The sequence below is a fragment of the Scytonema sp. PCC 10023 genome, from assembly GCF_963920835.1.
In the GTDB taxonomy this organism is placed as follows: domain Bacteria; phylum Cyanobacteriota; class Cyanobacteriia; order Cyanobacteriales; family Nostocaceae; genus Kalymmatonema.
Genome location: NZ_CAWUDP010000013.1, coordinates 1 through 57,671, shown reverse-complemented (window position 1 = coordinate 57,671; position 57,671 = coordinate 1). Strand labels below are relative to the sequence as shown.

Annotated in this window: 39 protein-coding genes, 1 rRNA gene and 5 pseudogenes; 16 read left to right on the top strand and 29 right to left on the bottom strand. The window is 44.9% G+C overall.

Annotated elements, in window-relative coordinates; translation table 11 throughout:
• Positions 1-898: 898 nt before the first annotated feature.
• Positions 899-1,177: a hypothetical protein gene (locus tag ACM0OZ_RS10380; protein WP_414582722.1), complete on the top strand. Its 279-nt coding sequence runs from the start codon at positions 899-901 to the stop codon at positions 1,175-1,177.
• A 12-nt stretch (positions 1,178-1,189) separates the two neighbouring features.
• Here the strand turns inward: ACM0OZ_RS10380 and ACM0OZ_RS10375 are convergent, their stop codons facing one another.
• Positions 1,190-1,876, bottom strand: a complete 687-nt coding sequence (locus ACM0OZ_RS10375; protein WP_414582721.1) for a conjugal transfer protein TrbI — start codon at positions 1,874-1,876, stop codon at positions 1,190-1,192.
• A gap of 741 nt (positions 1,877-2,617) precedes the next feature.
• Positions 2,618-4,924 carry an NACHT domain-containing protein gene (locus ACM0OZ_RS10370; RefSeq protein WP_414582720.1) on the bottom strand — a complete coding sequence of 769 codons (2,307 nt, stop codon included), beginning with the start codon at positions 4,922-4,924 and terminating at the stop codon, positions 2,618-2,620.
• A gap of 154 nt (positions 4,925-5,078) precedes the next feature.
• On the opposite strand from ACM0OZ_RS10370, the gene ACM0OZ_RS10365 reads away from it, so the two are divergent.
• The 3 genes from ACM0OZ_RS10365 to ACM0OZ_RS10355 all read left to right on the top strand — a co-directional run bounded on the left by ACM0OZ_RS10365 (position 5,079) and on the right by ACM0OZ_RS10355 (position 12,144).
• On the top strand, positions 5,079-5,276 hold the full coding sequence (locus ACM0OZ_RS10365) for a hypothetical protein (RefSeq protein WP_414582719.1): 198 nt from the start codon (positions 5,079-5,081) through the stop codon (positions 5,274-5,276).
• A 487-nt stretch (positions 5,277-5,763) separates the two neighbouring features.
• Positions 5,764-8,790: an exonuclease subunit SbcC gene (gene sbcC, locus ACM0OZ_RS10360; protein ID WP_414582718.1), complete on the top strand. Its 3,027-nt coding sequence runs from the start codon at positions 5,764-5,766 to the stop codon at positions 8,788-8,790.
• Between the two features lie 612 nt (positions 8,791-9,402).
• Entirely contained in the window at positions 9,403-12,144 is a 2,742-nt protein-coding gene (locus tag ACM0OZ_RS10355) for a filamentous hemagglutinin N-terminal domain-containing protein (protein WP_414582717.1), read from the top strand.
• Here the strand turns inward: ACM0OZ_RS10355 and ACM0OZ_RS10350 are convergent.
• Together ACM0OZ_RS10350 and ACM0OZ_RS10345 are read right to left on the bottom strand one after the other, a co-directional pair.
• Positions 12,109-12,870 carry a MerR family transcriptional regulator gene (locus tag ACM0OZ_RS10350; RefSeq protein ID WP_414582716.1) on the bottom strand — a complete coding sequence of 254 codons (762 nt, stop codon included), beginning with the start codon at positions 12,868-12,870 and terminating at the stop codon, positions 12,109-12,111. The two genes, ACM0OZ_RS10355 and ACM0OZ_RS10350, sit on opposite strands and share 36 nt — an antisense overlap.
• On the bottom strand, positions 12,830-12,955 hold the full coding sequence (locus tag ACM0OZ_RS10345; protein WP_414582715.1) for a hypothetical protein: 126 nt from the start codon (positions 12,953-12,955) through the stop codon (positions 12,830-12,832). Before ACM0OZ_RS10345 ends, ACM0OZ_RS10350 begins: the two co-directional genes overlap by 41 nt.
• 174 nt (positions 12,956-13,129) lie before the next feature.
• Here ACM0OZ_RS10345 and ACM0OZ_RS10340 point away from each other — a divergent pair, with 174 nt between their 5' ends.
• The 4 genes and pseudogenes from ACM0OZ_RS10340 to ACM0OZ_RS10325 form a co-directional block, all read left to right on the top strand.
• Positions 13,130-13,420: a type II toxin-antitoxin system Phd/YefM family antitoxin gene (locus ACM0OZ_RS10340; RefSeq protein WP_414582714.1), complete on the top strand. Its 291-nt coding sequence runs from the start codon at positions 13,130-13,132 to the stop codon at positions 13,418-13,420.
• Positions 13,404-13,643, top strand: a complete 240-nt coding sequence (locus ACM0OZ_RS10335; protein WP_414582713.1) for a hypothetical protein — start codon at positions 13,404-13,406, stop codon at positions 13,641-13,643. Before ACM0OZ_RS10340 ends, ACM0OZ_RS10335 begins: the two co-directional genes overlap by 17 nt.
• A complete protein-coding gene (locus ACM0OZ_RS10330) occupies positions 13,577-13,936 on the top strand; it encodes a type II toxin-antitoxin system RelE/ParE family toxin (protein ID WP_414582712.1) in 360 nt (119 codons plus the stop codon). The genes ACM0OZ_RS10335 and ACM0OZ_RS10330 overlap by 67 nt, the downstream gene beginning before the upstream one ends.
• A 26-nt stretch (positions 13,937-13,962) precedes the next feature.
• Positions 13,963-14,179: pseudogene (locus ACM0OZ_RS10325) on the top strand (hypothetical protein); the annotation flags it as partial.
• Between the two features lie 702 nt (positions 14,180-14,881).
• Here ACM0OZ_RS10325 and ACM0OZ_RS10320 read toward each other — a convergent pair.
• The 7 genes and pseudogenes from ACM0OZ_RS10320 to ACM0OZ_RS10290 all read right to left on the bottom strand — a co-directional run bounded on the left by ACM0OZ_RS10320 (position 14,882) and on the right by ACM0OZ_RS10290 (position 28,582).
• Positions 14,882-15,886, bottom strand: coding sequence for a hypothetical protein (locus ACM0OZ_RS10320; RefSeq protein WP_414582711.1), 1,005 nt, complete (start codon positions 15,884-15,886; stop codon positions 14,882-14,884).
• Between the two features lie 911 nt (positions 15,887-16,797).
• Complete coding sequence (locus ACM0OZ_RS10315; protein ID WP_414582710.1) at positions 16,798-17,175, bottom strand: hypothetical protein; 378 nt, start codon at positions 17,173-17,175, stop codon at positions 16,798-16,800.
• Positions 17,138-17,380: pseudogene (locus ACM0OZ_RS10310) on the bottom strand (macrolide ABC transporter ATP-binding protein); the annotation flags it as partial. The gene ACM0OZ_RS10315 and the pseudogene ACM0OZ_RS10310, both read right to left, overlap by 38 nt.
• Positions 17,381-17,586: 206 nt before the next feature.
• Positions 17,587-20,487 (bottom strand): NHLP bacteriocin export ABC transporter permease/ATPase subunit, encoded by a 2,901-nt coding sequence (locus tag ACM0OZ_RS10305; RefSeq protein WP_414582709.1) that lies wholly within the window; start codon positions 20,485-20,487, stop codon positions 17,587-17,589.
• An 85-nt stretch (positions 20,488-20,572) separates the two neighbouring features.
• Positions 20,573-22,870 (bottom strand): NHLP family bacteriocin export ABC transporter peptidase/permease/ATPase subunit, encoded by a 2,298-nt coding sequence (locus ACM0OZ_RS10300; RefSeq protein WP_414582708.1) that lies wholly within the window; start codon positions 22,868-22,870, stop codon positions 20,573-20,575.
• Entirely contained in the window at positions 22,857-24,302 is a 1,446-nt protein-coding gene (locus ACM0OZ_RS10295) for an NHLP bacteriocin system secretion protein (RefSeq protein WP_414582707.1), read from the bottom strand. The genes ACM0OZ_RS10300 and ACM0OZ_RS10295 overlap by 14 nt, the downstream gene beginning before the upstream one ends.
• Before the next feature lie 1,019 nt (positions 24,303-25,321).
• Complete coding sequence (locus tag ACM0OZ_RS10290) at positions 25,322-28,582, bottom strand: type 2 lanthipeptide synthetase LanM family protein (protein WP_414582706.1); 3,261 nt, start codon at positions 28,580-28,582, stop codon at positions 25,322-25,324.
• 256 nt (positions 28,583-28,838) lie between these two features.
• Here ACM0OZ_RS10290 and ACM0OZ_RS10285 point away from each other — a divergent pair, with 256 nt between their 5' ends.
• From ACM0OZ_RS10285 to ACM0OZ_RS10275, 3 genes are all read left to right on the top strand, one after another.
• On the top strand, positions 28,839-29,069 hold the full coding sequence (locus ACM0OZ_RS10285; RefSeq protein WP_414582705.1) for a hypothetical protein: 231 nt from the start codon (positions 28,839-28,841) through the stop codon (positions 29,067-29,069).
• Positions 29,070-29,709: 640 nt separating this feature from the next.
• Positions 29,710-29,940 carry a hypothetical protein gene (locus ACM0OZ_RS10280; RefSeq protein WP_414582705.1) on the top strand — a complete coding sequence of 77 codons (231 nt, stop codon included), beginning with the start codon at positions 29,710-29,712 and terminating at the stop codon, positions 29,938-29,940.
• A 174-nt stretch (positions 29,941-30,114) separates the two neighbouring features.
• Positions 30,115-31,728 carry a S8 family peptidase gene (locus ACM0OZ_RS10275; RefSeq protein ID WP_414582704.1) on the top strand — a complete coding sequence of 538 codons (1,614 nt, stop codon included), beginning with the start codon at positions 30,115-30,117 and terminating at the stop codon, positions 31,726-31,728.
• Positions 31,729-32,018: 290 nt separating this feature from the next.
• Here the strand turns inward: ACM0OZ_RS10275 and ACM0OZ_RS10270 are convergent, their stop codons facing one another.
• The 8 genes and pseudogenes from ACM0OZ_RS10270 to ACM0OZ_RS10235 all read right to left on the bottom strand — a co-directional run bounded on the left by ACM0OZ_RS10270 (position 32,019) and on the right by ACM0OZ_RS10235 (position 40,258).
• Complete coding sequence (locus tag ACM0OZ_RS10270) at positions 32,019-32,819, bottom strand: helix-turn-helix domain-containing protein (protein ID WP_414582702.1); 801 nt, start codon at positions 32,817-32,819, stop codon at positions 32,019-32,021.
• A gap of 1,023 nt (positions 32,820-33,842) precedes the next feature.
• Positions 33,843-33,968 (bottom strand): annotated as a pseudogene (locus ACM0OZ_RS10265) (DDE-type integrase/transposase/recombinase); the annotation flags it as partial.
• Between the two features lie 226 nt (positions 33,969-34,194).
• Positions 34,195-34,419, bottom strand: a pseudogene (locus ACM0OZ_RS10260) (DDE-type integrase/transposase/recombinase); the annotation flags it as partial.
• Positions 34,420-35,945: 1,526 nt separating this feature from the next.
• Positions 35,946-36,632 (bottom strand): ABC transporter ATP-binding protein, encoded by a 687-nt coding sequence (locus tag ACM0OZ_RS10255; RefSeq protein WP_414582701.1) that lies wholly within the window; start codon positions 36,630-36,632, stop codon positions 35,946-35,948.
• Between the two features lie 54 nt (positions 36,633-36,686).
• A complete protein-coding gene (locus ACM0OZ_RS10250) occupies positions 36,687-36,815 on the bottom strand; it encodes a hypothetical protein (protein WP_414582700.1) in 129 nt (42 codons plus the stop codon).
• Positions 36,808-38,067: an ABC transporter permease gene (locus tag ACM0OZ_RS10245; protein WP_414582699.1), complete on the bottom strand. Its 1,260-nt coding sequence runs from the start codon at positions 38,065-38,067 to the stop codon at positions 36,808-36,810. The genes ACM0OZ_RS10250 and ACM0OZ_RS10245 overlap by 8 nt, the downstream gene beginning before the upstream one ends.
• 177 nt (positions 38,068-38,244) lie before the next feature.
• Positions 38,245-39,690, bottom strand: a complete 1,446-nt coding sequence (locus tag ACM0OZ_RS10240; RefSeq protein WP_414582698.1) for an efflux RND transporter periplasmic adaptor subunit — start codon at positions 39,688-39,690, stop codon at positions 38,245-38,247.
• 175 nt (positions 39,691-39,865) lie between these two features.
• A complete protein-coding gene (locus ACM0OZ_RS10235; RefSeq protein ID WP_414582697.1) occupies positions 39,866-40,258 on the bottom strand; it encodes a P pilus assembly/Cpx signaling pathway, periplasmic inhibitor/zinc-resistance associated protein in 393 nt (130 codons plus the stop codon).
• 253 nt (positions 40,259-40,511) lie between these two features.
• On the opposite strand from ACM0OZ_RS10235, the gene ACM0OZ_RS10230 reads away from it, so the two are divergent.
• Positions 40,512-41,762, top strand: a complete 1,251-nt coding sequence (locus ACM0OZ_RS10230; protein ID WP_414582696.1) for a sensor histidine kinase — start codon at positions 40,512-40,514, stop codon at positions 41,760-41,762.
• Positions 41,763-41,782: 20 nt separating this feature from the next.
• Positions 41,783-42,454 (top strand): response regulator, encoded by a 672-nt coding sequence (locus ACM0OZ_RS10225; RefSeq protein ID WP_414582695.1) that lies wholly within the window; start codon positions 41,783-41,785, stop codon positions 42,452-42,454.
• A gap of 338 nt (positions 42,455-42,792) precedes the next feature.
• On the opposite strand, the gene ACM0OZ_RS10220 is transcribed toward ACM0OZ_RS10225, so the two are convergent.
• Positions 42,793-43,947 carry an RNA-guided endonuclease InsQ/TnpB family protein gene (locus ACM0OZ_RS10220; RefSeq protein ID WP_414582694.1) on the bottom strand — a complete coding sequence of 385 codons (1,155 nt, stop codon included), beginning with the start codon at positions 43,945-43,947 and terminating at the stop codon, positions 42,793-42,795.
• Between the two features lie 236 nt (positions 43,948-44,183).
• Positions 44,184-44,573: a hypothetical protein gene (locus ACM0OZ_RS10215; protein WP_414582693.1), complete on the bottom strand. Its 390-nt coding sequence runs from the start codon at positions 44,571-44,573 to the stop codon at positions 44,184-44,186.
• 195 nt (positions 44,574-44,768) lie between these two features.
• Between ACM0OZ_RS10215 and ACM0OZ_RS10210 the strand changes: the two genes are divergently transcribed.
• Positions 44,769-45,983: an RNA-guided endonuclease InsQ/TnpB family protein gene (locus tag ACM0OZ_RS10210; protein ID WP_414582692.1), complete on the top strand. Its 1,215-nt coding sequence runs from the start codon at positions 44,769-44,771 to the stop codon at positions 45,981-45,983.
• Between the two features lie 136 nt (positions 45,984-46,119).
• On the opposite strand, the gene ACM0OZ_RS10205 is transcribed toward ACM0OZ_RS10210, so the two are convergent.
• A complete protein-coding gene (locus ACM0OZ_RS10205; RefSeq protein WP_414582691.1) occupies positions 46,120-47,091 on the bottom strand; it encodes a WGxxGxxG-CTERM domain-containing protein in 972 nt (323 codons plus the stop codon).
• A gap of 664 nt (positions 47,092-47,755) precedes the next feature.
• Positions 47,756-51,190: a maltose alpha-D-glucosyltransferase gene (gene treS / locus ACM0OZ_RS10200; RefSeq protein WP_414582690.1), complete on the bottom strand. Its 3,435-nt coding sequence runs from the start codon at positions 51,188-51,190 to the stop codon at positions 47,756-47,758.
• 516 nt (positions 51,191-51,706) lie between these two features.
• On the opposite strand from treS, the gene ACM0OZ_RS10195 reads away from it, so the two are divergent.
• Complete coding sequence (locus ACM0OZ_RS10195; protein ID WP_414582688.1) at positions 51,707-52,261, top strand: general stress protein; 555 nt, start codon at positions 51,707-51,709, stop codon at positions 52,259-52,261.
• A 267-nt stretch (positions 52,262-52,528) separates the two neighbouring features.
• On the opposite strand, the gene ACM0OZ_RS10190 is transcribed toward ACM0OZ_RS10195, so the two are convergent.
• Both ACM0OZ_RS10190 and ACM0OZ_RS10185 read right to left on the bottom strand, forming a co-directional pair.
• Positions 52,529-52,810, bottom strand: a complete 282-nt coding sequence (locus ACM0OZ_RS10190; RefSeq protein ID WP_414582687.1) for a ribbon-helix-helix protein, CopG family — start codon at positions 52,808-52,810, stop codon at positions 52,529-52,531.
• A gap of 320 nt (positions 52,811-53,130) precedes the next feature.
• A complete protein-coding gene (locus tag ACM0OZ_RS10185; RefSeq protein ID WP_414582685.1) occupies positions 53,131-54,228 on the bottom strand; it encodes a M28 family peptidase in 1,098 nt (365 codons plus the stop codon).
• A gap of 121 nt (positions 54,229-54,349) precedes the next feature.
• Between ACM0OZ_RS10185 and ACM0OZ_RS10180 the strand changes: the two genes are divergently transcribed.
• Positions 54,350-54,787: a DUF4383 domain-containing protein gene (locus tag ACM0OZ_RS10180; RefSeq protein WP_414582684.1), complete on the top strand. Its 438-nt coding sequence runs from the start codon at positions 54,350-54,352 to the stop codon at positions 54,785-54,787.
• A 73-nt stretch (positions 54,788-54,860) separates the two neighbouring features.
• On the opposite strand, the gene ACM0OZ_RS10175 is transcribed toward ACM0OZ_RS10180, so the two are convergent.
• The 4 genes and pseudogenes from ACM0OZ_RS10175 to rrf form a co-directional block, all read right to left on the bottom strand.
• Positions 54,861-55,490, bottom strand: a complete 630-nt coding sequence (locus ACM0OZ_RS10175; protein WP_414582683.1) for a pentapeptide repeat-containing protein — start codon at positions 55,488-55,490, stop codon at positions 54,861-54,863.
• An 87-nt stretch (positions 55,491-55,577) separates the two neighbouring features.
• Positions 55,578-56,147 (bottom strand): DUF4126 domain-containing protein, encoded by a 570-nt coding sequence (locus tag ACM0OZ_RS10170; protein ID WP_414582682.1) that lies wholly within the window; start codon positions 56,145-56,147, stop codon positions 55,578-55,580.
• Positions 56,148-56,517: 370 nt separating this feature from the next.
• Positions 56,518-57,069, bottom strand: a pseudogene (locus tag ACM0OZ_RS10165) (SGNH/GDSL hydrolase family protein); the annotation flags it as partial.
• Positions 57,070-57,472: 403 nt separating this feature from the next.
• Positions 57,473-57,590: ribosomal RNA gene (gene rrf / locus ACM0OZ_RS10160) — 5S ribosomal RNA — on the bottom strand.
• Positions 57,591-57,671 lie beyond the last annotated feature (81 nt).

Sequence of the window (57,671 nt, the reverse complement as noted above, 5' to 3'; positions counted from 1 at the left end):
GTCTGAAATGAAGGAAAAATTTAAGAAGAATGCAGAACACAGAACACAGAACTCAGAATATCCCCACAAGGGGAATCCGGGGGATTTAAGAATGGAAAAACTTTCTTTTTTTTCCACGAATAAATTCGGGGGCTTCAGACCAATACTCAGAAACCAGAACTCTTGATTCATAACGAGAAAACGCGTTCAATATTCTGACGAATGATTAGTAGCGGATGATTCTTTCTTGGTGAAAATAAAGTAAAAAAAAAGTAAAACTACTTTATTTCTATCTTTCTCCTTTCTTTCATCCTTGAGACTTTCTTCAGTCAAGATTTTCCTATGTGTTTTGCCAATTTAAAAACCAGGGCTATTTCATTCTATGCACGACTCGCCCAGAAATAAACTTCCGGGCTAATAGCCGAAGTCCGTTAAAACGAAACGGCACTTTGTACACTCGGGGGAACCCCCAAGGGCGCAGTACCTCCTAAAACTCAGAATTTGAGTCTGTTAAAACCGACTTAAGCTATTAGCTGTGGAACTTAAGTTCCACAGCGAGTAGAGGAAGAATGAAATAACCCTGGTTAAAAACTATTTCCATCCAGCTTATTAAGTAAGACGTGGCATCGACAGAATAGTTGCAAAAAAATTAAAAATTTTTATGTGATGCTACCTAGAACACCGATTCACTAATCCCAAAAACCCGGTTTCTGTTCCTGAAAAGATTAATTTTTCGTTGGCTGTAGAGACGCGCTGTTTGAAGCGTCTCTACAAAAAAACGGGTTTTTTAGCTCCAAGTCTGAATACTGAATTGGTGTCCTAGAACGATAAAAAACCTCATCCTTCCAAACTCCCTTTCACTAAGCTCAAAACACGGAAGTATTTCCTTTGCGAGAGAGCAAATTGCGAGGGGTTAGGAGTGGGGTCAAGTCTTGTGTTACCATCTCTAGCTCAACACAACAGTACAATTTATTGGCAACAGACAGCTGTAGAGCAACCCCTCCTCTGTCTCCTTGTACAAACAGAGGAGGGGTTGCTCTTCTGGCAACCCCTTGGTAGTATACGGGCGATACTCCTTCGGAGTCGCTTCGCGATCGCACTCTTGGCGCAAAGTGTCTTGGAGGCAAAGGAAGGGCGATTCGGCAAAGCCCAGTGCCGGAGGCGATCGCACTGCCAATTAATTAGGCGCACAATCTAAATTAAGATTAGCCTAGTAATAGCCACGAGATACTAACAAATTAGAGCGCAGTACGAGATTCAAATCTCCTCTTTGGGGTTCAACAACCAGAACGTCAGCTTTGTTGCGCCGTAATAAAACGCTTGCAGCAGCACCAGCACCAGCACCGAGTATCGGCTCTAAAGCTTCAATTCTGCGGTTACCTGTCAGCAGTGAAATGACACTAGCAGCACCTGCACCAATAGCAGCATCTTGCAGAATGGTACCAGTTTTAGCTCCTTTGCTGATTGTTTCCTTTCTGGTAATGATTTGAGAAGTTGCATTAATAGACTGCCGATTACCATTAGGAAGCAGTAACTCTTGCGCTACAAAATAAGTCCCTTTGACACCATTTCTGGTTATTGGTTGCAATTGTCCATCAATTTCGGTTCCTTCTGGAATCAATACATTTCCTGCCCTATCTACAATGTTTCTTGCCACCTTCAGCTTTATGGGTGCAGTTTCATCAGGAGTGACAACAATTTTATCTTTGTCATAGGTGACTGGAAGTGTAACTCCAGCAGGAATTGAAACTGTTCCTGATTGGGTTTGGGTTTGACCGCGAAAGATTGATTGTGCAGAAGCGGGAGCAGAGACAAACATGGGTGCAATGGCTCCTGTTGTCATTGCCATTGCCATAAGTGCAGCGGTTCCAGTTTTCCAACGATTCAAGTGAGTCATAGCAGAGCCTTTTTGTTTCTTTCTTAATGTGTTTGACGTGCTGTTACTGAGATTGTTTCTGGCTTTTTTTAAACCTGTCGTTAGGCGTATTCCGAGGCTTAAATCGATTTTATGACGGTAAGAATGTGCAATTGTTCCTCTCTATTCTTATACCGCTTCTTGGCGCTAGAGAATAGTAACGAAGGATGTATATGACGGAAAGCTTGTGAAATAGTTCCTAAAGATTTTTACATTATTTACATTATCTGTATCTGGCGATGTATGCCCAGTAATAGGGGAGTCAGGCAAATTGCAATCTCTTACTTTCTATTGTAATGTTAATTTCTTGTGATGGGAGAGTATCATACTGATACACCTCTTGTTTATACAAAGATAAGCAATAAGCTTATTGCTTTGCTGTAAAATTGCTACAGTAATTATTTAACAGTTATCACGGATGAAATCGCCCTCAGACTATAAGTCTGGGGCTATACAAGCGAAGCTCCGTTCGCGTAGCGTGCGCTTTGCGCTCAGTTCCCTACGGCGGGAAACCCCAACGGGAGAGCCAGTTGCCTGCTGTCGGGAAACCCTCCTGCAGCACTGGTCTCACCGCCTGCAGGACTTCTCTCTGCCTACGCAGGCTAATGTATTTAGTGCGCGTAGGCGGGCTTTGTTTGTATAGCGCGATTTCTAATCGCCAGGTATTTTTGTTGTGGAATGCACCAGACAAATCATCTGTCCCATATGCCAGAAAATCTGTTGCTAACGCTTGTTAATCTCTGCAATTGGTAATAACAATTCATCCTCTATTTTCTGTCGCACCTCACGGCTGACATAACAGTCGCTATTTAGGCAATCTACCAGCAATTTAATGGCATCGTAATACTGCTTGAGCAATTCCTTTTGCTGACCGCTGAACTGCCAATCATAACCAATATTGCGATACTTAATCATCACTATTCTTAATTGCTCAATCCAAGCCTGACCGTTAGCTTGCCACCATTGCTGAATTTTTTTCGAGTCTTTTGAGTTTGGTAGTTTCTCTTTAAGCTGTTGCAGCGCTTGCTTTAGGTTTATGTCTAGTGCATAGTCTAAGGCGCGGTCGAGGGCAAGGGAGAGGGCGCATTTGAGGTCGAACTCGCGGGCATGGGAGAGGGCGAGGGAGAGGGCACGGTCAAGGTCGAGGTCGCAGTCGTCGTCGCGGGTGAGGTCGCGGGCGCGGACAAGCTCGCGGGCAAGCTCGCGGGCGAAGTTGAGGTGGCGGTCGAGCTCGAGGTCGCTCTCAAAGTAAAAAGCCTGAACAGCCCCTGGCTTGTAAGGAACGTCCACTGAACTAGACTTTTGGCTCACCCACATAAAAAACTGCTGCAACTTCTTATCAGCAGTGACAAGTCCATCTACCTTTTCTTTCATCAACAGCAATAAACGGTCTGCACTAGGCGACATCCCCAGCGCTAGGAATAAAACTTCCCGCCAGCGTTTTTCCATCATGTGGGTAACAAGGTTTTGCAATGCCTCCTCTGATGACTGTTTGCAAACAACCAATTCTCTTGCGGTGAAATACTCATGGAAAGTCAAATGGGAGAACGAGTAAATACCCTTCGCCCGTTCCACCAATATCCCGTGTTGTGCTTCAATTGACTTTAAAATTCTTTCACTATCCAGTTGCAATGCTTCCGGATCTGTATTTGCATCTGGTAAATTGCGAATGTATTCTGTGATGTAATATTCTGCAACTTTCTGTTTGAAAAAATAGTTACCTCCCTCAAAGGTAATCAAGGCAATTTTGCTGAGTAAATCTTCTTTGCGCTGGTTCAACAACTTTTTGTACAGCTGATCACGATAAATCCCCCGCTTGGCATCCCATTTTTTCAGCAATGCATCCAGTCCTTCTTTATATAGCTCAGAACGATTAGCTGGAAAATCCCCCGACTCTTCAAATACCAGACATAGCAGCGTCAGTAGCAGTGGACTTTGAGCAAGTTCTTCGATTCGGTTATTTTCTTTGAGCAGTTTGATAAATATCTCTGGTTTTACAGCTTTATCCTTAAACCAGTTGCTTGCAAAGGTAGCTATTTGTTCATCATCAAAATCTGCAATTTCCACCTCTGTGAATTTCTCAAAGGTATATTCCCGCGCTGCAATGCGGCAGGTCATAACAAAGTGATTGTCTCTATATTGGTCAGAAAAATCACGAATTTCTTTTAAAACCTGGCTGCTGTCTTCTTCTCTAATTTCGTCCAAGCCATCAAGGATAATTAGTATTCTACCCTGACTTAATAATTTTTCAATTAATAAAGTATTTCTGGGGTGAGCATCCTGCCCGCCCTTTACCAAAGGCAGGCGAGACGCCTGCCCCACAAGAAGAGTAATATATTCCAGTAATCCTGGTTTATTTGCAGCTTCAGCAAAGTCTTTGAGGGTGATAAAAATCGGCACAAGATGAGAATGAAACTCACCTCCAATGCACTGAATCGCTAGATATTTCAAAAACGTGGTTTTACCTGCCCCTAGTTTCCCCAAAATCATCAGCTTGGAATGTTTATTTACCGCCTCCAGTCCTGGCACTGTTTCTTGAGTAATTCTACCCAGTCCCAAACGGTCAAAATCTTCGTATTCACACTCTTGCAGTAATTTATCGATTTCTAACCGCCGCCGTCCGCTGATTTTCTCTAGGATATTGACGCTGGTGTAGATATCATTCAACCCCATTGGCTGAGTCATTTCCAACACACGCATTGTATCGCAGCGTTCTTGTATAAGGGGTTTTATCTTTTCCCGTACCTCTTTTACAAGGACATCTATATCAATGTTATGATCTTGCTCTGCTTCTACCTCTGGTTCGCTGGGTGGTTCAGCAACTACCTCCTCCCACTCTAAGTCCAGCCTGTCGCAAATTTGGACAAAGAGATTGCGGTCAACAGGTTTACCTGTAAAGAACTTACCAATAGGCTGGCGCGTGATTTCTAAATCTTCAGCTAATGCCTTTTGAGTTAACGAACAGCGGATTAAAGCTCTTTCTGCGGTTTTGATACCTTTAGGAGAGCAGCAAAGCGATCGCCCTGTCATAGTCCAACCACAACACTTGTGTTGATTGTACCTACGAAAATTTTAAATCATCCCGTTCTCATGCACAACTCACCCATCACGCCAACCTGTAAGCAATCTTTTCGCAACCACACACCTGTAAAGCTAGGGATGTAGCAATTGGTGGAGTAAATAGATGTTATCCAAGAAGTTCCTTTCAAAAGATGAAGTGCTGGGTATTGTCATGCTGATTACCGTGATTGGTTCTCTGGTTCTTGCAGTTATCGACGAGAAAAGCCGTCCTCAATTCCTGGATTTAACAAAATTTGCTGTGGGTACATATGTTGGACTTTTGATACCACGCTCTAAGTTAAATGAGAGTGAACGGAATTAGGAATCACCAAAATACACCTTTGCGACTTCTAGTCGCTGCTTGTAAAACTAAACCTGCACAAACAAACGGGTTTGTTTTTTTATGATGCACACAAGCGTTCGTCTACCATCTCCAGAAAATCTTGGCAAATTTTATTTGCCACTACCCCCCTTCTTAATTAAAAGTAGGCGAGATGGAACAAGGGAACAAGGAGAATTTCCCTTGTCCTCTTTTTTCACCTTATCCCCCTTATCTGTAAAGCCGTTTAAAGAATCAAACAAACTTCTTGTTTATGGGAGGCAAAAAGGAAAGAACCGCAGGAAAGATGAATTTTTCCACGCTCGTAGTAAAAAATGTTTGCCTAATATGAAAAAAACACTCATTCTATTGTTAACATTCGTTAACTTAAGGTGTTAAATACTAGAAACATTATTTTTAGCTAGCTAAACTAACAAAAAGAGCATATGTACTGTTATTTCTAAAAAAAAGGTCTAGCGCCCAACCCTCGATGATTCCAATCCAACTTACTCTCAAAAACTTCCTCAGTTACTGCGATGCTACTTTAGATTTTCGCGGGTTACACACGGCTTGTATTTGTGGTTCCAATGGCGCTGGAAAATCTTCCCTCCTCGAAGCTATCACTTGGGCAATTTGGGGTGAGAGCAGAGCTTCTAGCGAAGATGATGTTATCCAAACAGGTGCAAAAGAAGTTAGAGTTGATTTCATCTTTGAAGCAAACCAGCAAACCTATAGAGTGATTCGCACCCGAGTGCGGGGTGGAAGTGGTGCTCTGGAATTTCAAATACAAATACCCACTGGGTTTCGCGCACTGACCGGCAAAGGGGTAAGAGCAACACAAGATTTGATTTTAGAACATATTAAACTTGATTACGAAACTTTCATTAATTCGGCTTACCTGCGTCAAGGTCGTGCCGATGAATTCATGCTCAAGCGACCTAGTGAGCGTAAGGAAATATTAGCAGAGTTATTAAAACTCAATCAGTATGATGAATTAGAAGAACGGGCAAAAGAACTCTCACGTCAGTTTAAAGCAAGAACGGAAGAACTAGAGCGCCTTTTGGATTCGCTGAAATCTCAACTGCAACAACGTGAAGCAATTGCCCAAAAACAAGGCGACTTGGAAGCCGAAATCAACCAACTGCAACAGGTACAAGCTTTTGAGAATATCCAGTTACAAAGTTTGCAAGTTGTCCAGCATCAGCGACAAAACTGGGAGCAACAACTGAACTTTGTTAGGCAGCAGTACCAGAATCTTACTCAAGACTGCGATCGCCTGCAACAAGAGCAGTCAGCAATTGACTCTCAGTTCTCTTCTTTAGATGAACTCTTAAGTCAAGCAGCTGAGATTGAAGCTGGGTACAATGAATACCAAGTTTTGCAATCTCAAGAAGAAGCGATGGGCGCTCAATTTGAAGAATACACTCGCGCCCAGCAAGCAAGGCAACAAAAGCAACAGCAGCTCACCAAACAAATTAACGAAATTGAACGGCAACTTCAACACGCAGAGGCACAACTCGCTGCTGTGCAGCAACAAGAGCAGGAACTTCAGCAAACTCTCACTAAGTCTGATGAAGTCGAAGCTGCAATAGCACAACTTGCTGCTGCACGCAACCGTGTTGCTCAACTCGATCAGTTACAACTGCAAGTCGCTCCCCTGTTGCAACAACGGGCGACATTGCAAAGCCAATTGGATCGCGCTCATGCTGGTTTAGTTGCTCGACTCGAACAACTCGAAGCAACAGCCAACCAACTGCAACGTCAGCACAGACGCCAACCGCAACTGCAACAAGCAGTGATGGAAGTGGCAATGCAGATCGACGAATTGGAGAAGAAGCGGGTTTATCTACAACGAGTACAGGAAAAAGGACAGGAAAGGCGTCACTTGATCGAACGCTTGCAGGCTCATCAACGGGACTTTGAAAAACTACTAGGAGAACTCCAGCAAAAGCTGCAAATGCTCCAGAACCCCAATGCTATCTGTCCTTTGTGCGAACGTCCTCTAGAAGAACATTACTGGAATCGTGTGGTAGACAAAACCAAAATAGAGTACAAAGATGCACAAGATGAACTGTGGATAGTCAGGGAGCGAATGGCTGTCTCAGACAGAGAAATTCAGGTACTTAGGCAGGAATATCGTGAGATATCACAGGAATTGTCTCATTATGATGCCCTACGCGAGCAAAGGGGACAATTGGCAGCACAGTTGCAGGCGACAAGTGATGTCGAACAACAGCTACAAGAAATAGTCGCTGAAAAGCACCAATTAGAACGCTGGTTGCAAATGGGTAATTATGCTCATGAAACCCAAGCCGAACTCCAGCAACTTCAACAATATTTGCAACAACTCAACTACAATGAACAAGACCACGCCCTTGCCCGTAACGAAGTAGAGCGGTGGCGGTGGGCAGAAATTAGACTCAGCCAAATTAAAGATGCGGCAAAGCGTCAAGCGCAAATAGAAGCACGAAAACCAGAAATTCAGGGACAAATTGCCCAATTACAAACCAGAATCCAGCAAGAAGCAACGCAATCTGAATGTGCCAGACAAATCGCCGCTCTTGAGCGCCACATTGCTGAAATTGGTTACGTGTCAGAAGAGCATAACAATCTTCGCATGGCTGTACGCAAAGCTCAATCTTGGCAGTTACGCTATCAACAACTTGTGGGGGCGCAGCAACAGTATCCGCAACTGAAAACAAGATTACAAGAGTTAGAGGTATCTTTGCAAGCGAGATTGACTGAGCGGCAAAGACTTGCCATCCAAATCGAAAGCATTGTCCAGCAGCTCGAAGAATCAGCAAATCCATCTGCTCAAATCCCAGCATTAGAGCAGCAATTGGCATCACGCCGACGGCAACTTGACGAACAAATTGGTCAGTTGGGACGCTTGCAGCAGCAGGCTCACCAACTAGAAACATTGCAACTTCAGTATGAACAACAGCAGCAGCAATTGCAAGAAGCAAGACGACAACATCGCATTTATCAGGAATTATCACAGGCTTTTGGTAAAAATGGTATCCAAGCATTGATGATTGAAAATGTCTTACCGCAATTGGAAATTGAGACGAATCAACTGCTTTCGCGACTGAGTGCCAATCAGCTACACGTTCAATTTGTTACACAAAGAGCTGGAAAGAGTGGTAAGGCAAGCAAGAAAAATGCCAAGTTGATAGATACCTTGGATATCTTGATTGCTGATGCTAGAGGAACGCGGGCTTATGAAACTTACTCTGGTGGAGAAGCGTTTAGAATTAACTTTGCGATCCGTTTAGCCTTGGCGAAATTATTAGCGCAGCGGGCAGGGGCGGCGTTGCAATTGTTGATTGTGGATGAAGGGTTTGGGACACAAGATGCAGAAGGATGCGATCGCCTGATTGCAGCGATTAATGCGATCGCATCTGATTTTGCCTGTATCCTAACGGTAACTCATATGCCTCACCTTAAAGAAGCTTTTCAAGCCCGGATTGAAGTGAATAAAACTCAGCAGGGTTCGCAGGTGCGATTAATGATTTAAGGGACTTCCAAATAAAAAAATATCCAACTTGTTGTTAGATTTTTGGGCGGGCAGGATGTCCACCCCATTCTCATTGGATAATGAATTTGTTGGAAATCCCTAAGCAAAAGCTATGTTTTTTTGATGATTCACTGTGTACAAAAAGCAGATGGCTTGGTTTGTATTTTTGAAGGAGCGTTTGTTATGGTGCGGCTCCTTCAAGAACCAAAGCAACTGAGCCAGCAGCTTGCACACTATCGTAACTACATTGAACTCCTCTTTTCACCAGCGTAGTAGTGCATACCCAGCTAAAGGAAAACCGCTGTAAAAAAGCCTTTCAAGCCCGGATTGAAGTGAGTAAAAGACAGAGTGATTCGCAGGTACATTTGTTAATTTAAACAACAGCCGTGTTTTTGCGGTTATTGATTCTGTCAAAATGTAATAGTTGAAAAAACGAATCGGACTACGTGCATTGTGAGGACAAGTTGCCAAGTTTGATGACGTTTTGTAAAGAATTAGCTTCTTTTGCGTAAAATCGCCACTCTCTAGCTGAGAAGTATACAGGTGTTAACTTGACGAATACTAATTGTGGTTGATTTAAGGTGCAATGACTACACAGCTTGGGAGAGTGCAATGGCTGGTTTGCGAACTACTTGTTGGGGGGCTTTCATAGGAATTGCGATCGCAGGTGTCTATACTTTATCCGCAGATTGCACTCAAGCTCAAATTACCCCTGATGCCACTTTACCGAATAATTCCATCGTCAACATAAATGGCAACATTTTCAATATCACAGGCGGAACACAAGCAGGCGGTAATTTATTCCACAGCTTCCAACAGTTTTCTGTTCCCACTGGTGGGGGAGCTTTCTTTAACAATAGTGTTGACATTCAAAACATTATCAGCCGAGTTACGGGTGGGTCAATATCTAATATTAATGGGTTGATCCGCACCCTAGGTACGGCTAACCTGTTTTTGATTAACCCGAATGGAATTGTCTTTGGAGCGAATGCCAGTTTAAATATTGGCGGCTCTTTCTTGGCAAGTACAGCTAACAGTATAAATTTTGCCGATGGTACTAAATTTAGTGCCACTCCATCACAAGACTTACCCCTGTTGACAATAACCGCACCTGTTGGACTAAACATGGGCAGCAATCCAGGACCGATTCTGGTACAAGGACCTGGGCACGACATTAATTATGAGGATATTACCAAGCTAGGACCGCGTCCCCCAATTGACACTAGCTTTGAGGGATTGCAAGTAAAAGAGGGGCAAACCTTAGCACTAGTGGGAGGTAATGTGTCTAGTGAGGGTGGCATTCTCAAGTCACCATCCGGACGTATTGAAATCGGCAGTGTTGGTAGCAATGGAGCTGTGAGCCTCGTGCCAATACAACAAGGTTGGAAGCTCAGTTATGATGCTCCCAGTTTTGGTGATATCCAGTTTTCTGGCAAAACATTTGTGAGTACCACAGGAGTAGGCGGTGGTTCGATTGCGATAACTGGTAGGAACATCAGTTTCACTGGGCAGTCAATTGTACAAGCTGATACCCTTGGCGATAGAAATGGGGGAGAAGTTAGCATTATCGGCGAGAACATAGGTATCAATGAGTCCAACATCACAGCGAACACCTACAGTTCGGGAAATGGTGGACAAATTAAGCTAGTTGCCAACAAGATCGCCTTTGAGAATCAGCCCAGGGAGGGTGGCACTCTGGTTAGCGTGGGCACTCAAGCATGGAGCAAGGGTGACGCTGGAAACGTCAACATCAGCGCAAATTCTTTTTTGCTTGGAAATACAAATATCGTTAGCAATACAGAGGAAAATAGCACAGGAAAAGCCGGAGACATCAACATTCAAGTCGCAGGCTCTATGGTGGTAACATCGTCTGGTATACTAAGCGATACTGTCACAGATAACGCTGGAAAAGTCAACATAAGCGCAAATTCTTTACAAACTGATACCTCAGCAGTTCTTAGCCGTACAGCAAAGCCAGGTAACGTCGGAGAAATCAACATTCGGGTTGCCGACTCTTTGGAAGTACGAGGCACAGCTATAGATACTGTTAGCTTTGGCAACGGTGACGCTGGAAACATCAATATTAGCGCAAATTCTTTTTTACTTGAAGGGTCAGGAATCAATACTTATACCGAGGAAAATAGCCAAGGGAACGCCGGAGACATCAACATTCGAGTCGGCGACTCTTTTGTAATAAAGAATACGGGCATACTCACTGATACTTTTAAGAGTAACGCTGGAAACATCAACATCAGCGCAAATTCTTTGCAGATTGAAAATACGGGGGTGTATAGCCGTACGATATATACAGGTAAATCAGGAGATATCAACATTCAGGTGGCAGGTTCTTTTGTAACCAAAAATACTGGCATATCTACTGATTCCTATGGCATGGGTGACGCTGGGAAACTCAACATAAGTGCAAATGCTTTGCAGATGGACGGTTCGCAGATCAGGAGTGCTACGGGGGAAAATGCCACAGGGAACGCTGGAGAAATTAACATTCAAGCAAACCGTATGGACTTACGGAATATTTCATCTATAAATACCGATGTCTCTGGCAAGGGGAACGCTGGAAATATCAGCATTGTGGCAGATACTATTCAGCTTGATACTCAAAGTGAGATTAATGCAAAGACCACAACGGGTCAGGGTGGAAATATTGGGCTAGAGATAGGAAACTTACTTTTGTTGCGTCGTGGAAGTTTCATCTCTACCACCGCAGGCACAGCACAACAGCCTGGAGACGGCGGCAACATTACCATCAATACTCCTAACGGTTTCATCGTTGCCGTCAGGGATGAAAATAGCGACATCTCTGCCAATGCTTACACAGGCATTGGTGGAAGAGTGGATATTAAAGCATTTGGCATCTATGGCATTCAACCCCGCCAAAGCCTACCTTCCCTGAGTGACATTACTGCCAGTTCAGAGTTTGGTGTAGACGGCACTGTAGAACTCAACACACCTGATATTGACCCAAATCGGGGATTAGTGGAACTACCTACAAATTTAGTTGATGTTTCCCAACAAATTGATACTAGCTGCAATCTTGGTAGCAGGCAAAGAGCCAGTTCATTTCTTGTCACCGGACGCGGTGGCATATCCGCCAGTCCCTTAGATATGTTGACACCAGATGCAGTGCAGGTAAATTGGGTGACTCTCAATCCTAGCAGCGATAACCGCGATCGCTCATCTGTTACCAGCAAACCAACTACTGCTACACCAGAACACATCGTAGAAGCTACTGGGTGGGTGATAAACGAAAAGGGAGAGGTAGTACTCACAGCTAATCCGCCTTTGATCACGTCTCATGGTTCATGGCAGAACCCTGTGTCTTGCGGTGCTTTTTAACACTGCTATTGCCTTAGAGATGTAGTCACAAATCCTCGTGTCGAAGCTATTGCGGCTAGCAACCTCTGGACCCTCCTGTTGGTACATAGTATTGAGGGATTTCTCAATCTCAGGATTACCGCCAGTGAACTCCTCAATTAAGTTTCTCCAGCGTCTAGCAAGCAACTGTACTGGCTCGCTTGTTGGATCAGTACCCTTTTCCATTTCCACACGAACCTGCTCGATGAGTTCTTGCCACTCAACTTGACTCTTTTGAATTCTTTCTTCACCAAGCACCTGTCTGCGTTGCTTTAACTCTTCTAATTGTTCTGGAGTGTAGTATTTTTCAAACATAGTGATAGCCTCAATAATTTCAATGAACTTGTCAACGCAGATATCCTCCGCCGCATCCAAGCTAGCGGCAATTGCCTCAAGGCGATCGCTCAGCCGTTGCTGCAACGCAATTTGCTCCCGTAGGCGCTCTAGGTGAAGTTGAATCACACGCTGCGGCGTGAAATCAGGGCTGTCCAAGCAATCCCGAATCTCCTCTAAAGAGAAACCCAATTGCCGCAGGGACTTGATTTGCTGCAAGCGGACGATATCTTCAGTGGCGTAAAGACGGTAACCTGACTCAGTATGGTGAGATGGCTTCATTAAACCGATTTCATCATAATAATGAAGTGTGCGAACGGATAGCCCCGTTTGCTTAGCCAGTTCGCCAACCTTCCACCATTTGGAACCCATCATCTGTACTCCTTTTTGTCAAAGCGCGATTGGGCAAAGCCCACTGCCGTTCGGCGCAGCCGTGCCGCACCGCGAGGGCAATCGCCATGAGTGTATGGTACAAACCTCACGTAACGTGAGGGTCAAGGGGTTATTTGGGTGAAATGAAAAAATTTTGGATGATTCTTTGACTTATGCCAAATCTGCTTTTATAGCAGTTTTCTATTGGGTGTACGATAGAATTGCATTAAATTAAGTGCAAATTCAGTGCAGAATAAACCCAATGATAAACATCAGTCGAGATATTCATTCACTCTCCAGCTTTAAACGTAATACGCTGGAATTCCTACAGCAGATGAAGCAGACGGGAAAACCTGTAGTGCTGACAGTTAATGGTAAAGCCGAACTTGTAGTCCAAGATGCTGAATCTTACCAGAAGCTACTTGATGCTTTAGAGAAGTTGGAAGCTATTGCTGGAATCAAGAAGGGATTGGAAGATGTCGAAGCAGCTAGAACCACTACCTTGAGCGAATTTGAACAAGAAATGCAACAAAAGTATGGCATTTCAAGTTAGAACGACTCGAACGGCAAATGCAGAAATTGAGGCTGCTTATTCTTGGTTGAGAGAGCGAAACCCAGTTTATGCCGATAAGTGGTTTCGGGAATTGATGGATACTATTGCAACTTTACCCAACGGGAGAGCCAGTTCCCTGCGGAGGGAAACCCTCCTATGTCCTTCGGACACGCTACGCGAACAGGACTGGACTCACAAGAAAAGCCACGACGCTGCGCTTTAGCTGCAGAAAACGATGCACTGACTGAAGAAATCCGTCAACTAATCTACGGTAAGTCAAGAAACAAGTACCGAATTTTGTTTACGATTCGGGAAGATACTGTGTTTGTACTTCATGTGCGTCACAGATCGCAAGCTCCGCTGACCAGTGAAGAAATTGACGAAGAAGTCCACGCTATTTCGGAAGAACCAAAGAAATTTTATGAAAAATGTGGTTTTATCTCTTCACCTGTTGCGCCAATGACAATGTTAGTCACAGTTGCTGATGCAAAAGCAGCTTTGGATATTGTGGAGTAGTTTTTGTTGCAACCAGTTTATTACTATTTGGAACCGCAGATGGACAAGGCAATGAGAACTGCGATCGCCGGCGTTGCAGCGATTAATGCGATGGCGCTTTTCTCCCGCCTGGGGCGATGTTCCCTCTGGGAGCCGCCCTGCATGGCGATCGCGTCTGATTTCGCCTGCATCCTCACCGTAACTCATATGCCTCACCTCAAAGAAGCCTTTCAAGCCCGGATTGAAGTGAGTAAAACTCAGCAGGTGGCGCTGCGGGCGCTATGCGCCCGCAAGCTTGAGGCGATTGCAAAGGTGCCAGTGCCCCTTGGGCAATCGCGTGATTCATATTTTAGTTCAGCAACGCCAAAATGTAAATCAACTCACGTCTGCAAAAACGGTCATCGCCACATTGACATTCTCCGTTCCCAACCTTGCGGTATGGAAACGCATTCCCAAGATTGCTCTTTGGGAGTTCCTGCCTCTACGACTCTTAACTGGACTAACGAGTCCCCGTCAGACCGTCTCCGCAGGCATTTTAGTTTAACGTCCACCAACAGCCCGTAGGCAGACGGATCTAAATATTTTGTTTGTAAGCTAGCTGTTAACTAGGGTTGTCTCGTCTGTGGGATACCTGCCGCGTCACCATTACCAATACCAACACAGTTCCTTTAGTGTGGGGTGATATTTGTCTCGACGGTCAGCCACGGGTGAAACTTACCTGAATTTGTTACGCGCATTAGTCCGATATCTATCTTAGCATATATTTTTTCGTTTTCCTAAGAATTTGTCAAAAAGCTTGCTGTCCTTCTCCCTCTGTTTGCTGTGCAAAAAAATTGGTCGAAGGACGCAAACTTTTTGATCCGCCATTCACCTACACCCAAAGTCCGTTATGGGTGCAGTACTCTCAAAGGCTCTTTGATAGACAGGCTTATCGATACAAAAACTGGCGATGGTCTGCTACAACTTTTAGGCTGTGGCAGAGAAATCATAATTCGGGTTGTTGTAGCCTGGATTTGATATGGCAGATGTTACAAGGTCAGGACTGCTGAGTAAATTGCTGACATCAGTGCCTATAGCAAGGCTTGGCGTACTACTACCTAGCGATATCAGTTCGCCACTAACAGAGAAATTCCAACCTTCATTACCAACGAGTGTATTGCCATCACCACTGGCTTCAATCCGGTTTCCAAGGAGATTGCTGTTACTTACACTGGCTGTGTTGCCACTACCAAGGATGTCGTTGTTACTACCAGTCTGTGTATTGGCATTACCAAGGATGTCGTTGTTATTGCCTAAGTTCCAGTTACCGTTACCGTTGGTTGTGTTATCGCTACCAAAGCCCCAGTTGCCATTACCTTCGGTTTTGCCGCCATCACCGTAGTTCCAGTTACCGTTACCGTTGGTTGTGTTGCCACTACCAAAATTCCAGTTACCATTACCGTCGGTTGTGTTGTTACTACCGTATAACCAGTTACTGTTACCTTGACCACTGTTGTCGGTGGCATCTGCACCATCTAAGTTTTGAAGATCAGATATCCAGTTGTCGCTGTTATAAGGTACAGGTTGACCGTTGCCAGTTTCAGGTAGGTTGCTACCACTCTCGTTCGAGGGAGGAGTGCTGCCAAATGGTAAGTTGCCGGGGAGGTTGCCTCCAGCGACGGCATTGTTAGCACCAAAGACACTATCACCACCAGATGCGCTACCACTAGCAAAGGGATTGCTACCACCGGAGGCACTATCACCACCAGATGCGCTACCACCAGCAAAGGGATTGCTACCATCAGCAGCGCCACCAAAGCCACCGCTACCAGCACCGCCAGCACCGAAGCCACCACTAGCGGCACTATCTAAAGTGCTGCCATCGGTGGACTGCCATGCGCCATCAGTGAAAGAAAAATTGCCATTACCAGTTAAATTGTTGCTAGTACCTTGTGGCCCAGCAGTTTGATTGCTATTCTCAGAAGTTGCCATTAGAACTAAACTCCTATGACTCAAACTGAAATTCCCCCAAAAAGAGGAATATCAACGACATGAGTGAAAGCTTTTTTTGACTTTCATCTTCAATAAAGAAATACTATTTTCTAACTACATAACTATTTTTGACAGCTAGTTAGAATTGGCTTGTAATTCAGTTAAATTTCAGTGAAAATAGTTTGATTCCATCAAGCCTTAATTAACCCAAAATCAAACTAAAAAACAGTGAGCACCACACTTAACAAAAGTATACGAAATTTGATTGACGTTTTAAATGAACAAAATTTAGATTTGATTGTTAATTCTTTTGATTTTGTTCAGGCAGAATATCATGCAGGGTAAGAATTCAGGTTTCTCTGTGTTCCTGAAGAGCGATACTTTCAGGATTTGCTCGCTCACTCTTGAAAACAGGCATTATCTAATAATAAATAAGTTTGGCGATTCTCCTGCAATCTGCATTGTAGCTTCCACAGATTAGTGCTGGCTAATCTATGGATGGCATCCTCCTACAGACTGATAGTAAACAAAAGATTAATCACAGAAATGCCAAATCTCTCAATTATAACCGCCGATAGATTTATACTTCTTAACAGCTTTCTAACATCTGGAAAGATACCCTATTCCCGAAGTTACTATTATAGAAGCTTATGAAGTTGTGATAATTGGCGCTGATCACAATGTACTTGTTTGTGGCTTCTTGCGTACTTTTCACTGTTAAAGGTGCCATTTATCGCGCTAATAATTAGTGCCAAATAATCCTGAAATTCACAGCTTTAGCTAAAGCTCAAAAAACATACCAAGGATAATTTACCTGTTCATAGTTTCCAAACTTTGCTAGCAGATTTAGCTACTTAATACGAAGTTGCCAAAGATAGTATCATTTGATGGAAGATAAAGACTGCCATCAACTATGCCGCGATCGCCCTTTGGGCGGCTCCCTTTGGGAGCATCGCGAATTTAAATTGTGCTGCACTTGGAGTATGCAGAATTGACCCGCCGCTATCAGCGTTGTGGAAATGGAGCAGAACGTACCCGTTGGCTAGTGATTCGCCTCCAAAAGCCGACCTGGAAACCCCATGAAAGTAGAGCAAGTGGCGGAAATTACGGGGTTGAGTGCAGATTGGGTGCGGAAATTTGCCCGTCGTTACAATGAGAAAGTTTCCACACTTCCCGTGAGGTTTTATGATATTTTCCGTCGTCAACTGTTGGCGGTGAGCTCCTGTGTCTTTAGCTTCTGCGGTTATGAGTCTAGGTGTTGCGGCTGGTAAACGTAACAGGCGACACAATCAAACCATCCTTAACATGAATAACTCGCTGGGTTTGAGCAGCGACATCAGCCTCATGGGTAACGATAACAATCGTAATGCCCTGACTATTCAAATCAGTCAGCAACTCCATCACTTCCTGGGAAGTCTGACTATCCAATGCTCCTGTTGGTTCATCTGCCAGAACCAAAGCGGGACGATTGACCAAAGCGCGGGCGATCGCCATGACTGTATAGTACGAACCTCACGTTGCGTCAAAGTCAAGGGGTAGGCAATACTAGCCAAAATTAAACTTTTAAACTTATACCAAGTTGCAGTCAAAGGTAATATATCCCTCACCCCACACAAACCAGTACTGCCACACAGCTTGTGTGGGCGAGGTCACCAGCTAAGATTTGATTCTACACAATCTATAAACGACTGATTAACCAGCTACGCCATCTGCCGAGCCATCAACTGGGCAAACAGTCCCTCAACAGAAGCCAGATACTCAAAACTGCCTTGCTGCACAATTTGACCTGCTTGGAGTACATAGATGCGGTGAGCGTTGCGAATCGTGCTTAGTCGGTGAGCAATCACTATCCTGGTAACTTGCAACTTATCCAAACTTTGACTAACAATCGCCTGGGTTCTGTTATCGAGCGCACTGGTAGCCTCATCAAATAACAAAATGCGGGGTTTTAATGCCAGAGCGCGAGCAATGAGCAGCCGTTGCCGTTGTCCTCCAGAGAGATTGCTACCGCCTTCACTAATCACAGTATGCATATTCATTGGCATTGCTGCAATATCGTCAGCTAACCCAGCCATATGCGCTGCTTCCCAGGCTTCATCCAGTGTAAGCCGAGCACCGCCAGCGATATTATCGAAAATGGAAGCTGACATTAGCCGACCATTTTGCAAAACGACACCCAACTGTCGGCGCACTGTGTCCACATCTAACCCAGACAGGTCTTGACCATCGTAGTAGATGGCACCAGCTTCAGGAATCTCAAACCCTAGTAGTAATCGGAATATTGTCGATTTACCGCTTCCAGAACCCCCCACAAGCGCAATAAACTCTCCAGGCTCTGCATGGATACTCACATCATCCAGCGTCAGTGATCCATCTTTGCAGTAGCGGAAAGTAATATGCTTCGCAGCAATTCTACCTATAAGGAGACCAGGATCGGCTTTGCTGAAATTCACTTCTGGTATGGTTTCCAGAATTGGCTGAGTGCGTTTCCACTCAGGGATGACTTGTAAAACTTCGGTTACTGTATTGCTCAGATCTGTGGCTCCCTTAATAAAGCTGCCAAAGGCTGTGTTGAAAGCCAGGAAAGTTCCAATAGAAAGTCCGGTAATACCTGAAGTCTGAGCTTGCGCTAGCTGCTGTGTAGCAAACCAAAAGAGCATTGCAGAAGTCAGCGTGGGCATCACCGTATTGAACAGTGTGACACTGTCTTCAATTTTTTGTGTGCTGAGTTCCAGCTTTATTTGCCGACTGTAATTTTTACTCCATATAGCGAAAGCGTGCTCCTCAGCCCCAGCGACACGCAGTTTAGAAATGCCATTAATCAGCTGCACCGTCTGCCCAAAGATATTTCCCTGTAGCTCCAACAGTGGACGAACCTTGCGTAGGAGAACCGTACCATAGACTGTGGTAACAATAATCGCAATTATTGCAACAGCAACAGCGACTAGGGCTAACGTGACATTGTAGTAAAACAATTGCCATAAGTAAAACAATGCAAACAGACCAGTAATGAGATTTATCAGGGTCGTGCCACTGAGCCGACGACGGATCGTACTCACCGATTGTACTCGGGACTGAAGGTCACCCGTGGTGTACTGGCGAAAAAAATATACTGGTAGGTTCAGCAAGCGATCCCATACAGCGGGTTGGGTGGAGGCGTCGGAAAACGTTTCCACCCGCAAGAGGGCAAACCCCTGGGCTAGCCGAAATAGCGCCGTTCCGAAGACAGCAGCCAAAAGCCCCAATCCGACTTGCAGCAATAGTCCTCTGTCGCTATCTGGAATCGCGTTGTCCATGATAATTGCAGTGGCTTGGGGTGTGAGCATCCCTAATACTGTAGCGGCAATGCCAGTAAATAGAATGGCTTGCACGTCTGTTGCACGACCCTTAAGCGCGAACTGGAGTACATCCGTAGCTTTGAGAACTTTATCGGGCAGAGACCGATAAAACGTGTATGCAACTGGAGATAGGGTTGAAGCCCTGCCGTCATCCAAAGGAAAACGGGTTCGATCAACTGGGTCAAGTATTTCATAGCGAGTGGAACAAACGGGCAGCAGCGCCACTGGTCGGTTGTCCTGCTTGGTGTAAGCTACCATTGGTCCACAGTCCTTGTTCCACCACTTGTCTTGTAGTAGCACCCGCCGCATCCGGAGGCGCGAAGCCCGCACAATTGCCTCCAAAGGTTCCTTGACCCGTTTGAAGTCCTGTGATCGCGCAGGGGGGCAGATTTTCACCCCCAAAGCCCTTCCTACCGAACCAGCAGCAACTAACAGGGGCGCGCCTTCCTCTTCCGGCAAAAAGGTCGCTTTTTGAGATCCCAAGGTCGATGCTAGCTCCTCTAATGCCTCCGCTGTTACTTGAGAGTTGAGGCGTTGGCGATCGCGCAACCGAATAAGTTCTTCCTGCGCTTCCCGCTCATCCAAAAGGTTCACGCAGCGCAGAAGTTGAGTATGAAGCTGGGAGAGACCTTCAAGCAGAGTATCTGGATTGCGGATTTGTGAAGTGCCTCGAGTGACAAGCTGAACCTCATCCACAGCTTCTAGCCACATTTTGTCGCTGAGGAAAAAAATTCCTGTTGCGGTTGTCAAGGTAAGTTCTTCAAACCCCAGCAAACGGACAGTTCCTTGCTGAATCTCTACGCAACAGACTATACCCCCTTCAGGCTGGAAAGTCTGACCATGAGTCAGGGAAAATTGTGCTTGAAAACAAGAAGCCCTCACCTGAATTGCTGGCGTGACAACTTGGGCGAGTGCAGTACTGAGTTGCCAAAGCCAACCTTCTACCCAGGCGATCGCCCTAACATCTGCATTGGCTACTAACTCTCTGAAACATCCCTGATGTACTTGTAGCAGTTGTGTCTCTCCAATTGGCACTGCCAAAATCTGACGGTGCTGATTCAAAGAACTGACAGCAGTTCCGAAAAGTGCATCTCCCTCACTAATACTGGATAAATAACGACGAGTACCTTCTACAACACCATTTTTCACCGTGGTGGCAAACAAGGCTACAGAGCCAGACTGAACCACCCAAACCTTATAAGGGTCATCCAGCAGTATCGGCTCATTGCCCTTAACTTGATAAAATTGCCCTTGTAATAACATTTTGGATTTTAAATGAGTTATAGGTTAAGAGTCAAACGTCAAGAGGCATTTTAGCTCTCCCTGCTTTGAAGCTTCCTCGTCGCCCCTATCCTTCCTTCAGCACTGCCCCTTCGATGTAGAGTAAGCGCGAGTACACTCCCTCTACTTGCCATAATTCTTGGTGGGTCCCTCGTTGCACTACCTTACCGCCCTCAAGGACAATAATTTCATCGCAGTCCCGGATCGTGCTTAGACGATGTGCCACGATAATGCAGGTGCATCCCCGTCGCCGAAGATTGGAGTCAATGATTTTTTCTGTCTGGGCATCCAAGGCACTGGTGGCTTCATCCATGATAAGGATGGAAGGATTATTCACCAAAGAGCGGGCTATTTCCAACCGCTGTCGCTCACCTCCACTTAAATTGGCGGCACCTTCAATCAGCTCCGCATCAAACCCCCCAGACATAGAAAGAACCACATCGTCGATGGCAGCATCGCGACAAGCTCGCATCAGATTTTTATCCGCTACTGTGGTATCCCATAGAGTCAAATTTTCCCTTACAGTTCCGCCAAACAGCACGATATCCTGCTCTACCATAGCGATGGAGTTAGTCAATACCTGATGAGAAAAGTGTTCTTTGGGTTTCCCATCAAAGAGAATTTCCCCCGCCCAAGGTTGATAAAGCCCGCTTACCAGTTTGGCAATGGTAGATTTGCCAGAACCGCTCCCACCTACTAAGGCGACTCGCTGTCCGGGTTTAATTAGGAGGTTAAAATTTTCAATCAGGGGGGGTTCTAAGCGGCTGTAGCCATATGTAATGTTCTTCAGTTCGACGTACCCCTGTAGACGAGGAGATGAGGAAAATGAGGGGGATGAGGAAGATGAGGAGGATGTTGCTCCCTTATCTCCCTCATCTCCCGCTGCTCTCCTACTTCTGTGCTCTAGTTGTGGATCTACTGGATTGTCCAGCACATCATCCAAGCGAATCAAATTACCCTCCATTTCTTGGAGAATGCTGCCGAAACTAACGAGATTGTTCACAGGCAGCAGAAAACTCTGCATCATTCCTTGAAAGGCTACGAGCATCCCGATGCTGAGGTGCCCGTTCATCACCCGTAAACCGCCTACAATCAAAAAAGCCATAGATGAGAGCGCAGACAGCAGCGTGGGTAAGACTGAGAACGTCTGGTTTGTCACCCCCAGTTCCTGCTGGGAATTAAGTGCCTTGGCATAGTAACCTGACCACCGGGAAAAGAAATCTGACTCCAACCCAGATGCTTTCAGCGTTTCCATACTTTGGAGAGCAGCAATAGACGCGCCAGCAGCTTTGCCATACTCTTGTATCAATCGCTGATTAGCATCTACGCGCCGACGGGAGATCCACTGCAAGATTAAAACATTCACCCCAGCAAAGGTGACGACAACCAAGGTCAGTACCCAGTCATATTGGAGCATGACTAGCGCGTAAAAAATCACCATCACCGTATCGATAACCGTAGTCGCTAACCTCCCCGAAAGAACATTGGCGACTTGGTCGTTGAGACTGGTGCGGCTACTAATTTCTCCTGCAAACCGCTGGGCGTAAAAACCAACGGGTAGGCGCAAGATGTGCCACAGAAAGCGGCTGGACATTCCTACAGCCAACTTGACCTTCAAGCGACGCAAGTACCGCAACCGCAACAGCGTTAATACTCCCTGGAACACCGTTGCGATCGCCATTGCAAGAAGCAACGGACGCAGCCAGTCCTGCCGTCCCTGAATCAGGATTTCGTCTACAAACACTTGGCTGAACACGGGTACCGCCAGCCCAACTATCGTCAACAAAAACCCCACTAGCACGCAGTAGCTCAGGGCACCAGTAGCGCCTTGTAACCGTTCCCATAGTGATAGAATCAGGCTGAGTTTACGACCCCCTTTCTTAAACTCCAGACCTGGTTCGATGAACAATACCACTCCGGTGTACCCCTCGTCGAATTCCTGTAGGGACACATGACGTGGTCCGGTGGCGGGGTCATTGAGATAGACTCGCTTCTTGCCAAATCCCTCCACAACCAGGAAGTGGTTGAAGTTCCAGAACACAATATAGGGAGGGCGCAACTCTGGAAGTTGCTCCAGTTCCTTTTTCAAGCCGTTGGCTTGGAGTCCATAGTTTCTGGCAGCTTTGAGCACGTTAGAAGCCTTGCTGCCATCGCGGGAAACACCGCACTCTCTCCGCAGTTCTGGCAGCGGCACAATTCTCCCGTAGTAAGCCATAATAATTCCCAAAGCTGCGGCACCACATTCGACTGCCTCCATTTGCAAAAGGGTGGGGGTTTTTACCCGTTTGCTTTGACCTAAAAGCAGTTTTTGCAGGTGCTGCAAAAAATTAATCGGTGTCACTGATAAAGGATTAGTAGATACCACTGACAGACCTCAGGATGGGTAAAACAAACGTAATTGGAGCTCGCTCTTCCACCTTGACGCGAACAACTGTAGTCGTTCCAGAAGAGATTTTCAATTGTGGTCCTGTGGACGAAGACCACTTGTAGCCGCTGAAGGTGGCGGAATCCGGCTTGAGGTCAGCGAATATTTGCATGACTCCCTCCTGCTTGTCACCTACCAAACCTGCCACCACTTCTGGATTACCCACCACACTAGTGGCGGCTTCCTTTGTAATGGGAAATGGTGAGACCGTGGTAACACTACCGACGATGCCGCCAAAGCGTTCTCGCTTCACGGTTTGGGGCGTCATTTGCAGCATCATACCCGGTTGAATTTTCTTGCCATCCCCAACTGGAAAATAAGTTATGCCCACTAATTTGCTGGATGAATTTTCTACATCTATACTCCCCAAGCGAGTTCCTGCATCAACAACCTGCCCAGGTGTAACAGTGATTTCGAGAACGCGTCCTGAGTGTTGGCTGATAATCTGGCTGTTATTGCCAAGTTGTTGTTCCAGTTGGGCAATTTCTCGCTCGACTTCTTGAATCTCTTTTTTTCGGCTAATTGAATTTTCCAGGTCTTGTTGAGCGATATTGGCTTGTTTAGTGTTCAATTCTTGCAACTGGGCTTGGATGTTTTTGATTTCGTTGAGGTTCTCTAGGTATTCTCGTTGTGCCTCCGCTTCTTTAACATCTAGTTGCTTAATCTGAGATTCAGCTTCATCAATGTTTACACTGGCATCGTTGTGTTGCTGCTGCGCCTGTAACACCACATCATCGGAAACCGCTCCCTCTCTTAATAGCTGTAGGCGGTTGTTCAATCTCTTTTTATAAGTAGGAAGTAATTCCCGGAGTGTTTGCAAGCGTTGCTTAAGGGTCTGACGTTCGCGCCCTATTGACACCAGCCCTTTCTCCCTCAGGATAGGTGTCAAATCCTGCACAATCTTTAGCCTCTGCTGAAGATTCTGGCGTTGTTCTTGGATTGCCTTTATGTCGAGCTGCTGACGCTGCATTTGCAACAAGTTAGCGTTGTGGTCCTGCTCCTGGAGTTGGGCTAGTTTGGCACGCGCTAGTTGTAACTGCTTGCGTAGGTCAAATTGGTTAACCGTTGCCAGTACGTCTCCCTTTTTGACGAAATCTCCTGCATTGACGTTCAAAGCTTGTAATTGCCCTGCGCTTGCTGCCTGCAGTGGTACAACTTTGCGTGGATAAATCAGCACTCCTCGACCTTCGACGGTAATGGGAATGCGTCCACAAATACTCCAGATTATGGCTACCACCACTAAGGAACTCAAGGCGGTTAGAGGCAGCCAGCTTTTAGGACTAACCACTTGCATCAGCTGGTCTAGTCTTTCAGGAGAAGATAAACGCTCCAGTGACTGTTTTCGGAATAGGCTGCTTTTTTGGTCTAACATTTAGCCTCACCTTAGTTGCCCCAGATTTTTTTAAAGAGTGCGATTGCTCGTAAGGGCAGTACGCTTGGCGCGATCGCCCTGAAAATCACATTCCAGAATCTTAATTCCGCCGCCGCAAAAGTCAATTGAGAATTGAAGCCAGAGCCTACAATTTTTATGCAATAACAATTTCAAGAGATGTAGATAATGAGCGATCGTTTAAGTACGGCGTGGAATTTCTGGCAGCTTAGGGACTTCCTTTCTTAAAAAATATCCAACTTTTTTTTGTGGGTAGTGGCACTAAGCGCCCGTCCTATAAACTGGGCGGGCTGGACAGCCCACCCCACACAAGATTGGATAATTTATTTGTTGGAAATCCCTTAGTGAATTACTTTACTGTTAGTAGATTAGACAGCAAAGCATTTGAGCACAATTCAAAAATCTTCGATAAAACTGTGATTTTTTACTGTTGCTTTGTATTGTAAAAAATGAACTAAGTAGGTCGGCACAAATAAAGTTAACTCGTTGCTGCTGTCATGAGTCATGAGTCATTAGTAAGAGTGCGCGAGTTTCAGGCATTTTCACATTTCTTAACGTAGATCTGTTTATTCTTACCTACCTACTTAACCGCGACCTCGCCAACCTGGTCGGGGCTGACTGCTGCTCGATAAATTTTGTGCATATCTAGGCAAATGTCGGAATTATTGCGGAGGTTTTTGCGGAAACGGTACGTTTGCTGTTGTATAATCAATTAACGTTTGATTAGTACGGGATGTAAAAGCTTACAAGGAAGTGAAAACCTTGAAACACTTGGCACGAACTAATTATTAAAAATTGAATACATTTTTAAGTCTCGTACTGAAATCCGTTTCGGTATCTCTAACTGGGGATTAGTGGTCAAGGAACCTGAGCCATGAGGCAAGGGAACCAAGCTCAAATGCACTTCTAATTGAGCGAACTTACACCGTAGAGTTGGACTTGCTCATATTTACGGATTTATGCCTAGATATGCGTAGGTTTTTAGAAGCGGTGGTTCATGTTCATTCCCAAAGCAACACGGAAGGAAGTGATTCTGGATACGCTAGCCTCACTAACTCATAACCGATTCCAGAAGCGCCTCGAAAGAAACCAGGGTTGTAAACATCTTTGGGAAGCTCGGGAAACAGATAAAAACCATTGCCTTGCTTTGCCCTAGCGACAAGCCATGCAGCCTGTTTTTGTACAGTGTCCCAAAGTTCGGAATGCGATAACTTACAGGCTCCTAGTAATAGCAACTCTAGCCTACCAAAGTTACCGCAACACAGCTGGTCTAGATTATGTAAACCCAACTGTTGAGTTGTGTTTATGGCGACAGCGATTTCTTGCCGGATTTCTGCATTATCCAGAATCGCCAGTCCCCCCAAACGGGCTAAACCGATACCAGGAGCACCATGACACCAACTTACCATAAAGGAAGGCTTTTCCTTACCAAGAGCAAGAGTTTCTACAATTGGCCAATTTCCAGCACTGGCAGAAAATACACTGCGTCCAAAGGCAATTGCTTCCTCTGCGGCTTCTAGAAAAACCGTTTCTTGCGTAGTTTTGTACAATCGCAGTAAGGCGTAGGCAATGCCCGCCGCACCATGAGATAATCCCGTCGCTAACTTGCCTTCTAGGGTTGCCCAAGCTCTAAATCCAGAATCGCTCTTGGTGCGGTTACTTAACAGGTGATAACCTAAAGCAGTGGCTTGCTCCAGAATAGCTGGATCTGATGAAGCTTGGTACAAACTCAATAAGCCTAGTATTGCCCCTGCTGCCCCAGCTATCAGGTCAAACTTGCTATCGCTCGCAATCTTTTCTGGAGTCATTAACGAAGCTGCAAGACTGGCAATATTCAGAAGCTCAGGTTCGTCCAAAAATTGGCTGACCCGTACCAAGGTATAAACAATAGAGCCTAATCCAGTGGCTCCACCGATACCCATTTGCTTGGTAATTTTACCTAGAGAGTTTGGATCTGTGTCCTGCAAGTCTTTCTTGAGGTCTTGCAAGGCGCTCAGTGCTAAATCTCGAAATTCCGCATCACCAGTGATTTTTGCCAACGCCGCTAAAAATAAAGCGATTCCACAAACACCGTCGTACAAGTTATAGCCCAAGGGCTGAAGTTGCATCCGCTTAGCCTCAGGCAGCTCTACCATGCCAATCCAGGTAACACTATCGGCGGCGTGAATTGCCCGTTGTTGCAGTTCTTTGGCAATCTCCACTGCCTCCTGTACCAGCTGTGCTTGTGTCAAGGGAGCCGTTGCATCCAGAGCCAGAGCAGCACTAGCAGAACTGGTGAGAGCTACATTGGTCGTACCAACAGCGACTCGCGAGTAAAGAGAAGCTCGAATAATTGCAATCTGTTGGGTTAGGTCTGTATCATTAAGCTGCCGTAGACGAGAAATCATCCGGTTATAAGCAGGTTCTTTGAAATATCCCTCAATGACCAAGTCAGAATTGACCTTCAAAGCATCACTGCTTGAGTCAGCGACAAAGTACGGAATATCCATTTGTTCCAAAGCTTGTAGTTCCGCTGCCAGTATCGGCCAAGCGAGGGGTTTGCGTTCGGTTACCAACAGCGCCCGACTTAGCACATCAAGTTTAATGCTGCGGTCTACATTATGCTGTAGCAAATTTGGCTGCAGAGCTTTCTCCAGAACATCACCGTAGATTTGGCTATTGCGAAACAAAAACCGCACTTTCTGATCAGCCAAAGCAGCTAAAGGACTATCAGTTGCCAGAAGCGCTTCTCGCCGCTGTGTCAGGAACTGATACATCTGTCGAAAACCATCTACGATGTCATCAACGTAATCATTGGCTGATAGGATGATGCCGTTGAGCAAAACTGTATTGGGTTGGGTTGGCAATATGTCAGATTCATATTCCCATGCCATATTGTCAGTGTTGATATTCTTCCACCTTTGCTTTCTAACAAGAATTTCCTCGCCAACTCCCCCCAAACCACTATCGTCTATAACCTTTCCTGCTGGACCAAATTTCCAATTCGGTAGTAGTGCAGTTCGCAGCACAGAGTCGAAAAATTGTTGATTCGCCAAGTCTTGCGCCCCCAATTCCTCAGTTTTGGGGTCAATATCCCGAGCTTCCGGTTGCAAAAGGGTTTCCAAATCTACCAGCACCGGGTGTTCGCCGTTGGCGATCAGATTTTCGTTATGGCAGTCAGTCCCTTGCAGCACATGGACTAGACACAGAAGCATCCCGGCACGCTGGTAGTATCGCTGCGCTGCTGCTTCGTCTGCACAGGGCAAATGCTCTACATACTCCATCCAGCCATAGGTGGTGCAATCAATAACTTTGAGTATCTTAAACGGCAGCAGAACTTCCTGCTGATTACACCAGCTTAGTAACTGAAAATACGCCGTTTCCAAGCCTAAGCCTCTGGGTTTGTATATCAGTTTCAATCCAGAGGCAAAGGTTAAACCTATCACCGAGCGTCCTTTGTTGTGCAAATCGGAGAGCTTTAATTGAACGGCAACAACCTGACGTGTATCTTGTTGAAAGGTTTGCTGAATGGTTAGCTTGTCTGATGCCAATCGCTGGAGAAATTCAGCTTTTTCCTCTACCCAGAAATTCATCGCCGTCGCCACCAATCGCGCTAAGACGCTATACTTCTGGAAAAAAGACAACAGCTTGTTTGTTTTCAGGTCGCTGATAAAGATTTGATACTGCTGATTAGAACCTAAGCCTTGTTGTTGTCCCTGTAAAAGGGTAAAAGTAGATTGCTTAAGCGCTTTAAATAGTGAAAATTCAACCTGTAAAGCCTGGGCGCAAAGAGACGCTAACTGTACTAACAACTGACGTTCTAGACGTATTTGAACGTCTTCGGATAGCAGTTGCCAACTGGAACCAACTTGTAAAAGGAGCTTCTGTCGCGCCACGTACACAAAGGGCAAATAAAGTTCTTCAAAGGGAATGGGCTTTTCGGTATCCAGACAGCGATAGGCGCTTGCACAGGCTGTTTCCCAGTCTGTATTCAAAACTTCTTGCAAAGTTTCTGTCCAAACAGGTAAATTGTTTGGCTCGGCAAGGCGGACTTCCCCGAGAAGAGTAGCGACATCGCTAGAATCTACACCATCCCAGACAAGGCGTTTGGCAAATTTTTCTAGGTTGCCTTTTGCAGCACCTTGACACCACGCTTGCCAGCGGGAGCTAATTAACTGGGAGTTAACTTTTGCCTCATTAGGAATAAATTGCTTGCCCAATCTTTCAGTGAGAGTACTAGCTTGCTCCACTATTGCGATTAAATCTTGCTGTGAAACTTCCATCTAAGTTACTACCCTCTAAAACGTTTAGTTTTATTCACACCTTGACACTTCAAGAAAACCTGTTCACAAATTAATTTTAAAAATAAGGTATACACCTTTTAGTTGGCAATTCCCAAATCTTAGGTAAGACTATCATTTTTCTAGATTTTACTTCACCAGATTATTACTATTATTTTTTTAGAAAGTATCGAAGAAATGAGAATTGCGCTTTATTTTTCATCTCGATATTGTAGTTATTGTCAATCAAAAGTTGACAATGAACAACATCTACAAAGGAGAACTGAAAATGCAAGAAGAACTGAAAATGCAAGAAGAACTGAAAAAAGTCCTTGCTAACTCAGATCAAGCTGTGCCAACTGAAAAACTATCTGATGAACAGCTAGAGACAGTGGCAGGTGGTGTCCTCAAATGTGTTAATAGTACTAGATCTTACGCCAACCAGTGCGTTAATATTACTGCCTATTACAACGCCAATGACTTAGTGTAATCTGAAGTGAATTCCGCCACTAATTAGCCGTAAATCGTCATCTTTATAACCCAGTAAGTTTGGATTCATATCCAAACTTACTGGGTTATATCACATTTTAAAAATTAAAAAAAGAATTTTATTGAAGCACTACATAGTAAGCTAAAAGTGCTTTATTCTCGACAATTACTAATAAAATGTAACTTTGGTACTGCGCTTTTTGCTTAATTGTGGTTTCTAATGTTAAGTGCAAAAATTCAGTTTAAAAGTTGTATAAAAGGTATTTATTAAAGGCGATTAATCCCTCATAATAATCGACAAAGTAATTTTCGTTTGGTAGTCGATAACCCTACGAAACTTCTCTATAAAACCATTATATCGGCAGTGAGCGCGACGACGAATACTATACTTGCTACCCTCTAAAACGTTTACTTTTCTTCAGACATTGACACTTAAATAAAACCTGTTTGTAAATTACTTTTCAAACTAAGATATACACCTTTTAGTTGACAATGTCAAAATCTTAGGTAAGACTATCATTTTTTTGATATTTTACTTCACCAGGTTATTACTATTATTTTCTTAGTAACTGTCGAAGAAATGAGAATTGCGCTTTATTTTTCATCTCGATATTGTAGTTATTGTCAATCAAAAGTTGACAATGAACAACATCTACAAAGGAGAACTGAAAATGCAAGAAGAACTGAAAATGCAAGAAGAACTGAAAAAAGTCCTTGCTAACTCAGATCAAGCTGTGCCAACTGAAAAACTATCTGATGAACAGCTAGAGACAGTGGCAGGTGGTGTCCTCAAATGTGTTAATAGTACTAGATCTTACGCCAACCAGTGCGTTAATATTACTGCCTATTACAACGCCAATGACTTAGTGTAATCTGAAGTGAATTCCGCCACTAATTAGCCGTAAATCGTCATTTTTATAACCCAGTAAACTTTAGTATTCAACTAGGTTTACTGGGTTAAAATACGTAGAAAATGTATTTTTTAAAGGTAATAAAGCCCTTATGACAATTGACAAATTAATTTTCGTATGGGAGTCGATAACTTTATGAAACTTCTCTACAAAACCATTACATCAGCAGCGATCGCGACGACAACTGCCCTCAGTTGCCTAGCGGTAAAAGCAGAAGCCTCGACTTTAGGATTTGGGCAAAGCTCTACCAGTAACGTTGGGTTGACTACCAGTCAAGGTGTTGCAGCCATGAATGCCGACATTGCTCGAGAACGTTATGGTGTTGATGGCAGCGGTGTTCTAATAGGTGTCATTTCCGACAGCTTTAATAATCTAGGTGGGGCAGAGTCCGATGTCGCCAGCGGTGACTTGCCATCAGGCATTCAAGTCCTACGGGATTTTCCTGGTGGTGGCGGCGATGAAGCTCGTGCCCTCATGCAATTGATTTATGATGTGGCTCCCGGTGCCAACTTTGCATTCCACACGCCATACCCGTCAGCAACCTCGAATCCATCTGAATACGCTAATGCCATTCTTTCACTGGCAGACGCGGGGGCTAATATTATCGTATCCGATGTGGGGGATGTCTTTAGTCCTATGTTCCAGGACGGAATTGTTGCACAGGCTGTTGACAGTGTAGTGTCTAGACCTGGTGCCGCTGCTGTCTCCTATTTCGCCGCAGCTGGTAACAGCGGTCGTAGGAGTTATGAAAGCCCGTTTAATCCTAGTGGTGTGATTGAACCGGTCAAGGGAGGCGAGTTACATGATTTTGACCCCGGATCTGGAGTAGATACGTTTCAGAGCATCACGATTCCTTCTGGTGCTGGAGTTAGCCTGTTTTTCCAGTGGGACTCATCTTTTGCCTCGGTCAATGGTGATGGTGCGACAAACGATCTCGATATTTTCTTATATGACAGTACTGGTACTAATGTATTGGCTAGCAGTACTGAGTCTAATATTGGCAACGACCCGGTAGAATTATTATCCTTCTTGAACACAGAACCAACAAGTGAATTTAACCTGGCGTTCTCAAAAAATACTGGCTCTGACCCCGATTTGATGAAATACGTGGTACTAGGAGGAGGTAGAAATTTTAGGATTAACGAGTTTGATACTGCTAGCAGCACTATTTATGGAATTCAGAATGCCGAGGGAGCTATGGCAGTTGGGGCGGCTTCTTATCTTGAAACCCCAGCGTTTGGCACAGATCCAGCTCGCTTACGGTTTTTCTCTTCAGCTGGAGGTACACCAATCTTGTTTGATACAGAGGGCAACCGCTTGGCAACTCCCGAAATTCGCAGAAAGCCTGAAATTGTAGCTCCCGACGGCGGTAACACCACTTTCTTTGGAGCGGACATTCCTGAAGATCCAGACGATTATCCCAACTTCCCTGGCACGTCAGGAGCAGTCGCCCATGCGGCGGCAGTGGCAGCTCTAATGCTGGAAGCCAATCCCAGCCTATCTCCTGCCGAAATTTACAAAATCCTGGAAGAAACTGCCCTCGATATGGACGATCCAAGCACCCCAGAATTTGACGTAGGATTTGACTTTGCCACTGGATACGGATTGATTCAAGCCGATCGCGCAGTCAGTCGAGCCAAGAAATCTGTTCCCGAAACCTCTTCAGCTTTAGCTGTATTGGCGTTGGGTGCTTTAGGTATCGTTTCTGTGCGGAAGCGCAAGGCGAACGGGAGCAACGCGATTTTGTAACCCACATTCCGCAGGTGCGATCGCTTAAGTAGGTCAACCTTAAAAAACATAAAACAAACCTAACCCCCCAGCCCCATTCCCTATAAGGTCCGCTTGAGAGTCAAAGCCTCTCCCCTACTAGGGGAGAGGAATGGAAGCGAGGTCTCATGCCCACGAACACTTTTGCAAGAAGTCTACTAAACAGTGGTATGTGGGCTAGATTGAACGCACCCCAACTAAACTTCGTTATAGTTTTTTTATACATGTGTAGCTAACCCTACCTAAACTTGCGTTATAGGTAGGGACTGCGCTCAACATTTCTGTTCAATGCGAGATGCGTTTCGCCAGGCTTGGGGTGTCATTCCGAAGCTTTGGCGAAATTGACGAAAGAAAGATGCTGCATAGCGATAGCCTAGTGCCTCAGCAATTTGCTCAACTGACTGGTCAGTCTCTAGGAGCAAAGAACATGCTGCGACCATCCGGCGCTTGACAATCCAGCTATGCAGTGTATCTCCCGTCCGGCGTCGCATTAAGTCAGTTAAGTAAGTAGCAGAGTAACCAACTGCCTGGGCTACGTCGCACACGTTAATCGGTTGGTGATAATTTGCCTCAATGTAGTCGAAGACCTTACTTAGCTGGGAGACAGAAGGAAATATCGACTGAGGGTCTGTCGATTTCCCATTCTCAGCATGAGGTGGTTCTGGGACTGGCTGTGACTGAGAAGCATACCACTGCTTGAGGGCTGCTTGTTTTTCCAGTCGGGTTGCGATCGCTCTGAGTAATTCGTCTATTGTACAAGACTTAATTAGATAGTCATCTGCTCCCAACTCCATGCCTTTGCGGATGTTAGCCCAATTCACTTGGTCAGTGACAAAAATCAAGGGGATAATCGCTGTGGCTGGTTTTTGGCGTAGCGCCCTTAGGACATCGTAACCATCGAGTTCGGGCATCATTATTTCGCTGATGATCAAATCGGGTAACTCAAGTTGTGCCCTACGGACACCGATAAAGCCGTTTTCAGCACCCGAACAGTAGAAACCTTTTACTTTAAGCGATTCTAGAAAAAGGTTTCGAGTTGAAGCTCTATTATCAATTACCAAAATTTTTTTCATAAAACCTCGCGGGAAGTATGGAAACGCAGCAGTATGTGTTTTGACATAGAAACACATACGTCATAGGCGGGCTGGGAGGAAATACGACACGGTGTCTTTAGGCACCTTAACAGTTATCAGTCATCAGTTATCAGTTACCAGTTAATCCCCATGAATGAATGAGCGGGGATTTTAAGGCGGAATAACTTTTCTTTTTTCCACAAATCAATTTGGGGGCTTGCACCATCTTGTGAACAGTGAAAAGTGCTTCCGTTATCTGATAACTGTTCACTGTTCACTGCAGAGCGCTCTTCGGTCATATATCTTTGTGTTATCTTGGAAACACGGTGAAATGAGCACAACGCAGGGAGTTGACTCGCTCAGTTGGCTTTGCTAGTAACCGAGTGGTAGTAGCGAGTACCCACGAAAAATGAGTTATGGGGTGCGGAGGTGAGTACACCTTCAAAGAACCGTAACCGCGCCTGAAATTCCGCAAACGACATGAGTGAGTACTTGTATTACTAGTAGTGTCGGGAGGGGGATAAAGCCCCTAGCCTAAAGGCTAGGCGAATGGTTACAGTTTCCTCTGCCATCAAAACACTAGGTTTTGGAAAATCCAAAGGTGTATAGTAGACTTCTTGCAAAAGTCGCCGCTGGCATGGGACAAGTATGTTACAACTCTTTTCAGATGAATGCACCACATTGCAAGACCACGGATAGGACTTACGCATTGACAGAAAGTTGACTATGTGAATTCAAGCCCACCTTCTGCTTAAGGTGTTCCAGTATGAAATCACGAGCCACTTGAACAGACAAATTTTTCTGGACTTCATAGCAGTTTTCAATTAACTCTATAGCCTAACGGCTACGCGCTCGTTGCAAAGCGTCCCGTGAGGGATACGCGAACGGCTCGCATTAACGGTTGTGTTGCAAAAACTTTTTCAGGGTATGAAACCCCGATTGAAAGGTAATGTTTCATACATATAATCCAAAGATTTGGGCAAAAAATTTTACTTGACTAACAACGTCCCCTTTTTTCACACCTTAGACTTGACGCTTGCGAATCATATGCATCATTTCATAACCAATGAGTGTTCTTCTCACTGTCTGAAATGATTTAAATCCTAGTCCTGGTTTGACTAATCGTTTGATAAATCTATGATCTTGCTCAGGGCAAACGCATCTAAATTACTCTTGACAAAAATCTTGATTAATGTGTCAACAAAAGAATCAGAATTTATCGTTTGAGTGATTTTCGCGCGTGTCAAAGCGATTGCCCAAAGGGCACTCCGCTACGAGTGCAGTCGCCTAAAATCTTGTCAATAAGTAGACGAAGACTGCGATTATTTTGAGCTTTTTTGAGATTTAGACTTTCTTATTGACAAAATGGGTTTGCCCTGTGATCTTGCTCAATATTATTATTATTCAAATACTTGACTTGTCGTAATTCACACCCGTTAGGCAAGATTTCTTCTTTTTTAAGTTGATCAATCGTAGGTGGATAAGCAGCGTTTTTATCCACATTAATCACTCGTGGAGTCCGGTTGTTGCCAGCCTTCAAAGCCTTACGGAAAAATCGCTCGGCCGCACATGCATCTCGTTTGGCGCTTAACATAAAGTCTTAGGTTAACGGATTCAAGAAGTTGCTATGCCCGAAGGGCACGCTTCGCGCTCTGTGGCGGGCGCGAAGCCGTGCCTCTACGCTTTATCTTGTTGGTATTCATCTAAAACCCTATGTGTTTAGGGAATTTGTGAAAATGGATATTTTGTATTAACCATAAGCTAGTTATTTGAATAGTTGCCCATTTTGACCTCCTTACAATTATTGACACAGACTAAAGATTGGGTGAACGACGGGTTGTGTTGCAAGAAATTAGAAAAACACTACCCGTAGTACCTTTGTAAGTTAAAACTTTACTAATGGTGTTTTAAGTATTAATACTTTTTTAAAGGTATTAACCAAAGTATTAACCTTTGAATTAATTCCAATTAATTCCCATTCAAAACTGTTTGTCGAAAGTTAAAGAGTATTTGCGTTTCATCGCTGTCTGTACCTATCAAGCAGATAACAAAAAAATAAGCATCAAACTGCTTGTTAGTATCTCAAATCATAACTTGAAATCCCTTATGGAATAAATGTATCATAGATGACATATATTTTTTTTTAATATTATTGATGAAAGAAAAAATAGATTTGCTTTTTCAAATCGAGTTACTTATATTAATTGATTCAATAAATGCGTTTTTTACTGTGTTAATTTTGTTGATTTTCCTTGTTTTCTAAAATTTTTATAAAACTAAATTCTGTCTATTGTGTTTAATGTTACTATTCCTTTTTAGATTTATTTAATGAAAAATTAAGTATCTGCCGATACAGCAGTAGATATTTTTTGATGCGCTATAAGAATCAAAATTAATTTAAAGCCCTTATTCAGTAGCCCTTATAGAGCGTATTGATTGCTAATCAAAATTATTAAAATAATCAATCAGAAGTTAAAAAAATAAAAATTATGAACTGGTATTTTGGTAGTATCGGAGTGATAAAAAAAGCTAGATAGCAGACCGGATAAGCTTTGTAGGGCCTAAAATTTGCAAATTGACAAACTAAACACAATGTGTTTAATCACGACAAATAATCTGTTAAGCTAAAGCACAAATAAGCTTGCATATTGAAATTTGTTCAAATTCTTGTGGGGTGGGCATCTGGTCATTGGTGTCAACTTAACGTTCAAAGGCTTATCTCACGTTGATGTACCCCACACGCCCTTCGGGTTCGCCAGTTCCCTACGGCGGGAAACCCGCCTTCAGGACTGGACTCACCAGTCGCCTGGGTCGGGAAACCCTCCTGCATAGCGCTGGCTCCCCTTAATCCCCTCCCCGATGCCTTGGGGAACTCGGGGCCCCCTCTGGGGATTAGGGGCAGGGAGGTTTTGGCGCAAGGCAAAACCGGGGTGGAGTGAAGCGAGAATTGTGTGCCTGTATAAGGGCATGATGTAACGTAATTACAAAGTTTTCAGCTTTAAGTTGACACCAATGGCATCTGGTCTCCCCAGATAATGCAAGTTAAATGTGGAACAGCTTACTCGACAGCATAAGAAAGCGCTCTGGCATTGAAAATTTTCTGTAACCGGAATGATAAAGATTGCTTTAGCGACTATTGACAGGCGACACAATCAAACCATCCTTAACGTGGATGACTCGCTGAGTTTGAGCAGCAACATCAGCCTCATGGGTAACGATAACAATCGTGATACCTTGGTTGTTCAAATCAGTCAGCAACTCCATCACTTCCTGGGAAGTCTGGCTATCTAATGCTCCTGTTGGTTCATCCGCCAGCACCAAAGCGGGACGATTGACCAAAGCGCGGGCGATCGCCACCCGTTGCTGTTGTCCGCCAGAAAGTTGATTGGGGCGGTTGTGCAGCCGTTCTGCCAGTCCGACTCTGGTAAGGGCTTCTATTGCCCGTTTGCGTCGTTTCTGTTTAGGAACGCCAGCATAGACCATCGGCAGCATAACGTTTTCAACGGCAGTAGCGCGAGGCAGTAAGTTGAATTGCTGAAAGACAAAGCCAAGCCGCTGATTCCGAATATATGCTAATTCGTCATTATCTAAAGTTGTGAGATTCCGACCTTCTAAAACGTAGTGTCCACTGGTTGGGCGGTCGAGACAGCCTATGATGTTCATCAGGGTAGACTTGCCAGAACCAGACATTCCCATGATGGCAACATATTCTCCTTCCTCAATCGTCAGGTTAATACCCTTAAGAATCGGTACCGCCGTATCGCCCAAGCGGTAGGTTTTGGTAATGCCTTCCATCCAAATCATGGTTGCCATCTTTAGTCACTCCGTAAAAGTTAAAGCGAGTAGGGGGAGAAATCAATTCAAAATTCAAAATTCATAAGGTACGGCATTAGGAGTCTCTTCCTCATCTTCCTCATCTTCCTCATCTCCCTCATCTCCCTCATCTGCCTCATCTCCCTCATCCCCCTCATCTCCCTCACTCCCTTCCTCAGTCACTCCGTAAAGCAGCGATGGGGTCAAGTCGGGCGGCGTTGCGGGCTGGAATCACCCCTGCTACCAGCCCAGTCACTAACGAAAATCCAAATCCGGCAATGATTGACCAAAAAGACACAACAAACGGAAATTTAAATATGTTAGCTGCTGCCAAGGCAAGGCAAATACCAAATCCAATACCAATCACTCCACCCACAATAGCAACCACGACTGCTTCAGTGAGAAATTGGCTCAAAATCGCGTTGTAGGTCGCTCCTACGGCTTTGCGAATGCCAATTTCTCGGGTTCTCTCCACAACCGAAACCAGCATGATGTTTGCAATACCAATCCCCCCAACAACTAGAGAAATACCTGCGATCGCCCCAACTAAAATTGTAAACAATCCTACAACACTGCTGAAAGTGTTGATAATGTCAACTTGATTGATGATGCGAAAGTCGTCTGGCTGTGGCGGGTAGATATTATGCCTAATGCGGAGTAAGTTCGTTACCTGAAACTGGGCGGCGTCAAGCTGCGCCTCGTTCTGAGCTTTTAACCATAAACCATTAATAGCAGTGCCGTTAAGAGCATTATTGCCGACAATTCGCGCAGACATATTCGTAAGAGGAATATACATTTGGTCATCTACGTTCTGTGCGCCTGCTGCTCCCTTCGATTCCATCACGCCAATAACTTTGTAGCGTCCGTTCTGAATGCGAATATCAGAACCAATAGCAGATGAGCCAACACCAAATAAATCATCGCGCACTTTACTACCTAGCACGACAACAGGATTAGCGTTGTCTAAGTCCTCCTGAGTAAAGTACTGTCCTTCTTGGGGGTGAATATTTTTCACATCTGGGTAATTCAAATCAGTTCCCAGTACTTGTGTGGATATGTTCTGTCCTGCATAAACGACCTGTACCGCACGTTGTAGATAGGCGGTGACAGACTGGGCAGCAGTAACCTGTTGGGAAACAGCTTGGGCATCTTCCCATGTTAGCGTTGATGCAGAACCAAAACCCTGGCTGATACCTCCAGAACGTGCCGCTCCTGCCAGTACCAGTATAACATTCGAGCCTAAAGCTTGAATCTGCTGCTCAGTAGCTTTCTGGATACCTTGCCCCACAGAAGTAACAGCAATTACAGAAGATATACCGATAATCACCCCCAACATCGTCAGCCCTGTGCGGAGGCGATTACTCCACATGGCTTCTACTGCCATTGACAGGATTTCAACTAACGAGACTTTCGTTGGGCGAATAGATTTTACCATAGTATGACCATTTTTGAATTCAAAGTATACCTACGGCACGCACTTTACAAAATTCAGAGAAATAGTTTTAATTACAGCGCAATTCAATTGGATGAAGTACAAATTCATCTGTGTTTATCTGTGTCCATCTGTGGTTCCATAATTCTTTGATGTATTACACCCAGTTGCAAACCCTTTCTAACGCATACGCCTTGGTTGTCCCCCGAAGGGCGTCATACCACGGGGTGTACCATTACCTTGAGGACGCGCCCCTGGCGGGAAAGTGAGCATCACTCGCTCTCCCTCACTTAGCCCAGAACGAACTACCGTTTTATTCCCCACTGTCACCCCAGTTGTAATTGGTCGGAATCTGGGTCTTCTATTGTTTTCTTCCCCTGTTAGCACCATCACTCCACTGGCATTTTCCTGGCGGACAATAGCAACTGTGGGAATCACCAGCGCGTTATCTAACTTTCCAACATTAAAATCCACGTTGACATTCATCCCCGCCCGCAGAAGATTTTCTGGATCAGAAAGGGACGATTTGACTTCAAAATTTGTCACATTCTGCTCTACAGTCGATTGAGCAGCAACCTGGACGACCTTTCCTGTAAATTTTTTATCCGGGTAAGCATCTGCCTGGATAGTCACTGTCTGTCCCACTTTAATTTGAGAGATATTCGTTTCAGCCACTTTTGCCGTCACCTGATTTTGAGACGCTAATGCCAGGATAGAAGAAGAAGTTGCCGAAGTCACCTCGCTTCCTGCTGTTGTGGGAGTCACAAATGCACCAGGATCAGCAAACTTACGCGTGACAAGTCCAGTGAAGGGGGCGCGAATCACTGTATCATTAATTTGTGCCTTAATTGTCTGCAAACTCCCCTCGGCTGATACGACTTGGGCACGCGCCTGGTCAATTTCCTCTGGTCGAGAACCATTGTTGAGTTTAGCAAGTTCCTGCCTTGCCGCAGCAAGACTCGCTTTTACCTGTTCCAAATTATCTCTGGCGTTGCGCTGTTCGGTCAAAGCTTCGTCCAAGGTATCGCGAGCAACTGCTCCTTCCTGCGTGGGAGCCTGTAACCGCTTCACCCGTGCCGTTGCCAAATCTAACCGAGATTGCGCTTGGATGAGCTGTGCTTGATTGTTTCTGACGTCAGCTTGTGCCTTCGCAATGTCTTCAGAACGGCTACCCGCCAGCACCAACCGCAGATTTGCTTGGGCATTTTCCAGTTGCCCTTTAGCCTGAGTGAGTTGCCCTCGCAGGTTTGAGTCATCCATATACGCTAAGAGTTGTCCTTGTTGGACGCGATCGCCCTCTTTAACAAGCAGTTGCTTCAACACGCCCGACGTTTTTGGACTAAGGTTTATTGAGCGTTCAGGCTTAACGTTGCCATTTGCCGAAATAGTCACAGGAAGATTAGTCCGCTCAACAACAGCCGTCTGTATCCGACGTTGCCGTTCTTGACGCTGTGTCATCATGAACTGCTGTGTTCCTAAGTAGCCTCCTCCACCCAAAAGACCCAAAATCAGCAGTCCTACAAGCCACTTTGGTATTTTGATTTGCTTCAAATCTTTTACAGAACTGGTTTTTTTCCAGGACTGCGAATTTTTTGCTAAATCGGATATTTCCTCTATTTCTGCCATATGCTTTGAAAATCTCGTGTGATACGTCGGCTCCAAAGATTCTTTAGGTTCTAAATTTTAACTAAAAATTAAGGAAACCCCCAATCCTTTATTTTGAAGGAACTGGGGGAACTGGAGCATGAAACATGTCATAATTGATAATTCGTAATTCCTATCAACAACTCTATTACGAATATCATTTGCGCCTAAACTGGCGAATCTTTTCCAATTGCTCTGGTGTCAAAACAGTCTGTATCCGTTCCTCAGAAGATTTCCTGATTTCCTGAATTTTGGATATCTGTTCATCTGAGAGATTGAGTTGGGCAGTTGGCGCTTGTCTGTTTCCTGTGCGGGGTGCTTGGGATGCATTAGCTCTGAGTTGCTCACGCTGTTGGGGGGTGAGAACGTTTTCTATTTGGGAGCGAGTCTGTTGTCCTATTTGCTGAAGTTGGGATTTTTGCTCTGCAGTGAGGTTGAGTTCTGCCGCACCCATTCTGGAGTTATTTGGTTCAGCCTGTACAACTGCGGGTGTAGCTGTGATGGCAATTGCTGCAATCCCTGCAATGAATACACTAGGTTTAAATTTCATAATAACTCCACTCATGTCTCAACTCTCGTTGCTGCTGATTGCAACATCCCTATCGTAGGTGGTTACCCTCATAGACTATATGAAGCAAAAGTCCCAAACATATTGGGACAAAAGTAACGATTAATTTGTGACTTTTGTCATACTCTTTACCCGAGTAAAATAGGATAGCAAGCGCTGGTATCGAAACCATACATAAAATACCGTAGAAAGCAGTTTAAAAGTTCCACCATATTTGTTTGCTGTGCACAGTCAGATGTCCCGTTCTCTCCCTTCCCTGCGCTTATTACTTTACCTGGAATGGCTGTTATTGGGCATGAGTCTCTTAGCAGGATTGCTAATTCCCCCCATCTACCCATCCCAAGCTTCTCCGTGGTTGACTCTCCTGAGCATTGTTGTGTTTGGGGTCATGGGTTTAAGATTACCAAGGAGCTCTTTCAGTCACAAAGTTATCTACACGGCAGTGGAATTAGCAATTGTTTTGCTGCCAGCTTTTACAAACAGTCATCTTCGCTTTGCTCCCCTGCTTGGTTTAATTGCGGTCATTCGCAGTTGCCAAATGTTCAAGTTACAGGGTCGCTTGATTGTTGCAAGTCTAGTATACGTATCATATCTCTACATAGTATTTTTGCGAAGTCGAACCACTGTTTTATTCAGAATGCATGTAGGACAGGAAAGACCGTTTGCGGAACAAATTGCGACTAATACAGCCAATTTGCTACTGAACAACGCGATTTCTTTTGCTTTGACGTTAACTTTTGTATTGCTGTTAGTTAATGCTGTGCTATCAGAACGCAGAAGTCGGCAAGAACTGGCAATTGCCCATGAGCAGCTACGCCAGTATGCTTTGCGAATTGAAAACCAAGCAACTCTACAAGAGCGCAACCGCATTGCCCGTGAAATTCATGACTCCTTAGGACATGCGCTAACTGCTCAGACTATTCAGCTAGAGAATGCTTTGTTATTGTTGCCGTCAAATGTTGATCAAGCCACAGACTTTCTCAAACAAGCAAAACAGTTAGCATACCAAGCATTGCAGGAAGTCTCTCGTTCTGTGGCAACCCTCAGAGCCGATCCGTTGCGCGGAAAGTCACTAGAAAATGCAATTCATAACCTTATCCGAGACTTTAGCAGCGCGACAACCTTGACACCAGACTGCAAAATTAGCCTTGGATATCCTGTCACTCCTGAGGTGGGTACTGCTATCTATCGCATCCTGCAAGAAGCACTGACTAACATATCCAAACATAGCGAAGCGACTCAAGTGATGCTGCAGCTGCACTCCCAAGACCGAAAGCTACACCTGCTAGTGGAAGACAACGGCAAAGGCTTTTATCCAGAACAAAACACAACAGGTTTCGGACTTCAAGGAATGCGAGAACGAGCGACTGCACTAGGAGGAAGCTTTCATATCATCAGCGAACCCCAAAAGGGATGCCGAATTCAGGTAAACATACCAATAATAGATTATACTATAGTAAACTCTGAACCTGCAACAAAAATCTAAAATCCAAAAACCAAAATCTTATGATTCGTCTGTTGCTGGTAGACGACCAAATCATTATTCGTCAGGGACTCAAAAACCTTCTAGAATCAAAACCAGATTTGCAGGTGGTTGGAGATGCCCAGAACGGTCAACTTGCAATTGAAGCCGTGGAGGCGCTGTACAGAACGTCATTGCAACCAGACGTGGTGCTGATGGATGTCAGAATGCCTGTGATGGATGGGGTTGCAGCAACTCGGTTGATTTGCCAGCGTTTTCCAGAAATACACGTTTTGGTGCTGACGACATTTGATGATGATGAATACGTTTCGCAGGCTATGCGTCATGGGGCGAGAGGTTATCTTTTGAAGCATACCCCGCTTGAGGAATTGGCGATCGCCATTCGAGCTGTGCATCAAGGCTACACCCATATGGGACCAGGACTGTTTGAAAAAGCTTTGACAACCCCTCAGATATCTGATTCAGTACACTCAGCTATCCCACCAGAACTAGCGCAACTGTCCCCTAGGGAAAAAGAGGTTCTGCGCTTAATTGCAATGGGATTGAGTAATCGCGAAATTGCCCATGTACTTTACATTAGCGATCGCACAGTTAGAAATCATGTGACGAGTATTCTCAGTCAGTTGCACCTGCGCGATCGCACTCAAGCAGCCCTGCTTGCTAGTACTTTTCTCCCACAGTTAGAAATATCATAGAAATATCAACTTATCAGTAATACAGCACATTGTTCGTGCGTGAAGTACAACACTCTTGTCTAAAAGCCGAGACACTAAGCCCTTTTTACTTCTGTAAGCGCAAAGCGCCCCCGAAGCGGGATACAAAGCAGCTAGCTTCCCGGAGGGCATATTCTAACAAATAACTGATGATTTTGCTGTAACTGATGTTCCAAGCATTTAATAAACGTAAATCGCCCCGCTTTGATCAAAGTTAAGCGTGATATCAGAAGCTGTTCTATATTTACTGGACATCTTTGGACATCGGTCAACATTTCTTGCTTCAACCTGGGGAGTCGGCTCCTTCCAGTCCACAAGCGTTAAGTTCGGGGCGAACCGACCCTACTGCATTTATTATCCGGTGCATTCGCAAGATTGATTGCCGCGTGCAAGTCTCTATCCTCTATGTGTCCACATTGGGGGCAATTAAACACACGGTCTTTTAATTTCAGTCCATTGTGTTTGTGTCCACATTTACGACACTGTTTTGAGGATGGATACCATTGGTCAACAATATCTAGTTTTGAGCCAAAGACTGACGATTTGTATTCCATCTGTCTACGGAACTCGTAAAAACCTAGATCACTGATTGCTGTCGATAACTTGCGGTTAGCAATCATGCCCGACACATTTAAGTCTTCAATCTTGATGTGGGCATATTTTTTGCAAATGCTCGTTGTTGTCTTGTTCAAAAAATCTTTGCGCTTGTCCGCAATCTGTTTATGAAAACGTGCCATTTTTTTGTAATACTTTATGGCATTGTTTGAAGCTTTTTCGCCAGTCCGTCTATCCCCGCGTCTTTTGTTGCGGTTACGACACTGAAGACGCCCTAGCTTGGTTTTCGCTATTTTATAGGGCTTTGGAGCTTCAACTTCGGTTCCATCGCTGATTGTGGCAAACGTCTTTACACCTAAGTCAATTCCTACAGCTTGGACGACTTCATGCATAACAGGTGGTATCCGTTCAGCATTCACAGCAAAAGAGACATACCATGCGTCAGCTTCACGAGATATCGTAAACGTCTGACTGATATAACTTTCTTTTAGCGGTTCAGTAAGTCGAAAAGTGCCAAGAGTAGGGATTTTGATAAATTTACCCGACTTAACCAACACCGAGCCGTTGCTGTCGTAAACAGTAAAAGACTGCTTATTATGCTTTGTTTTGCGAGTCGGTGCAAAGGCAATTCCTTTGCGCCATCTGCTAAATGCTGCTTGCAAGTCTTGTAACGCTGACTGGTAAACCTTAGATGACATGGTATTCATCCAAGCAAATTCAGCACGTTTCTTGGTGATATTGGTCAAGCACTTTTTGATAGCTTGTATTCGTTTGCTATCCGATGCTTTTAGTGAAGCGTCTACTGATTGCCAAAACAGGTCAAGCCCGTCATTGTACACTAATCGAGAAAAACCTGCATGTTGTGCCATCAAGCTTTGCTCTTGCTTATTCAGTTTTAGGCGTCGCTTAATTGCAAACATTAGTTTTTCTCGCTTAGGCTATACTTATTGTAACGCAATATTGGTTACTAATATGGGTAAATACAATTTAAATGTGAGAATTTCTGAACAAGAAAGACAAATTTTAGATGAATATTGTGCAGTAATGGAAAGAACTCAATCCGATGTCATCCGTGAGTTCATCCGGTCTTTAAAGCAAGAGATTAAGAAGAGTCAAGATGCCACATAATGTCCGGCAATGTCCGACAAATTGGTTATCAAATATCAACTCCTGCCTCAACTTGGTAAACTTGAACGGTCGCGACATTACCATTTACTGCAATATCGTATCTGAGTTTGACCCTTGGCTGTAAAGCATTAACCAAAAGGTAATCCGGAAGAGAAGTATTACTGAGTACACCACTCGCTCCTACTGGTAACTCTCTAATTCCCCCTTTCCCGCTTGTCAAACCGTATTGTAGAGGCAATCCTGTCTGATTCACAAGTTTGATTTGTACAGGTTGGTTGGGGTTTTGCACACGTGCTACAGGTTGCCAGTATCCTGGTTGATAAGTACGTGCGGGTGGGTTTGCGGCGTTGCTGAGTGTAGGAGTGACTAAGCCGAGAGTAGCGGCAAGTACAGCACTTGTCAAAAGTGGTAGTTTCATTGTGATTGTCTAAAAATTCTGAACTATATTTAATAACTATCGAAAACGCGCACAGTGCCCAAGCGCTTCTAGCTATGGGGGTGTAGTGCGCCTGGGGATTCATAAGCCCTGCAGGCACGCTACGCGAACGCAGTCCTAAAAACCATCCTATTGATTAGTAGATTAAGTGTATAATATAGTCAGGAGGTGATACAAGTGTTTAACCTGACTTACGAATTCAAGTTAAAGCCAACGCAAAACCAAATAGAAATGTTTGAGGAATGGCTAGAAACTCATAGACGGGTTTATAACCATGCTTTAGCCGAACGTAAAGACTGGTACAAGTCTCGCAGTTGCCAGGTGAACGCTTGTTCTCTCCTTAGTGAGTACATAATTTCTGCTGATGCGCCCCGCCCAACATTTGCTAGTCAATGCAAGTCTTTGACTGCTGCTCGTAAAGAGAATGAGCATTTAAAACGTGTTAATGCTCAATCTTTGCAGCAAACATTGAGGCGAGTAGAAAAGGCTTTTGTGAGTATGTGGGAACAAAATCACGGGTTCCCAAGGTTTAAAAAGCCGGGTAGGATGCGGTCTTTTTCTTTTCCACAGTTAGGGCAAGATCCATTAAGCAATGGGTATGTTAAGTTGCCTGTTATTGGCACGGTCAAAGTTCGCCAATCGCGAGACATCGCTGATGGTGGAGTAATCAAACAAGCTCGCGTGGTTAAACGTATTTCTGGATGGTACGTAATGTTAACTGTCCAATGGGATGTTAACCCACCCCAAAGGTTGCCACGCGGGGAAGTAGTAGGGATAGATGTAGGTTTAACAAGTTTCGTTGCAAGCTCCAATGGTCTTTTAGTCAAGCGTCCGAGGTTTTTTGTTGATGCCGAGCGCAAGCTTAAATTGCTGCAACAGCGCGTTTCCAGAAAACGTATTGGCTCGAACAATTGGAAGAAAGCCCAAAACAAAGTTGCTTCATTGCATGAGTACGTCGCCAATTGTCGTAAAGATTGGCATCGAAAGCTGTCTCACCAACTCTGCAATGACGCGGGGATGGTGTTTGTTGAAGACTTGAATCTTGTCGGGTTGTCTAGGGGGATGCTGGGTAAGCATTGTCTAGATGCGGGGTTTGGTCAATTCTTCAGCATCCTTGAACAGACTTGTTTTAAGCGTGGTGTCTATTTTCAGAAAGTAGATAGCCGGAAAACAAGTCAAATTTGCCCAAACTGCGGAACCGAAACGGGGAAAAAAGAACTTTCAGAACGTACTCATACCTGTTCAAATTGCGGCTATACAACAGATAGAGACATTGCAGCCGCTCAAGTAGTCGCGATACGCGGACTTGCAGCCGTAGGGCATACGGTCAAGATGCTTGCAGAGGGTAAATTCATTGGAATCCCCGTGAAGCAAGAATCCCCCGGCTTGTAGCCGTGGGGAGTGTCAAAATCACCTAACAAACCAATTCCCTCCAATGAGGTGTGCGGGTGTAGCTGAATTATTTTCCCCTTTCCCTCGCTACACCCCTAGGGGCGCAATGCCTTGCGCCCCTGCCGCAAGCGACGCTTTAATATCTAGTGGAGCCAGGACGGCTTACTTCATTGGGATCGCGATATGCTTGGGGTTCAGAGCGTTTGCGAGCAAAACCTGCAAGACCTGCAAGACCAAGTAAGCCAAGCCAGCCCCAATCAAAACCGCGATCGCCCCTTACATCCCTAGTTTCTTGAGAAGTGGTTGGGGCTGTGGTAGTGGTAGTGCTGGTACCCGTGGTTGTATCAGTACCTGCGCCTCCTGTGGTGTCTGTACCTGTAGTGCCGGTTGTGCCTGTGCTACCTGTACCTGTGGTGTCTGTGCCTGTGCTACCTGTACCTGTAGTGCCCGTGCCTGTGCTACCTGTACCTGTAGTGCTTGTACCTGTACCTGTAGTGCCCGTGCCTGTGGTGTCTGTACCTGTAGTGCTTGTACCTGTACCTATGCCTGTGCTACCGGTACTTGTAGTGCCCGTGCCTGTAGTGCCCGTGCCTGTGCTATCGGTACCTGTAGTGCCCGTGCCTGTGTTACCTGTACCTGTACCTATGCCTGTGCTACCTGTACCTGTAGTGCCCGTGCCTGTGCTACCTGTACCTGTAGTACCCGTGCCTGTGCTACCTGTACCTGTACCTATGCCCGTGCCACCTGTACCTGTAGTACCTGTGCCACCTGTACCTGTACCTGTACCTATGCCCGTGCCACCTGTACCTGTAGTACCTGTGCCACCTGTACCTGTACCTGTACCTATGCCCGTGCTACCTGTACCTGTAGTACCTGTGCCACCTGTACCTGTAGTACCTGCGCCACCTGTACCTGTAGTACCTGTGCCACCTGTACCTGTAGTACCTGTGCCACCTGTACCTGTAGTACCTGCGCCTGTGCCACCTGTACCGGCACCAGAACCAGAAGAGCCGGATTGAGCAGAAACAGGCACAGTTAAAGATAAAGTGGCTAAACTAACAGCAAAGGCACTAGCCCAAACATTTTTTGCAAAATTAGAAAGCTTCATAGTTGCGATTCCTTTAACATTCCAAGTATTGGCAATTTTTTGATTTTTAAAACGCTATTCCCCTTAGTTAATCAGCTAATTTCTTAAGTAAGCATGACTAAAACAAAGAGATAATTGTATGACCCTGAGTAATAAAATTCTTAAAAATCGTGACTGCTAATCTAGTTAATAAATTCAAAACTCAAAACTGCTAGCTCAACTCAGCTTTTACCAATCATCATTTGATGATTGAGTATTTACACAAACAAAAATTTTAGATACTTTAAAATTCGTTATTTTTCTTATTACTAGCGTCACTAAGTAGAATAACTTCTATTGTTTTATCTAACCTTCTACCGCAGGCAGAAACTGACTAAACCTAGAGGAATAGGCTTGATTTTAACTACTCCGGCGTAAGTCCCCACCATAGCGGTACACCGGACAAGAGCGCAAGATACTGTAAGACCTTCCACCGAACAAGTTGCTCTCTTGTTCGGTGGAAGGCTGGGCGGTTGAAGTTGGAAGCCCCACTATAAACGGTACTCCGTTTTAGTGGTCGGTACTTGACACCAACCTGTAAGCATGGATATTGTGAACCGTCATCTTTAGGGAAGCGGTCAGTGGTTGTGGGCTGTGGGGTGTAGTGAATTCTTTCATCCCTACACCCCTACTCACCTAACCCTTCTTAATCTGCAGACAGCGACTGCAAAATCTGTTGCAGAGGAATATCCACTAAATTCGGCCGGTTGTTGAGTTCGTAACTTAATGCAGCAATGGCTTTCTCTAAAACAAAGGCATCCAAAAGCACTTGCAATTCTGCGGTTGTCTTTGGCAAAAAGCTATCTTTGGAAGCACTTTCGAGATAACTATTCAAGAAAGCCGCACTCACCCAAACAGACCAAAATCTACTCCAAGCTTTTATCAGGGGGAGTTCCCCAGAGCGAATCATCCCTCTTTCTATTTCGCTGCGAAGCCCGTGGCTAGCAGCGTAGTCGAACGATAACAGCATTCCTGCTACGTCGCGAAGGGGAGAACGCTTCATGCGCCGTTCGCTCAAACTCCGACCTTCCCTGCCCTCAAAGTCAAAGATGATGAAATCCTTGCCCGTGTATAGCACTCGCCCCAGATGGTAATCTCCATGATAACGGGTACGCATGGCAGTAATTTTTTGGTTCAGGAGTAACTGGTAACGACCCAGAATTTCCTGTTGGCGGTCAAGGGCAGCCCTTGCTAGTTCTTGAGTGTCTGATGGCAGACCACTGAGCTTATCTTGTAATAAAAGGAATGTTTGCCCGGTTAGGTTGCGGGCGTATTGGTAAATAGAGCGCTGATAGAAGGATGAAAACGGTTCAGGGGCAAAGTCGGGATTTTCTGGATCAGAAGCTAAGGCAATATGGAGTTCTGCCGTACTTTGACCTAACAGTTGGGCGCTGACTAGGTATGAACCGATGGTTTGGTTCGCTAATTCTAGCGACTCGGGGACAAGGGGACTTGCCGACGCGGATAAATTTTCTGTCTTCGCGTCTGGTGGGTCTGTTTGCGTTTTTGCGTTATTGAAAGCTTTCAGCAACTCTAACAGGGAACCTGAGGGAACGGGTACCTCTGTAATATCTGCCTGCTGTGTCGTCACCAATTCAAAGTAGTCCTGCAAGCTATCGAGAGTGTAGTCCCAGCCAAGGCGGGTATCTTGAATATATTCTTGCAGTATTCCTACAGTCATGGGTAAGGTAGGCTGAGTTCCTGCTTTAGTTAGGCTGCGGTACTCCAGCGCCCCAGCAACGGGAGCATAGTGTTTTAAGAATTTTTTCTCACTGAGGAAGCGCCGCAGTTCTAAATCAGGGTGCATCCCCTCCTCAACTTTGCGGAGTATTTTCAAAAACAGGCGCTCTCCATAAATCACAGAAGAATTCTTGTGTTCTCCCTGAAGGATAGTCGGTTCAAGGTACGAATCCTCACCGCTCAACTGTGGGAATAAATCAGTCGCAGTGGCAATCAATTCTCCTGCCATCCCCTTATAGGAACGATTCTGGACAATTGCATCCACCAGGAGATTGAGAAAGTTCTTATCTGCTATGGCATCAAATAAAATTCCTACTTCTTCTCTGCCTTGAACTTCAAGGCGAGCCACCACCGCTTGAGGGGATTCTGCTAAAATTTGGCTTGCTTGCTCACCTTCTGCGTAAGCTAAGAGCAAAAGGTAAGTTTCGGGGTCTCCCTGGATGTAGTCCACTCGCAACCAAACCACCTTAGCCTCTGTGCCCTTATAGGACATTAAAACCGACTCAGTGATTTGTGTAGATTGAACACTCAGGGTTTTGCTGCGGAACCAGCTACAGGTATACAGGTAATCCTGCAGAATATACTCCAGAGTCGCTTTCACTTCTCGCTGGTTAAAAACATTGTGCCACTGACCGCTCACTACCAGCGTTGTCAACTCGGATTGAGGTTTAGGCGGCTGGGTCAAGCTGAGTTTGGGGGATAAAGCAAACCAGTAAAATCCATAGGGGCTAAGGCTGAGGAAGTAGCACGAATCCCCAACGGGTGGAAACTCTATTTGACCAAAAATTTCCACTGGCACAAGTCCCTTGAGGGCTGATAAGTCTAATTCGACTGTTTGCACAAACCGGGACAAATTCGCGACTACTAAAATTGTTTCCTCTTGATAGGTGCGAGTAAAGGCAAGAACTTTGCGGTTTTTTGGGTGCAGTATTTCAAAGCTGCCTCGACCTAATGCCTCGTAACGCTTCCTAGTGGCAATCAAGCGTTTTGTCCAATACCACAGGGAATTGGGGTTAGCCCGTTGTGCTTCGACGTTGATTGCCTCATAGTGGTATTCTGATTCCACAATCACGGGTAAATACAACCTTTGGGGGTTGACACGACTAAAACCAGCGTTGCGGTCGGAACTCCACTGCATCGGTGTGCGAACACCATTGCGATCGCCCACATACACGTTATCTCCCATGCCAATTTCATCCCCGTAGTAAAGCACGGGCGTTCCTGGCAGAGACAACAGCAGACTATTGAGCAATTCTATCTGACGCCGATCATTTCCCAAAAGCGGTGCTAACCTACGGCGGATGCCCAAGTTTACTCTCATCACAGGGTCTTGTGCATACACCCGATACATATAGTCCCGGTCTTCATCCGTGACCATTTCCAATGTCAGTTCATCGTGGTTACGCAAAAACAATCCCCACTGACAATTATCCGGAATGGCAGGAGTTTGGTTGAGAATATCAATGATCGGGAAGTTATCTTCCACCCGCAACGACATAAACAAGCGCGGCATCAGGGGGAAATGATAGTTCATGTGACACTCATCCCCAGCCCCGTAATATTGTGCCGCATCTTCCGGCCATTGATTCGCCTCGGCTAGAAGCATCCGGTTGGGGAATTTTGCATCGACGTGTGCGCGTAGCAGCTTTAGGAAATCATGGGTTTCTGGCAAGTTTTCGCAGCTTGTTCCCTCTCGTTCGTACAGATACGGCACTGCATCCAGGCGCAACCCATCTACCCCCATCCCCAACCAAAAATCGAGGACATCAAACACTGCCTGCCGTACAGCAGGATGCTCATAGTTTAAATCTGGCTGATGGGAGTAGAAGCGATGCCAGTAATATGCTTTGGCAATTGGGTCCCAAGCCCAGTTTGAAGTCTCAAAATCTTTGAAAATAATCCGCGCTTCTTGGTATTTTTCTGGAGTATCACTCCAGACATAGAAATCTCGCTCCTTACTGCCCTTGGGTGCGCGACGTGCCCGTTGAAACCAAGGATGCTGGTCAGAAGTATGGTTGACAATTAACTCAATAATGACGCGAATGCCCCGCTGATGGGCTGCTTCCAAGAACTCTTTAAAATCTTCTAAGGTGCCGTATATCGGGTTAACACTGGTGTAATCTGCAATATCGTATCCATCATCCTTCAGTGGCGAAGGAAAAAACGGCAGCACCCAGACGGCGGTTACACCTAAGTCTTGCAGGTAATCCAGTTTTTCTGTCAGTCCTCGAAAGTCGCCAATGCCATCACCATTGCTGTCCGCAAAGGCGCGAACAGGCACTTCGTAAATAATGGCGTTTTTAAACCATAGGGGATCATCTTTCAAAATTGAGTTTTGCATCTTACTTTCAGCTGTTCCTGGTTTGTACCTGTCAAAATGAATTGGCAGTAGTTAGGGTAGATGGGGTTAAAGTTATTAGGTCAACCTACACTACTGTTATAGGCGTGTGTATATTTGTCAAAAAAGTCACTTAAATTTTCATGGCTCAACCTCATGTGAGGGTATTTTCGGTTACCAAAATACCTGAAATTATCAAGTTCCCCATCTAACGTAAGTAAGAGCAATACTTGTTTAATAATCTTTACACAAACATTTTGTTCTAAGTAAGACCCAGTAGAAAGCAATAATTTTAAAAGTAGGTTTTAAGTTTTCAGGTAGCTTTGAATCAATAAATTTGTAGATAGCAATTCTTAATAATTTAACAATAACTGACACTTGAGATAGAGAACTCGTGAAGTGTTAGCACAGAATTTGTCAATCAACAGAATGATGAATTATATAGCTGAAATTCCAACAATAGTAATGGAAATAACAAAAAATTATGCATTTAGCTTGCATTGCAAGTATGAGGAAGATATGGTTGTAAGCAATCAAAAACACGCTGTAGGAGTATTTAGCAGCAGTAAAGCTGCGGAGCAAGCACTTAATGAATTGAAAGATTCAGGCTTTCCCATGGAAAAAGTTTCCATCATTGCCAAGGATGTAGACCAAGGGGAACAGCTTGCTAATGCCCAAGTCACCTCGCGTGTTGGTGATGAAAATGTAAATACTGCCACAGGAGTCGTTGGAGATACTCTCACAGCCGCTACTTGGGGCAGCGTTTTAGTTGGTCTGACAAGTCTGGCACTTCCTGGCTTAGGAGCCGTGTTAGCAGCAGGTTCCCTTGGTGTAGCATTAGCCAGCAGTGTTGGCGGTGTAGCTGTGGGAGCCGCAGCAACTCAGAATTTGGTGAAGGCGCTGGCTGATTTAGGTATTCCCGAAGAACGAGCTAGAGTTTATAGCGATCGCCTTCATCAGGGGAATTTTATGGTGGTAGTAGACGGCTCTGATGAAGAGATTCACCCTGCAGAAGCAGTGTTGAGGAAGCACAACATTGAATATTGGGGCATTTATGATTCCCTAGCGGCTTAAAATCTGGACGAAGCATAAAGTCTACTTTCTATGACTGCATTGTAAACGCAGTTAATCGGCAAAGAAACAGCAAAAGTCAATAGACCTCCTGCAAAAGTCGATTTTTTGAAAATCAAACCACAGATGGACACTGTCTTGCAAAGTTCTGAGCCTTCACCCAGTGGGAGCTGACGCGCTTCGGAGGAAACCGACCCTCAGACTTTCCGCAGATGCACACAGATAATTAACTACTGTTAATCTGTGTGCATCTGTGGTTCTAAATATCGATTAATCATACTTTTGCAACAAGTCTATCCATACATCGTGGGAGGATGAGAACCCCTGAAGATGTAGTTTGACGCACGGAGGAAAACTACATCTGTGTTTTAAACAGGGACGGGAAATCCGACACAAAGGGATAAATCCCTTTGTGTCTCTTTCTTTTTTCTCAACATATTCTCTTATTGCCTCTCTAATCAAGTCGTTGATTGAGCGTTCTGTGAGTGCTGACATCTTTTTCATATCTTCATATTCTTTATCAGACAGCCTTAAGTTATAGCGTTGCATCATCCCATATATGTGTTAATCTGGGATGATGGTAACACAAGGATGAAAAACTCCAAAAACAAAACGTGATGCCATGCCTACCCTCACAACTGAAGATATGGGGTTGTACTAAGAAGTCCTTTTTAGGAGCCGGAGAGTGCGTAAAATCTTCAAGGTTGGAAGGAAGGAAAGTGCCGTACAGCCTGAAAGGGTTGAGGCGCTTCGGGCTGTCTTACCCTCGTCAACGTGTTTTACAAAAAACACGAGACAACGTTGCAGAGTGTGGCACCTATCCCAGGTCGCAACAACAGTCTAGAATCCACGTTTTTCAAAGCGTGGAGAGTTCAATACTGCTTTTGTTCCTTGAGTCCTGATAGTTCGTCAATGACACGTTCCAAGCCAGCAACCACTCGTGCCAAGCGCTCGTAGTCAACTTTGTCCGGTGTATCTCCTTGGGTGTGGTAATAAGGATAGCGAAAAGGCGCGGTATCTGTAACCATCACGCCAGGATAGCCCTGCTGCCAGAATGACCAATGATCTGACCAGCCAACGCCAGGAATCTCGCCAGCAAGAGCAGCACCTTCAGAGGGAAATTGAGTATGGCGACGGAAGGAGGCGATCGCATCTCTAACCAGTCCTCCAGAAGCAATATTGCCGACAAAGCCAATGTAGTTTCCTTGTAACGGATAGATAGAACTCAGAGGAGCTGGATATTTCTGGCTGCCAATCTCATCGGAGTAATAGCCCATTGTTTCTAAGCTAAGCATGGCAACAACTTTTTCTTGACGCTGTTTGCAACGTTTGGCATAGACTAGACTGCCCATATTTTCTGTGTGGAAAAAGGGCGGTTCTTCATTAACAAACTCGACAAAGCGAAGGGTTCGCTCAGGCTTTTTACCAGCAAATAGACGAGCAAGTTCTAGGGTGGCAGCAGCACCAGTGCCATTATCGTTTGCTCCCGGACTAAAGGTCACTGAGTCATAATGACCGCCGATAATCACAATCTCGTCTGCTCGTTCTGCTCCTTGAATTTCAACTTCAAGGTTGTAGTAGGTTTGGTTGTTTATTGTGTATCCCTGCTGTCTGACTGAGTACCCAGCAGAGGCAAAGGAAGCTTTGAGGAAATCAGCAGCAGCCTCCAAACCTTTGTAGTACACGTAGTTACGTTGTCCAATCTCATTGGCAAGCTTTTCCACATCTCGTTTTAGGGCATCCCGTAGTGTGGTTTCTTTCTGAGTCAGTGCAGGCAACTGACCCCTGAAGCTTTCTCCTGGCATCTGAATCATGGCAAAATACGCCCCACTTATGAGAGTACCTAAAATGATAGCCAAGACACTCAGTCCGATTGCAACTGTAACTTTTGGCATTTGTGCATTTAACTCCACGTTGGCGATATGAGCAGCAAAGCGCGAGAAGGACTTACTGCTTATTGGATATTGCATATTTCGTATTCATTAACACGAGCAAATTTAACAGTAGCCTGTTCTTTAGAGAGAGGAACTCTCAAGACTAACAGTGTTACCTGTTAAAGAAAATCAAGCTTATAAAAGAAGGGGTATTAGTATGAGAACGCGCTACTTTGCTCTAATCTTGGGAATCTTCATTCTGCTCCTTGGTCTATCAGGATTTGTACCAGGTTTGCTGACATTACCTAACAATGGACCAGCAATCAAAGTTGATGCTGGATATGGCTACCAGTTGGGTTTTTTTCCAACCAATGTCATATTTAACCTCATAAAAGTAGCAGTTGGGGCATTGGGTATCGCTGCCTTTTGGAGCTTTGGCTTTGCACGGTCATATGCACAGATTGTGGCAATTTCCTATGGATTGCTAGCAGTTTTGGGTTTGATTCCAGGCGCTAACACGATGTTCGGTCTCATCCCAATCTTTGGGAATAATGTCTGGTTTCATGCAGTAACAGCAGCGATCGCAGCCTACTTTGGGTTTGTAGAACCAGTGTCACCACAGGAAGTGAACGAAGCCGGCAGGAAAATGGTGTAGAAGGATTTGCCAGGGTGAGAGTGGGGATATCGTAGACGCCCTCCGGAACGCTTCTTAGAGGGCGTCTACCCACCTAATCAAAAAGGGTTCCAATTAGGTTAGCCCCTCTTAAGTCTGCCTGCATCAGATTAGCACCTCTTAAGTCTGCTTCACTTAAATTGGCATCATTCAAGCAACAATGACTTAAATTTGCCCCTCTTAAATCTGCAGCCGACAAATTTGCTGATACCAAGTTAGCCCTAACCAGGTGTGTATCACTTAAGTTTGTGTCACGTAGGTTAGCTTCCCTCATATCTGCCGCCATTAAGTTGGCTCTTTTTAGGTTAGTCCCACTGAGGTTAGCCAAACTCAATTTAGCCCAACTCAGATTAATTTCACTTAAACTAAACTTGCAAAGCTCTGCACACCTCAAGTTCGCATTGCTAAAATTCCTTTCTCCTATTGCATAACGACGCAGAAGTTCATCAGTTGTCAATCTAGTTAAAACGGCGACAGAAGCACCTTGATAACACCATGAAGCTTGCATAAGGCTAGCAGCAGTGTGAACAGCTATCTGGTCACATTTGCTCATCACTACACCATTGCACTCATCCCACTGAGCGTTAAGCATATAAGCAATGTCTTTAGCGGCAGCAATTGAGTCAAACAACAGAACAAATTCTTGAGAGCGTCGTAACCAGTTATTGAAACCAATAAATCTCATGTCTTTCGTTTTTTAGCTTTTTGAAATTCAGGAAAAATTATTTTTTTAGTTATTTTTCATTGAAAAGAAAAAGTTAAGAAACACCTTCTAAGACTCGCCTATATTCGCTCTTTTTTGTAATACCTTTTGAATCAAGAAGGTGACTCCAGTTACCACCAATCCCACAGCTAATATTGGCACAAAGATACCCAGTACCGATAAGATAAACGAAATGCCTGCTTCAATTGTTGAAACGATAGGATTACCAATTCCACCTGTTATTGCTGTTGAAGACACGCGAAGCATTCCCGTCAAAGTTTGGAAAATACCCGCAGCCCCACCACCAGCAATGACTGCTACTGTCCATTCAAGCAAAGGGTCAGTTGTGCCGTGAACCAAAGCTTTGGTCATGAAAGTGCCGATGGCGATCGCCGTTGGTGTGGAGACTATATCCAAAGCATGATCAACCCACGGAATGTAATAAGCAGCAATCTCAATACAAGTGGCTACAGCAAACGCAAAAAGCGCTGGATAAGTTCCAATCCACTCAAATTCCGGTGCAAGTTGCAAATGTCCATAAAGTGCGGCAATACTCATGACAAGCGGTGGGACAAAGACCCGAAAGCCACAAGCGGCGCTCAAAGCGATGCCAATTCCAATGCTTAATAAAGTATCCATAATTTATATTTGTACGTGTCAAGGTATCGATGTCATTTGCTTACTACGTCAAAATGACAAGGTATTTAGACAAGCCTAGACTCATTTATTGTGAAAAATACCCTATCTCAAGGTAGATTAAAACTGCTCAATAATGTAGACCTTAGCTAACAGAATGGTATTATATATTTTTCGAGTTTTGCAATAATAGAGTTCTGGCAATTTTCCTACATAAAGCACTATAAAGGTGCTAGTTAAACTTACTCATCAAGATTTTTAAGAGAGCTATTTGGAAATTAAGAAAGACTCTAAAATTTAACGATAGTTCTAAGTATGAAGTGTAGAGTGTTGGAAATCAGCGCACCCTACACCATTCTCAAGCTACAGTTACTTAATGTGAAAGTTGCGAGCGAGGAGGAAGCGAAAGCTCGGTTTTGAGAGCTCTTAGGGCTGTTTTTGCCAAGATTTGATGACCTGCAGTTGTCGGATGAATGCCGTCCCAAAACAAAAACTTGTTTGGATTGTCACAGGTAGCAGCATTGTTTAAACAAGCGGTGGTCACATTTGTGAGACCAAATTTCGCTGGGTTTGTAATAGCTTCATGATACAAGGAATAAACATCTACTTTGATGATCTGAGTGTCAGAACCTAACTCCTGCTTGAGCCCATCCAAGGATTTACTCAAGGTAAGATTATGGGCGCTAGTCAAAGAATTCAGGGTACTGGAATACAAACCATTGTGTGTAGCTGGGAGCTTTCCCAAATCAGGTAAATTAGCAACCATGATTTTTTGAGCGCCCGCTTTTGAGAGCGATTGAATCGCTTGCGACAAATTGTCGCTCGACAGGGTAGCGCTGGTGGTAGCGCCATGAAGATAATCATTGGCACCAGCCCAAAGCACATATAGCGCATTCGGATTCACCTGCCGATGAGCTTTTGTAAAACTTTGAACTTGCGCTGTAACTTCACAGCATTCACTTTGCGGAGGTGTAAACCCTACTTTTGTAAGGGGTAGTTACACTACTTTTTATCTGGAAAATCATCTTAGAGGACTTTGCATATGGTTTTCGCCAGTGTCCTTGGAAGGTGAAGTTTCGGGTATACTTAGCAGAGTTATTTCATTCTTCGTCAACCCAGCAGGAACTGAAGTTCCACAGCGAGTAGGTTAAGTCGGTTAAAACTGAGTAAAATTCTAAGTTTCAGTTCGTTTTCACTCAAAGAAAGCAGCAGTTGCAATAACACGATTTTTGTAGGGTGGATATCGCCAGCAATTGACCCAAATGTCTATTTTCATAACCAAAAGCCTCCTTCTGATCTAGAAAGAGGCTTTATGGTTGTAAATATTAACCTGGCACCGAGCTATTGTCACAGGCAGCTACCCGCCAACTATCGTCGCCACAGCAGCGTTTCACAACTGAGTTCGGGATGGGGTCAGAGTGGTTCCACCGCGCCATAGGCACCAGGAAAAACAGTGGTCAGTTACCAGTTACCAAGATACTGTTAACTGAGAACTGATTCAAAACCCTGAAGGCTGCACAGTAACGC

What these genes read in the sequence shown, in the direction of transcription:
- ACM0OZ_RS10230 (WP_414582696.1), top strand. Translation starts at nt 40,512, where the DNA reads ATGTCCCGTTCTCTCCCTTCCCTGCGCTTATTACTTTACCTGGAATGG.
- ACM0OZ_RS10335 (WP_414582713.1), top strand. Translation starts at nt 13,404, where the DNA reads ATGGCATTTCAAGTTAGAACGACTCGAACGGCAAATGCAGAAATTGAG.
- ACM0OZ_RS10215 (WP_414582693.1), bottom strand. Translation starts at nt 44,573, where the DNA reads ATGAAACTACCACTTTTGACAAGTGCTGTACTTGCCGCTACTCTCGGC.
- ACM0OZ_RS10220 (WP_414582694.1), bottom strand. Translation starts at nt 43,947, where the DNA reads ATGTTTGCAATTAAGCGACGCCTAAAACTGAATAAGCAAGAGCAAAGC.
- ACM0OZ_RS10240 (WP_414582698.1), bottom strand. Translation starts at nt 39,690, where the DNA reads ATGGCAGAAATAGAGGAAATATCCGATTTAGCAAAAAATTCGCAGTCC.
- ACM0OZ_RS10245 (WP_414582699.1), bottom strand. Translation starts at nt 38,067, where the DNA reads ATGGTAAAATCTATTCGCCCAACGAAAGTCTCGTTAGTTGAAATCCTG.
- ACM0OZ_RS10320 (WP_414582711.1), bottom strand. Translation starts at nt 15,886, where the DNA reads ATGGCAACTTCTGAGAATAGCAATCAAACTGCTGGGCCACAAGGTACT.
- ACM0OZ_RS10185 (WP_414582685.1), bottom strand. Translation starts at nt 54,228, where the DNA reads ATGCAATATCCAATAAGCAGTAAGTCCTTCTCGCGCTTTGCTGCTCAT.
- ACM0OZ_RS10340 (WP_414582714.1), top strand. Translation starts at nt 13,130, where the DNA reads ATGATAAACATCAGTCGAGATATTCATTCACTCTCCAGCTTTAAACGT.
- ACM0OZ_RS10365 (WP_414582719.1), top strand. Translation starts at nt 5,079, where the DNA reads ATGTTATCCAAGAAGTTCCTTTCAAAAGATGAAGTGCTGGGTATTGTC.
- ACM0OZ_RS10235 (WP_414582697.1), bottom strand. Translation starts at nt 40,258, where the DNA reads ATGAAATTTAAACCTAGTGTATTCATTGCAGGGATTGCAGCAATTGCC.
- ACM0OZ_RS10275 (WP_414582704.1), top strand. Translation starts at nt 30,115, where the DNA reads ATGAAACTTCTCTACAAAACCATTACATCAGCAGCGATCGCGACGACA.
- ACM0OZ_RS10345 (WP_414582715.1), bottom strand. Translation starts at nt 12,955, where the DNA reads ATGGCGATTGCCCTCGCGGTGCGGCACGGCTGCGCCGAACGGCAGTGG.
- ACM0OZ_RS10180 (WP_414582684.1), top strand. Translation starts at nt 54,350, where the DNA reads ATGAGAACGCGCTACTTTGCTCTAATCTTGGGAATCTTCATTCTGCTC.
- ACM0OZ_RS10355 (WP_414582717.1), top strand. Translation starts at nt 9,403, where the DNA reads ATGGCTGGTTTGCGAACTACTTGTTGGGGGGCTTTCATAGGAATTGCG.
- ACM0OZ_RS10350 (WP_414582716.1), bottom strand. Translation starts at nt 12,870, where the DNA reads ATGATGGGTTCCAAATGGTGGAAGGTTGGCGAACTGGCTAAGCAAACG.
- ACM0OZ_RS10195 (WP_414582688.1), top strand. Translation starts at nt 51,707, where the DNA reads ATGGTTGTAAGCAATCAAAAACACGCTGTAGGAGTATTTAGCAGCAGT.
- ACM0OZ_RS10175 (WP_414582683.1), bottom strand. Translation starts at nt 55,490, where the DNA reads ATGAGATTTATTGGTTTCAATAACTGGTTACGACGCTCTCAAGAATTT.
- ACM0OZ_RS10330 (WP_414582712.1), top strand. Translation starts at nt 13,577, where the DNA reads ATGTCCTTCGGACACGCTACGCGAACAGGACTGGACTCACAAGAAAAG.
- ACM0OZ_RS10225 (WP_414582695.1), top strand. Translation starts at nt 41,783, where the DNA reads ATGATTCGTCTGTTGCTGGTAGACGACCAAATCATTATTCGTCAGGGA.
- ACM0OZ_RS10295 (WP_414582707.1), bottom strand. Translation starts at nt 24,302, where the DNA reads ATGTTAGACCAAAAAAGCAGCCTATTCCGAAAACAGTCACTGGAGCGT.
- ACM0OZ_RS10255 (WP_414582701.1), bottom strand. Translation starts at nt 36,632, where the DNA reads ATGGCAACCATGATTTGGATGGAAGGCATTACCAAAACCTACCGCTTG.
- ACM0OZ_RS10285 (WP_414582705.1), top strand. Translation starts at nt 28,839, where the DNA reads ATGAACAACATCTACAAAGGAGAACTGAAAATGCAAGAAGAACTGAAA.
- treS (WP_414582690.1), bottom strand. Translation starts at nt 51,190, where the DNA reads ATGCAAAACTCAATTTTGAAAGATGATCCCCTATGGTTTAAAAACGCC.
- ACM0OZ_RS10280 (WP_414582705.1), top strand. Translation starts at nt 29,710, where the DNA reads ATGAACAACATCTACAAAGGAGAACTGAAAATGCAAGAAGAACTGAAA.
- ACM0OZ_RS10370 (WP_414582720.1), bottom strand. Translation starts at nt 4,924, where the DNA reads ATGACAGGGCGATCGCTTTGCTGCTCTCCTAAAGGTATCAAAACCGCA.
- ACM0OZ_RS10205 (WP_414582691.1), bottom strand. Translation starts at nt 47,091, where the DNA reads ATGAAGCTTTCTAATTTTGCAAAAAATGTTTGGGCTAGTGCCTTTGCT.
- ACM0OZ_RS10375 (WP_414582721.1), bottom strand. Translation starts at nt 1,876, where the DNA reads ATGACTCACTTGAATCGTTGGAAAACTGGAACCGCTGCACTTATGGCA.
- ACM0OZ_RS10190 (WP_414582687.1), bottom strand. Translation starts at nt 52,810, where the DNA reads ATGATGCAACGCTATAACTTAAGGCTGTCTGATAAAGAATATGAAGAT.
- ACM0OZ_RS10305 (WP_414582709.1), bottom strand. Translation starts at nt 20,487, where the DNA reads ATGTTATTACAAGGGCAATTTTATCAAGTTAAGGGCAATGAGCCGATA.
- ACM0OZ_RS10270 (WP_414582702.1), bottom strand. Translation starts at nt 32,819, where the DNA reads ATGAAAAAAATTTTGGTAATTGATAATAGAGCTTCAACTCGAAACCTT.
- sbcC (WP_414582718.1), top strand. Translation starts at nt 5,764, where the DNA reads ATGATTCCAATCCAACTTACTCTCAAAAACTTCCTCAGTTACTGCGAT.
- ACM0OZ_RS10290 (WP_414582706.1), bottom strand. Translation starts at nt 28,582, where the DNA reads ATGGAAGTTTCACAGCAAGATTTAATCGCAATAGTGGAGCAAGCTAGT.
- ACM0OZ_RS10170 (WP_414582682.1), bottom strand. Translation starts at nt 56,147, where the DNA reads ATGGATACTTTATTAAGCATTGGAATTGGCATCGCTTTGAGCGCCGCT.